Consider the following 57,671-nt stretch of genomic DNA (forward strand, 5'->3'; position numbering starts at 1 on the left):
TCCTCCACCAGGAAGGGGGAGAAGGGCGCGGTCTCCGGGCCGGCGTCGTCACCCGGTTCGGCCCTCGTCACCTCGGCGTGCGTGGACCCCCTGCCGGGCCACGCGTAACGCTCGGCCCCGTGCTGCGTGAAGGCCGTGCTGCGGGCCCACGGGAAGACGAAACCGTCGGGGGTGGAGTACGGGCCGTCGAGGACGGGCGTGTCGACCTCACCCGGCAGGCCGGAGGCCCCCCAGAAGACGGGGCCGGGGTACGGCGGGAGCACGCGCAGTGCCTCGTCCAGCATCTCGACGTGCAGTGGCAGGACGTCGAGGAGCTGCTCCACGGTCCGGTCCAGCGCCTCCCGCGCCTCGGGCCGGCCGAAGTGCGCCACGACGTTCTTGAAGTCGGCCGTGGTGTCGAGGATCGCCGGAACCGGCACCCTCCCCACGCCCGCCTTGACGATCTTGCCGGCCACCGACCGCACATGGGCCCGCATCGTCCAGCGCAGCGCCCGCTCACCGAACCGGCGTCCGCTGAGCCAGGCGCGGAACAGTTTGAAGTCGGACCCGTGGTGCAGGGACAGCCCGAACAGGTGGGCAGGGCTCAGCCGGCGCAGCGCCCGGACGGCCTCGTCGCGGTAGACGTCCAGCCACTCGGCGACGGCGTCGACGCGCCCCAGGGGCAGCAGGCCGTCGACGGGAGCGGGCCCCCTGCCCGCCGCGTAGTCCAGCACCTGCTCGCGGCGACGCAGCAGCTCCTCCAGCTGCTTCCAGTCCTGCTGCGGGTCGGCGTCCTCGCCGCGGAAGGACAGCTCCTCGTACATCGTGGCGAACTGCTCGTCGTAGAGCCGCTGGTGCGGCGGGACGAGACGCTGCTCCCTCTCCGGGGTCAGCAGGCCCGCCCCACGCAGTACGTCGCGCGGGTCGAAGTGCGTGTCCACCCACATGTGGAAGCGCGCGCCGTCCCGCGTCAGGGCAGACTTCTCCTCCGCGTCCTGAGCGACGAACGGTCGCGCGTCCCGCAGGACCTCCGGCAGCGACTGCACGCCGCGGCCGACCAGCCAGGCCGCCACCGCGTCACGGACCGCGGCCACCTCCTCGGCCGAGGCACCCGACTCCCGGTACGCCGCGAACAACCGCGACGCCGGGCCGTTGACGCCTCCCACGACACGGAAACCGCTCCCGGTCACGGCCCCGGGCCCGCCCACGGCCGCCCCCGGCGGCACCTCGGCACCCACCAGCCGCGAGAACGCCCGCATGAGCGGGTCCAGCGAACCCGCGTCGGCCGGCAGCGCCAGCAGATCACCGAACTCTCCGGCACGACCGGCGTGTTCGGCCGCCCGGCGCAGCGCGTCCTTCGCGGCCTCCACCGCCGGACCGGCCAGCGCCTCGGCCACCGCGCGCTCGTACTCGGCGCTGTAGGCCGCATACGTCTTCGCCCGCTCGCCCCGGTAGTACGCCGCGAACCGCATGGCCTCCGGGTCGTACGCCCGCCATGAGGACACCGACCAGGGCTGGACCTGGGACTGGGGCTGGGGCTGGGGCTGGGGCTGGGGCTGGGACTGCGCCTGCACGCCCGACTTGGCGGACGCGACGGACTTGGCGCCGCCGGCCGGGGCGTCCGGACCGTAGGTCGAAATCCGCGTGTTCCCCTGCTGCCCCGCCGCGTCGGGGCGGGAGAGCAGGAGGGAGGCGGCGGTGGGCGGTGCCGGACGGGACGGCAGGTCCTTCAGCGGCACCAACGGCCGGCTGGTGGTCTTCGGACGCTGCCACACGTGCGTGCGCCACACGCCGGGGTCCCCGGTCTCCGGGTCCACCGGTTCGGTCACCAGCATCCAGGGCTTCGACCTGTCACCGTCCTGCCGTGCGAAGCCGAGCGGGGCGGAGTAGCGGAACGCCTTGCGGCCGGTGTGGTCGCTCAGCCAGTTCGCGAAGCCCTTCAGCTCGGAGAGGTGCCGCGGGTCGCGCACCGGCTGGCGGAGGACGAGGACGAACGGCTCCCGCACGTCCCGGCTCGCCTGGAGGGACCGGGAGTGGAAGACCAGCCGGGTCAGCTCCGCGAAGGTCGTCCGCGCCGGCCCCTCGGGCAGATGCAGCACCGGTTGGCCGGTGCGGCTGTGGAGATCGAACCGCAGCACGATCGCGCGCAGGCCCGGGATCGGCTTGCCCTCCTTGTCGCGGGGCATGAAGGGCGCGTCCACCGCTCGCTTCGTCCCGTCCGGCCGCACCTGAAGCACCTGATCGGTGCGCAGGCCGCCGGACAGGTCGGTCGGACCCCAGTTGTAGCCGAACGGGGTGAGGGCGGCGCCGGCGGACGAGGGCCACTCGGCCTTGTACGCGCCCCTCAGTTCCAGGTCGATCGCGCCCAGTTCGGCGGCCTCCTCGCCCGGCGTCAGGGCACGCAGCGACACCTGACTCGTGGTGGCCAGCGTCAGCAGCTCCTCGTGGATCTCCTCCGGTGCCATCCCGTCCGTGCGGGTGTGCAGCACCCAGGGAGCGATCGCGGCCGTCCGCGCGGCGGGCTGGTCGCGCAGCCACGCCTCCGCCCGCACGGTGGCCCAGAAGACCCGGCCCTTCTGCTCCAGGGACAGCCGGGTGCCGGCGGGCACGTCGAGCATGCCGTGCGGGTCGGCGTGCCGCGTCCGGTCGGCCGCGAACTCCAGCAGCGGCGGCGCACCGGCAGTGCGCTGCTGCCCGGCCGTCTCGGCGAGCAGCTCGCCCAATCCGAGGCGCGGATTCCGCCGCAGCCGCTCACGGGCGACGTCCAGCGCGTCGTCGTACGCCTTCCGGTCGGCGTCGGTGAGGTGCTCGGTGCTGCGGTCGAGGAACGTCCGGCCGGCGGTGTGGTACTGGGCGTGGCCGCTCAGCCGGTGCACCAGCAGCTGCCACATTTCCATCCGGAACGGGGTGACATCCCGCAGCACCGGATCGTTGCGCAGCGCCCGCACCAGGGCACCGCCACCGGCCACCTTCCGCTGGTAGTCGGTGCTGCGCGGATCGGCGTCGGCGTCGGCGCCGAAGACGCGGCGCAGTGCGAGGTCGATCAGCCGGGTGTCCTCCGCGTCCCGCCCGGACAGCGGGCGGTCACCCGTGTGCAGCCCGGCGATCCGGGCACGCCGCGCCAGCTCCTCGCCCTTCGCCTCCGCCCGGAAGAGCGCCACGTCGGACAGCCGGCCCCAGGGGTCGGCGGCGTGGTCACGGAGCGGCCGGTAGGTCGGCTTGCCCAGGTCGAGGTAGGCCGTCGCGGTCCTGGCCGTGGCGCCGTACAGCAGAACGCCGCCCGCGGCGTTGACGACCTGCTGCGCACGGGGACGGTTGGCCAGCGGGTCGTCCACCGCGGCCAGCACGTCGGCCTGCCGGGCGTACGGATCGTGGGCGGTCCCCGTCTCGCACTCTTCCAGGTACTTGGTGCTGTCCTTCGGGAAGCCCATCGTGGCGAAGGTGTGCGCGACGTAGGCGCTCCCCTGCTTCGACGGCAACCACGCGGTACCTCCGTCCCGCAGCGGCACGACGGTGTGCGCGCGCGTCCCGTGGCTGGTGTAGATGTGCAGCGCCGGGGGCAGCGGCCGCAACTCGGCCCCGAGGTACTGAAGGCCGTCGGCGGTCTGGACGGAGTGCACCACCCACGGATCACGGAAGGCGAGGGCCCAGCCCTCGCGCCGCAGACCGTCGTCGGTGCCGGGCAGCACGTCGACGCCCAGCAGCCGGGTGCCCCCGGCCTGGGCGTACGGCCGCTGCCGCACGTCGTTGTCGGTGAACCGCTTGCCCGTTCCGTCGGTCCACGTCCTGCCACGGGGTTCGCGGTGGGGCATGGCGGGGATCGCGGCCCAGTCACCCACCGGGAGACGGCTGCCGGTGCCGCGCCGGGTGTTCCAGTAGCGCTGCACGAACCGGTAGGTGCTGCTGTTCGGTGCGACGGGTGCCAGCCCGCCGTCGAGGGTCGGCACCACCGGGTCGATGCCGAGAGCGTCGGCCAGGGCCTCCACCACGCCGAGCGACTGCGTGCCGATGTGCGGGGTCGGTACGACGAGCTTCGCGCCCCGGGGCAGCGTCTGGAACATCCGGTCGGTCCGGACCAACGCCGCCATCTGCCGCGGCTTCACGATCCGCTTGCCCGTCAGCCAGTGCTGCTCCAGGCCCGCCAGGGCCGGGTGGTCCTCCAGCGGACGCCCCAGCTTGAGCCCGCGCAGCGTGTCACCGCCGATCAGGAAGCCGTCCGGTATGGCGTCGACCACCAGCACGTAGGAGGTCTCGGGGAAGGGCACCGGCAGGCGGCCCACCTCGCGCCAGCTCCCGTCCCGCTGCCGCTCCAACAGCGGCATCCGGTCGAACAGCACCCGGGATATCGGCTCCCCGGTCAGCACCCGCACCTGCGGCACCGACCCAGGACCCTGCGCCACGGTCTGCTGCCCCAGCAGCAGGCCGGCGACGGCGTTCATGTCGGCATACGGGACGGGACGTACGGCGTCCGCAGGCCCCAGCGCGCTGCCGCCGGGCGCACTGGTCAGGGGTGCCCAAAGGGTGGCCCCCCGGCTGGCGCGGGGATCCGAGAGCAGCACGGAGTTCGCGGTGACCGGCGGCTTCGGCACCGCCTGGACGGCGGGCCGCTGGTGCGACAGCATCGGTGCCTGCCACCTCTTGCGTATCCACCGCCCGCTGCCGGGGACGCCCGGCGCCGGGCGCGGTCGCAGCGCGGACCGCATGTCGGCACCGGTTCCGACGTTCTCCAAAGCCACGTCGCCGACGAAGTACCACGTGTCCTGACCGGTCAGGTTCGTCAGTGCCTGGGCGTAGGTGTCGAGCTCGTGCAGTGCCCACTGCGGCCCGTTGAAGAGCAGGATGTTCGGCGTCTCGACCTTATTGAACTTCTCGTCCTGCGGGGCGTGGTAAGCAAGCTCCAAAGCCACCGCCCAGGACAACGTGACAGGGGCGCTGCGGCCGGGCAGCCACAGGTCGAGCACGCCGTCGGGGCGGATGTCCGCGCGGAAGAACGACACCGGCCCGGGCACCGGGCGCCCGGTGCTGTCGAGTCGGCGCCAGGGGGCCGGCGCCCAGCGTCCGCCGTCGAGCAGCAGATGATCCGGGTCCGGTGTCGCGGCTCCGGTGGTGGGGCGGCCCCAGTCGTAGCCGCCCGGCAGCGGTCGCGTCGGGTTCTGCGGCTGCGGCCAGGTCCTGGCGTAGGCGCCGCGGTACACCAGGTCCATGGCGGCCAGCGTCTGCCGGCCGGTGCCACGCAGCCGCGCCTCGCCCATCGCCGCGGCGGTCAGCAGTCCGGAGCGCAGCAGCTGCGGAGAACTCGCCCCGTCCACGTGCACGACCTCACGGGCCACGTCCGGCCAGCCGGTCGGGCCCAGGTCCCGGATCAGGCCCTCGGCCCGCACGAAGGCCCAGAAGAGCCGGGTCCGCTCTTCGGAGCCGAGGACCGTGCCAGGAGGCAGACCGAGCAGCGCAGCGGCGTCGGTCCTCCGCATGTGCCTGGCCGCGGCTTGCAACAGCGGTTGCCGGCTCCCCGACACGTCCCGCTCACGCAGCAAGGCGGACAGCGGCTGCTGGTAGTTCTGCCTGAAGGTCTCCCGCGCGGCCTCCAGCGTCGCCCGGAAGAGGTCACGCTCCGGTTCCGAGAGTTTCTCGGGCAAGCGCGGCAGCTGGGAAGTGTGCTGGAGACCGGTCTGCCCGGTCTCCAGCCGACGGGCCAGCAGCTGCCACAGCTCCAGGCGGAACGGGGTCAGGTCACGCAGCCACGTGTCGTTGTCCAGCATGTGCTGCACGGCTGCGGCACCGTCCAGCAGCTGCCGGTATCCCGGGGTCTCCTCCACGGCCGCACCGAACACCGTGCGCAGCGCGTTCACCAGCACCAGCGTGTCGTCGGCGGTCTTCAGCCCCAACTCGTGGGTGAGACGGCCGAGCTGCTCGGCAGTCGGCTCCGGAACGAAGGACTCGACGCGTCCCAACTCACCGGTCGGAAGCGCCTCCATGCCCAGGCGGGCACGGTAGTCCGGGGCGCCCCGGGAGCTGTCGTCGAGGAGCAGCGTCTGAGTACCGGCCAGTACGGGGTGGCGCGAGCGGGTGGCCGCGCCCTGCGCCATCGGCTTGGTCCGCAGCGGGTCGTCCACCTGCGTCGAGGTGGCCCGGCGGTACAGCGCGAACTTGTCGTACCGCGCTGCGGCGAAGCAGACGTCGAGGTAGACCCAGTCGCCGCCCGCCAGATCGAGCGACGCGATGGCTTCCCCGAGGAACTGCCCTCCGGCCATCGGAGGCAGACGCGTCTCCCGGCCGTTCACCTCGACCGTCAGGCCCTCGACCGAGCCGTGCGCACTGACCTTGGCCAGGGCGGAAGCGTGCGGAACGCTCTCGGTGAAGAGGACGATGCGGCCACCGGCGGCGGGGTACACGTAGTGGTTCAGCGCACCCAGCTGCTCCGCCGGGTCGCTGCTCTCCCGCGACAGCCCCGCGTCGTCGTCCTTCATGAAGCTGATGCGGGTGAGACGGCCGTCCGGGCCCGGTTGCAGCCTGTGTGTCACCTGGCTGAGGGAGAGCGTGGTCCCGCCCTGCCCCGACGGCAGCCGGTCGGCGCGCGGCACGTACCGGGTGTCGGGCCCGATGCGGGCCCAGTCGCCCACCGGGGGCTGCTGCCTCGCCGGGAGATGGAAGTGGCGGTAGGCGATCGCCAGGTGGTGGACGCCCGAGGCCGGGTCCTCGCGGACCGTGCCCTCGCCGGTCGGCGCCACCATGGTCAGTCCGGTCCGGAGGGCCGGCCCCGCGGCCAGGTCCATGTTCTCGCGCACCGCGGAGTCGGCCGCCAGCACGACGGAGTCGGTCCTCGTGCGGCGGGCGGCCAGCTCCGGGTCGGCCGCCAGCACGGCGGCGAGCGCCTCACCGTCCAGGATCCGGTAGCCGTCCTCGTCGACCGGCAGGTGGGCGAGGTCCGGGTGGTCCTGCAACGGGGCGTCCAGCCGCACCCCGTTGAGGACCGTACCGCCGACCCGCAGACCACCGCCGGTCGCCGTGTTCGCGATGACCACGTACGAGGACGCGGTGGCGGGCGACGGCGTCTCGCCCACCCGGAACCACACGTCCTGCCCGTCACTCCCCGTCCGCACGTCGTACACCGCGGAACGGTGGGGCGCCACCTGCCGCACGGCCTCGGGAACGAACACCCTGCCCTGCGGGGTGCCGTCCGGCCCGAAGACACGGGTGGCCGGGCTCAGCAGAGGATGTGTCACCGGGTCCACGATCGGGTGCGGCATGCTCTGCCAAAAGTCCACCGACGCGGCCACCAGCCGCGACGGCGGGGCCGGCAGGGCCTCCATCGACACCGGCTCCGCCGTCTGCGGGGCCGGCCCACTCGATGTCAGGGGGGCGAACACCACGCCGGGCGCGGCGTGCCCCTGGGAGGTGGCCGGGGCGGGGTGCATCAGCGGGTGGTGGTGCGGGTACAGCTCACGGTCGGCCCGGTTCCAGAAGGCGCGGAAGCCCGCCCACGTCTGGTTCTCGGCCTGCACCGCGTCCAGCGGATTGGCACCGGTCCGTCCCGGCTCCGCGCCCGGCCCGTAGAGCCGCTCCAGCAGCGGCACGATCTCCGGAAGGTTCTCCCGCACCCACGAGGCGCCGTTGTTCCGGGGCACCTCGGTGTACGGGTCGGTGCCCGCGTTCACGCCCAGCCAGGCGTTGGTGAGCTGGGCGAAGAACTCGTCCTCGTTGCGGGAGGAGTAGTTGGGACCGGGGTTGTCCCCGACCGGGTCGTACCAGTGCCCGTCCGGGAACTTCCCGGCCCACCCCTTCGCCTTCTGCGCGTCGAAGACGTCCTTGACGAGCCTCCGGTCCGCTGCGCCCAGTCCGACGCGGTGCACAGCGTGGGCGAACTCGTGGGTGACGGAGGAGTACCCGTCCGCGTAGACGGGTGCGCCGGGCACACTCGTGGTCTCTCCGAGCAGATTCTCCTCGCCGACACCCGTCCGAGGCCGGTCGTAGAGGCCACGCAGGGAAGCGAGGGTGCGGCCGTCCTTGGTGCGGTTGCCGTGCGAGGCCCGGAACGGGCCGTCAGCCGTCAGTGCCACGTCCCGCGGCACCACGTGGACCCGGTGGCCCCCGTTCAGGAGCCGCTCCGCCACGTCCGCGTCACCCAGCATGGGCGCGATGCGCCGCACGGCCTCGCGCCGCACCGACATCGGCTCGTGCACGCCCTCGGAGATCCGCAGCAGCAGCCGCGCCGCGGTGTCCGCGAAGTCCTCGGCGGACAGGGTGGTGCGCAGCTCCTGTACCAGCGGACGGTGCGAGGCCAGCGCCTCCAGGTCCCCGGCCGGCAGCAGCGCCAGCTCCTCGGCCCGCTCGCCCTGCTCCATCCCGGGCAGCCGCCCGGCCAGCTCGGCGAGGGCCGGGGTGAGCGGAGCCGACACGGACCCGTCCGCAGTCGGCTGAGTCTGCGACTGCGACTGCGGTCGCGTGCCGGTGGCCTGGGTGGCGTCCCCCTGGGTCGCGTCCGCCCGGGACACGACCGCACCGCTCGTCACCTGTTCCCGGGTGGGCGGCGCGTACCCGGTCCGCCCGCGCTGCCCGCGCGCCACGGGCCGGCCCACCGGGGGCAGCCCGCGCTGCCGCCGGGCGTCGTTGTAGAGGTCGAGGGACAGCTGCGCCAACGTGGTGTGCGTGCGCTCGATGCGTCGCGGATCGGTCTGGACCGCCTCCAGTGCACGTGCCTCCAGCCGGGCCACGGGCGGAGTGATCCGGGCCACCCCGTCCACGACGTTGCGTTCCATCTCCGTGTAGCTGGTGCGGACGCCCAGCGCCTCGTCCTGCCCGACGATGCGCGACGGGTGCGCGAGGAGCAGGTTCTCCAGATATTCCCCGATCGTCGGAGGCTCCAGGCTGTAGTCGCTCCAGCGCCCCGGCACCGGACGGCTCAGCACGTCAGCGGGAAGCGGGTGCCTGCTGGTCTGCCGGACTGCAGCCACGAAGGTGTCGGTAAGTGGGCCCGCCGCATTCTCCAGGAAGACCTGCGGCACCGGGTCCAGCCTTCGCCGGACCGCGGCGAGGAACTCGCGGGAGATGACGGCTGCGAAGTCCTTCGGCACCACCTGCCCGCCCCTGCCACCGCGCACCGCGGCGGCGACCTGGACGAAGCCGAGAGCGAGGACACCGCCCAACTCGTCCGCGTCCCAGGGCTGCAGTTCCGCAGCACGCCTCGGGTCCTCATCGAGCCACTGGCGGAACAGGCGCCGCCCCTGCCCGGCATAGGCCAATGCCGTCCGCCCGTCCTGGTACGCCGTCTCGAACAGCGGCGATTCCCGCCGCATGTGCGTGGTCACGTAGTCCAGGAAGCGCGGGATTCCGGCCAGCGGCGCGGTCGCCGTGTGGTGGACCACCATCTGGCCCCAACCGGCGTCGCGCGGTCGAACCGGCATGTTCCCCACCAGCGGGTCGACCTCATAGCCGACCGACGGGGGGAAGACGTTCCTCAACAGGGTGCCCGGCTCGGCGCTCTCCAACCTGCCCACCACGTCCCGGAAGGCGGCCAGCACGTCCGACATCTCGGCGCGCCCGTCGTCAGCGCCCCGCCGCAGGCCACGGGCCGGTTCGGTGACGACCTCCAGGACCGGGCCGCTGCCCTGCCCAGTGGTCAGGATGATGCCCAGCAGCGGCCCAAGCCTCACCACGCGGCCGTCGTAGTCGCCGAACGTCCTGTGGTCCTGCCCCGGCGGCAACACCATCTGCCAGGCGACCAGTTCGGCCTCGAAGCCACTGGCCGGGGCGAAGCCCTCCACCTCGACCGGGCGGGGGCCCGCCGGGATGAGCGACTGGGCCGGGCCGTGCGCCGCCGTTCCCTGTGCGGAGGCACCGCTCCGGTGCCGGGGCCGGGACGTCGCGTCGGGGGCACGGTGCGACTCGTGGAGCCGCCGCATCCGGTCCTGGACCGCTTCCTCCAGCCGCGTCACCGCGTCCCAGCGGCTGCTGCTCCGGCTCGCGGACCGCTGCCACTCGCGCACGGCCTGGAGCACGCCCGCCAGATCCTGGGCATTCGGGTGGCGTGGCAGACCGGCCACCGCCTCGTCGACGGCCCGCAACGCGCCCGTGCGCCGGTGTCCCGGTACGTCGGAGATCCGCCGCCAGTCCCGGACCGGGTCGAGGACCTCACGCCGCGAGGGGGGTGCCGGAAGGACGTCCGGCACCTGCTCGGCGTCGGCCGACTCGGGCTGCGTCGTCCCGGCCCCGGACTCGACGGCGCCGCTCGTCGTCACTTCCGTGGTGGACGGCTCCTGCACTTCCTGTCCGCGCTGCTCGTGCGTCGCGGACCGGTCCAGCGGGGGCAGCCCGCGCTGGCGCAGGGCCTCGTCGTAGAGGTCGCGCCCGACCTGCGCCAGCGTCTCGTCGGCGGGCCGGCCGGACTCCTGCGGCCGAACCTCCAACTGGAGAGCGGACAGGGCGGTTTCCGGAACGCCGGCCGCTGCCTCGACGTCCTGGGTGCCCAGGCCCAGCGCCTCGTCCTGCCCGACCTTCCGCAACGGCTCGGGCAGCAGCAGGTTCTCCAGGTACTGGCCGACCGTCGCGGGGCGCTCACCGTCCCGGCTCCGCTCCGCCGGCAGATCGAGTTCCATCGCAGGCGGCACGGACAGGCCGGCGCGTCCGAGCGTGTCCTCCAGTTCCAGGGCGAGCGGCCACGCTTCCGCCTCCAGGAAGGCACGCGGCGCCGGCCCCAGAGCCTGCCGGACCGTACCGAGGGACGCACGGGAGACGAAGGCCGCGTAGTCCCTCGGGGAGGGCGGCAGCTCGTGCCACTCGCGCACCACTGCGGCGATCTGGGTGTATCCGAGCGCCAGGGCACCGGCCAACTCGTCCTCGTCCCACGGCTTCACCTCGGGGGCGTGTTCGGGATGCGCCGCCAGCCACGTGGAGAAGGAGTGCCTGCCGCTCTCGGCGAACGTCGCCGCACCCTGGGCATCCTCGTGAACCGCCTGCTCCTGGGGCGAGCCCTCCCGCAGGGGTGCGGTGGCCTGGTCCAGGAACGTCAGGAGGCCGCTCAACGGGACGGTCGCGGCGAGGCGGGCCGGTTGCGGCTCCGCGGGGACCGGCGTCCGGGCCACGTCCGGCCCGGCAGTCGGCTCGGCAGTCAGCCCGGCAGCCGGCTCGGCGTAGTCCTCGGGAGCGGACGTCGAGTCCGACTCGGCCCGACCCTCCGGGACGGCCGGAGAGAACTGCTGGTCCGCATCCCAGGACGGCTGGGTTCCCAGCTCGTCCTGGCCGGCCCCGGCACCAGGAAGCGCGGAAGCTGGCCCGGACACCTCCTGCCCGGACACCTCCGACGGCAGGTGCTCCACATAGCGGTTGACCTCGTAATGCCCCGGCTCCGCTCCCGGCCCGTACAGCCACTCCAGGAGCGGCACCATGTCCGGAAGGCTGTCGCGGACCCACTGCGCACCGTTGTTCCGCGGCAACATGGTGTGCATGTCGTCGCCGCCGTTCACGCCCAGCCAGACGTTGGTCAGCTGCGCGAAGAACTCGTCCTCGTTCCACGACGAGTAGTTGGGATATCCGCCGAGCGGGCCGTGCCGGAGGCCGTCCGGCCAGGTACCGGCCTCCCCCCGCTCTTCCTTCTCCTTCTGCGCGTTGAAGACATCGGTGATGAGCTGCTTCTGCTCCCGGTTCAACGCCCCGTGACGAATCGCGTGCGCCAGCTCGTGGGTGAGGTCGGAGTGCCCCTCCTCCTCCCGGGAGAAGGAGGGATCGCCGGGCTGCTCCCCCAGCAGGTTCTCCTCCGATATGCCTACCAGTCCCTCGCGAACCCCCGGCTCAGCCGGATTGGTCCCGCCTCGAACGGCGACGTCGACGTGGCCGAAGCCCTCCACGTCCCGGAACGCCACGTCCTTGGGCACCACGACGAGGCGGTAGCGCTCGTCCTCGACCAGCTGCGAGGCGATCTCCGGGTTGCCCAGCATGACGGTCATCAGCGGAACAGCCGCGCGGCGTACGTCCACCGGCCGGTGCACCCGCGGATCGATCCGCAGCATCAGCAGCGCCGCGGTCTCGGCGTAGTCCCCGGGGGGCAGGTTCTGCCGCAGCTGCTCCATCAGCCGCTCGTCCCGGGTCAGTGCGCCCAGCTGCTCAGGGGGCAGCTGCGCCAGCACGTCGGCGCGCTCGCTCTGCTCCATGGAGGGCAGCTCATCGACGAGGGGGACCGCCGCCACGGGAGCGGCCTTTGGCGCGCTCTGGGTGGTGTCGTGCGCGGGGGGCTCGGCGGTGTCCGCGGCGGGCCGCGTCACCGGCTCGAGGTACAGGGCGGGACCTGTCGCCGAACGGTGCACGGAGAGCCCCGCCATCGCCTGCGCTAGGGCCTCGCCGGTGAGCGGGTTGCGCCTGTCCACCACCGGTTCGGTGCGGAGGCCGGCCTCCCATGTCGACCGTGTGGGGTGGGCCGGCTGGACGGTCACCAGCCCCGGCGCCTGCGGGTTGCGGAGGTCGGCGGTGATGCCGGCCCAGTCCGGGTACGCCAGGGTGGGCTGGCCGTTCCTCGCCGAGAACGGCCTCAGCACCTCCTCCTTGTAGTGGGCCAGTCCGGGCACCACGAAGATCGCCGGGTCGTTGAGATCCGTCCGCTCCCGCAACGGGTCGCGGTCCGCCAGCACCATCAACTCGTCCAGCGGCACCGACAGCGTCACGCTCTGCCCGGTGTTCCCGGGCAGGGTGATCTCTATGGTGCCGTCCTGCGGGGCGTTCGGCGCGTAGAGCACGTACGGGTTGCCGAGGCCGAACTCCGACCACGGCGCGTCCGCCGTCACGGGGCCGTTCGCCGTTATCGACTGGGCACGGGTCAGGTCAACCGGACGCAGCGCCACCCCGGAGAGGTTGCGGCCGACGCCGGGGCCCGTGGTGGGCAGGGCGCTCTCCGGCGCGTAGGCACCCAGTTCCCTCAGGTGCATCACGGCCAGCTCGGTGGGGTCGGAGATGTCCCAACCCAACGCCTGGGCCTTGGTCACCGTCTCCGTCAGGTGGTGCTCCCAGTGTTGCGACCAGTAGTCGCCCCAGAAACTCTCGTCCTGCGGCAGGTGCAGCACCTTCGTCGCGATCCGCTTCGCCGTCCCCGTGCTCTGCCAGGTGCGGACGGCCCGGCGCGCGGCGACGTTCGCCCACATGGCGCGGCCGACGTCGGCCGTGGTCACCGGCTCGTCGGCGGGCAGGAGCAGAACGGTGCGCACTCCCCGCTCGTCGAACGCCGACGTCCCGCCCGAGGTCGTGGGCAGGAACCGCTCCACGGCACCACGCAGCGCGGGGTCGTTCGCGTGGTCCACCAGTCCGGTGCCGCCGTCCGAACGCACACGTCGGTGCGCGGCGTCCAGGACCGCCAGGTAGTGCGTCCTGCTGCCCGCGCCGTGCGGGTCGCCGTACTTGCGGGCCAGGGTGGTCCAAAGGTCCAGCTGGAAGTCGGTGAACCCGCCCAGTTGCGGGTCCCTGACACGCAGGTTCTCCAACGCGCCGATGCCGGGCACCAGCCGGTCCCACCACAGCTTGGGGTCGTCCTCCGCGTGCAGACCGAACACCTTGCGCAGGGCGAGCCACAGGACCTGCGCGGTCTCCAGGCGGTGGCGCCCGGTCAGCCGGGCGCGGTCGGCGAAGGAGGTGAGCTGGCGCTCCTTCGGGTAGGGGCGGCTGTCCACGCGCCGGCCGAGGTTGCCCCGCGCGTCGGAAGTGAGCAGGAGCTGCCGCTCCGCCGGCCTGCCGTCCTTCTCGGCCAGGTCCGACCCGGTCGGACGGTCGTAGCCGGAGAACATGTGTCCCGACCGGGTGGAGCCCTCCTGGGCGAGGGAGGGCAGCCGCAGCTCGTCGTGGGCCCTCGGAGTCGGTGCGTGCAGCTTGGGTACGGCCAGCAGGGGCTCGGGCCACGGCACGACACCCCAGCACGCGTCCAGGTGGATCGAGAAGTTCTTCGGCACCCCGGAGGCCCTGGCCACGTCGGCCAGCAACTGCCCGCCCTGGTCGGCGGGGAGCAGTTCCTGCCCACCGTTCCTCAGCCCGACGAGGAACCCACCGGGAGTGGCGTGTCCGGCCATGAACACGGTCCGGGAGAGGTCCGGGCTCTCCACCGGCGCCGCCGGCTGGGTGAGCGTCTCACCCCGGTACCCGGCCCAAGCGCCCTTGGTGAACCCGCCGCGGGGGATCTCGTGGTGGAGCGAGAGCGCGGAGCGCTGCGTCATCTCCGACTCCCAGGTGCGCACCGGGTCTCCGGCCCAGGGGAAGAGTGTCCCGTGGATCTTTCCCTGCGGGTGCGGAACCGGCCGCAGCACCAGGTCGCTGGTGCGGAACGTCCGGCCGCTGACCGGAGTCCACACCCGTTCCGGCAACGTCAGCTCGGTGCCGGTCCAGCTGTAGTAGACCCAGCCTCCGTACGGCGCTTCCGGGTCGTCGTCCACGTTCGCGAGATAGGTCATCCCGTCCTTGCGCGCGAACGCCGACTTGCCGGTCACCGTGAACACCTGGTTGCCGCGCAGTTCGTTGCCGACGGCCCGCTGGGCGGCCGTGCCCTGCGCCGACAGGTCGTCCGTGACGAGCACCACCGGGGTGTCCGGCCCCATCGCTTTCAGCAGGCGGTCCTTCTTCAGGACCTTGCCGACCTTCGACCAGGTGACCCGCTTCCCGCCGATGTACGCCCCGTCCTCATCGCCATCGACCACCATGAAGTAGGCGTGCCTGCCCCAAGGGGCGTCCTGCTCCTTCCCGAGATGCGGGCGCTCACCGTGCCGCTGGCGCAGGAGCCGGATCTTGTCGGTCCGCAGGTCCGAGACCCGGACGTCGGTGAGGTTCCGCCCGACGGGGCCCCGGTGCAGTGCGCCGTCGTCACCCAGCAGCAGGCCGTCGAACAGGGTGTCGTCGGACAGCACCGCCTCGGTGACCGACCAGTCATCACCCGTGCGGGACGCCTCCGCGCGGCCACCGGAGGAGTGGGAGTGCCGGTGCGAGGTCGAGTGGCGCGGCATCCGCGTGACCCGCCCCTGGGCGTTCTCCGACTCCCTGGCCTCCGCCTCCAGGTCGGGGCCGAGGTCCTCGTCCTCGGAGAACTCCTCGACGGGCCGCTTGCCCGGCGCCGATGCGCTGCCGAGGTCGCTCGCCGGGCCGCTGCCGTCGCCGTCCCGCGCGGCCCGGGCCCTCGACAGCTCCTCCTCGGTGACCGGCTCCACGAAGACAGCGCGCGGCTCGGCCCCGAAGAACGTCTCCGGCTGCGCCTGCGGCGCTTCCACCGTGGTGGGCGCCTGCGTCGTGTCCGTGGGGGCGTGGAAGGCCGGGGCGCTCACCGTCGCCTGTCCGGGGGTTCCGACGGGCTCCGCGGTCAGTTCGGCCTCGCGTGGCACAGGGGCGGACGCTGTCGCGATCACCTCCCGCATGGGGACCGCCGCCGCCCACGCCGCGTCACCGGCGTCGCCGGACTCCAGGCGCAGCAGCGTGATCTCGATGATCTCGGTGTTTTCGGTGTTCTTGGTGTTCGTGCTGCCGGACTCCGGGCCCGCCGTCCAGACGCCACCGTTGGGCAGCACCACCGTCGTCCGGAGCCCGAGCACGGGTGCGACCGCTGCGAGCAGGCCCCAGTCGGAGGCCCGCTGCGGCGCACCGGACGCCTCCTGGCCGGCGACGGCGCCGTCGCCGGACCGCAGTGACGCGGCGAAGGCGGAGCGGTGCTCGTCGGTGTGCTCGCCGATGAGCGGCCTGTTGTCCTCGCCGGGCGCGGACAGGCGGTCGATCCACGGCCAGAACCGGCGGCCCATGGGCGGGTGGCGCAGGTCCGCCTCCAGCGCGCCCGCCACCAGGCCGGGCAGTTCGTCCACACCGGCGGGCCACGGGTGTCCGGCCAACTGGGCCGACCTCTCCGCGGCCACCTTGCTCACCGCGTACACCGCGTTCACCAGGTCACCGGCGGCGTCAGACCCGGGCAGTACGACCTCCGTCCGGCTGCTGAGCATCGCGGCCTGCGACGCGGTCAGGGCCGGCCGGCCGGACTGCCCGGTCTCCTGTGCCTGCGCCGCCCCGGGCTGCCCGGCTTCCTGCGCCTGTGCCCCGGCCACCGCGTCGGAGCCCGCTGCCTGCCCGGAGGTGGACACACGTGTCCCCTCGGCCGGGGGCAGGGAGTCCCGGGCGGCGGACGCGGTGCCCTGGGTGCCCCTGTCGGCGCCGGCAGGCACGCTCTCGGTGCGGCTCGTCCCGACGGACGGGCCGGCATGTGCGGTCTCGGACGCGGTGGTCGGCACTGAGCGGGTGGGGGCGGCATGAGCCGTCTGACCGGCACCCTCCGTGACGTACTCCGCAGTCGCCCCCGCAGCACTCTCCGCGACCGGCTCCGCGGCGGACTCCGCGCCACCCTCCACGGCCGACTCCGCGACCGAACCCGCGGCCGACTCCGCGACCGCATCGGTGCCGAAGACCGAGTCCACCAGGGAGGCGAACACGGTGGTCTGCGCGTCGCCGTCCGGGTCGGTCACCGTGAGGCGGGGCGGCAGGACGGGGCGGCGCGGCAGGCCGAGTTCCTGCACCAGGCGGCGCGGCAGCAGCGCCTTGTAGGTGTCGCCGTCCAGCAGCACGTGCACCGACGGCAGGTCGCCCGGCACCTCGTCCTCGGTCACCGCGCCGGTGACGCCGGGGTGGAAGACGAACACGCCCTGGTCGGGCACGACCACGTGCACCGACACGTTGTGCCGGTGGGCGAACAGCTGCGGTGCGAGGTCCATGGCGGAGTTGTCGTAGCCGGCCGTCGGCACGTCCAGGGCCCCGGTCTTCACCTCGGTGCCGCCCGGCCGTTCCAGCTGGCGTGCCAGCAGCTCCGCGCGCTGCTCGGGCGTCGTCGGCACGTTGAAGTGCACCACGCCCTCTTCGTCGAACTCCTTCTGGTGCGCGTCCTTGCCCGAGGTGTCGAGCACGCCGAGTCCGGCGGCGGCGAGATCGTCCGGTGTGAAGACGTCGTCCGGCTCGCGCTCGGCCCAGTCCGCGACCAGCTCGGGGTTCGTCCGCACCCAGTGGGCCAGGTCGGCGCGGACCTGCGCGGCCCGCTGCGCGGAGGTGACGCCCTCGTACGGGTTCTGCGCCAGTCCGGCGTGGTCCAGCGCGGCCAGCCCCGCGTCCAGGGACAGCGGCAGGCCCTCGCCCTTGGTGGCCTCCGGGGTGCGCACGCTGTGCGGGTCGAAGACGTCGTAGACCGTTCCGTCCGGGCCGGTGTAGCGGGTCACCGCGTCCTCGCCGGGCTCCCGTACCGGCTCGAAGCGCACCAGCGCGTCCAGGGCCTCCTTCCACCGGAGCGCTTCCCGCTCGGCGTCCGACAGGTCCCGGGTCGCCCTCGTCGCGGGCAGCGCCGACGGCTGCGGGAACCGCTGCGGGTCGGTGGCGAAGTCCAGTACCGCCTGCTTCACCTTCGCCCGGTGCAGCTGGTTCTCCAGCCGCTTCACCTCGTCCCGGTGCTCCTCCTCGGTGGCGACACCGTGCGCGCCACCGGCCGCCGTCGAGACGCCCCGCCAGGCCGTGTCCCTCAGCATCCGGAGGTCGGCCACCTCGCCGGGGCTCGTGTCCAGCAGACCACCTGTGGACAGGTGGGCGCGGACCTCCTGCGCCAGCGCCCGGCGGGTCTCTGCCTCGGCCTGCCCGCGGACGTCGTCCTCGCCGCCGGTGCTGCGCACCTCCCGGTCCAGCCGGGCCAGCTCCTCGTCGAGGGCCTGACGCATGTTCTCGGCGGTACGTACCGCGTCGCCCAACGCGCGCTGAAGGTAAGCCAACTCGCCACCGCGTACCGTGACCAGGTCCGCGTCCCCCGCGTTCCGCGCCGCGTTCAGCTCGGCCCGCTTGTTCCGGATCAGCCCTCGCAGCGCGTCCGCCTTCAGCCGCTCCCGCACCTCCAGGTGCTGCGGCGGCACCTGCTGGCCGGCCCACCAGTCGCCGGGCGAGTCGGCCATCGCGATCAGATCCCGGATCTCCCGGCTCCGGTGGACGGGCACCTCCGGCGGCGCCTCGTGGGGCGACGGCGCCGCCACGTCGCCCTCCACCGGGGCGAGGGGATGCTGGGCGGCCTTCAGCTCCTCGTCCCGCTCGTTCGGCTTCCACTCGGCCGGCGGCCGGCCGGTGCGGGTCGCCGGGTCCTGCTGGTACCACTCCGTCAGCTTGTGCGCCGACCACTTCGCCTTGGCGTGATCGGCTCCCAGCCGCTCGTAGGCGTCCCGCAGCCCGGCCCGCTCCACCAGCTGTTCGCCCAGCCGCCGGGTGACGCCCTCGTACCGCTCGTGCAGCGACTGAGCGGACACCTCGGCCCGCTGCGGCCCGCCCAGCAGGTCGTACAGCTCCTCGTAGATCCGCTCCACGCGGATGTCGGCCGCTTCCCTCTGCACCGAGTTCTCGCGGATCTTGTCGTGGAGCGTGTCGACGTGCTCCCAGGCGGTGGCGACCACCTTGGGGTAGGTGCTGTCGTCGATCAGCCCGTACTCCCGCGCCAGCCGCTCCGGCACCATCGCGTACAGCGGTTCGTCGTCGACGAACGACGACGCGAAGGCCTCGGCCCCCTCGTGCCCGGTGTGCATCCGCCCACGGACGCCCCGGTGCAACAAGCTCGTGAACTGCTTCACCGAGTTCTTGCCGACCGCCCCCCTCACCTCCTGCACCGGGGAGGGCAGTTCGACCAGCAGCTGCGGCTCGTTGGCCTGGACTCCCCGCACCTGGTAGACGGACTTGCCCACGTGCTGGTTGGCCCCGCTGTCACCGACGCCGAGCACCGGCACGTTGTCGCTGGGGAAGCTGTTGCCGGTCGTGGTGCCCGCGTTGAAGGCGGGGTGCCCACTGAGCGACAGCGCCGCCTCCATACCGGAGGCGCCCTGTTCGAACTGGTGGCTGTCCGCCACGTGACCGTCGGTGTACTGCGCGAAGGTGCGCGTGGCGCCGATCACCTTCAGGCCGGCTCCCTCGGGGAACTGCCAGTGCACCACCACGTCCGCGTACGCGGCTCCCACGGCACCGCCGTCGTGGATCCTCGGCAGCTGGTAGCCATCCTGGCTCAGGGCGGCCCGCCCCTCCAGCCGCAGCGCGCGGGAGCCGAGCAGCCGGCTCAGCTCGGTCTGGGCCTGGGTGCCAGGGCGCGTCAGGGACGTGTGGTCCCGGCCGTGCAGCAGCGGGTTCCGGGCCGCCCGGTCGCGCACGTCGCGCCACCACTTCGGGGTGATCCGCAGGCCGGTTCCGCCGCCGGACACACGTGTCCCCGACGCCCCGGTCCCGGTCCGGGCCTCGGGCGCGGGCTCCGCCGTGACGGTGGTGACGATGTAGGCGTCGGAGGTGCCGGCGAAGATGAGGCCGGCCGGGTTCCGGGAGAGGCCCGGCGCGGACGCGTCCCTCCCGGACTCCTCCGCCTCCCGGATCTCTTCCACGGACAATCCCGTGGTCACGGTGATGGCGTGTGCGGGGCCGGGATCTGCCACGAGGGTGGTGAGGGCCCCCGTCGCGGGGTCGCGGACGAGGTCACCGAGCGGGATTGCCTCCGCGTTGCGGAAGGTCGCCGGGACGAAGGACGCCGAGGATGCCGAGGACGCGTCGTCGGCGGTGGCGTCAGCGGGACGCGTCGTGACCGCGTCGCCGCCCTGGGCCGGCGGCTGCTCGCGGTACCAGTTGAACGCGCGGTCCAGCACGGCCTCGGTGTGCTTCTCCCGCTGGAGACCGCCCGGGCCGTTGAGCAGGGTGACCTGCTTGTCCTGGAGCAGCCGCACCAGCGGGTCGTCCTGGGGCGCGGCCCTCCGCTCGCCGGGGCGGACCGGGACGACGACGGGCTCCTCCTCCGCCCGCCTCCGCACCGTCACCCCGGTGCTGTCCGGCCGGGCGGTCTCCGTGACGTCGGCTCCAGGGCCGGTGGCGACCCCCGAGCCGACGGTGTCGGCGGCGGCGTCCGGATCTATGACGGGCAGCACCAGCAGGTCCGGGTACAGCTCGCTGAGCTGGCCGGCGGACTCCCTCACCCTGATCTGGGTGCCGTCGTCCCGGGTGTAGATCAGCTCCAGCTCGATCGGTACGTCGAACTCCCAGTCGCCCGGCATGCCCAGGGCCGGATTGCGGGTCACCTCGTGGGTCGAGGTGATGCTCTGCGCGTTGGGCGTGGCCGCCGCCACACCGGGGGAGACCAGGATGTTGTGACCCTGGGCGTCGCCCGAGGCGTCGTTCTTCTCGGTGCCGACGACCCCGATGAGGGGCATCGTCAGCTTCTTCGTCCGGGTGATGCCCCGGGTCCCCGACTCCTTCTCGGAGAGGACCAGTTCCTGTTCCACGTCGACGTTGTGGTGGGCGCCCCGGTACCGCGGCTCAGCCCGGTGGAGGCGCACCCGCACGGTGCCGCTGAGCGACCCGAGGTTGAGGTGCCGGTCGATGAACTGGTTGTGGTAGTGCCGGGACGCCAGCCCCTCCGGTGCGCTGAGCTGGTCGTGCAGGCTCCTGATGACGTGCGGGTCGCGCAGCAGAAAGGCGAACTGGTCCCGCAGCCCGCCCAGGTCGCGGATGCCGCTGGCAGGCAGCACCTTGGCCAGCTTCCTGGACGTGAGGGCCCGCTGGAAGGCGGCCAGCACCTCGCGGGCGTCGAGTGCCCCCTCGACCGTCGCCAGGATCGGCGTCGGCAGCAGTGGCCGGACGGCCGGCAGCGGTTTCGGCCTGTCCAGGCCGTTGCTGGCCAGTCCCAGGGCCGTGGCCGACGTGAGGTCTCGCAGGGCCGTCGTCTTCGACTGGACGAGGACGCCGCCGACCGCCTCGTGCTCCTTGGCGAACGGCTTGTTGGACTTGACCCTGACGGTGACGACATAGGTGGTGCTGTCGTGCTGGGTGAGCGCCTGCCGTCCGCCCCGGGTCTGGCCGACCTGGAAGGTGAAGGAGAGCCCCTCCGACGCCCCCCGGCTCTGCACCCGCTGCCACGGCGTCCAGGCGGGGCCCGTGATGATCGTTGCCGGCAGCGCGTCCGGCGTGCTCCCGTTGACGCCGCCCCAGCCGGACAGCCGGAGAGAGGCCTCCCAGCCGCGCTTGCCGCTGACGCCGCTGCCCACGGAGATGCTGCCCCCGTAGCCGGCCTCACCGTGCAGACCGCGGTCCACGATGTGCCGGACGTGGTGCCCCTGCTGGAGAGCGGCGATGTCCACCTCGGCCTCGCCGCCGAAGAACCGTCCCGTGACCTTGATCCGCATCGCGGACCACTGTCCGGCGGTCATGGTGGCCAGGTGCGACTCCAACTGCCCCGCATGGAGTGACAGGTCGATGGTCTGCCGCTCCGTGGTACCGGTCGCCGAGAACGTCCACTGGGTCTCCTTCGGCGAGATGGCCGCCAGCAGGCTCGCGATGAGGTCCGCCAGCGGCTTCATGTGCCCGACCCGCAGCGGGACGTGGTGGAAGTGCTCCTCCGGCCGGGACGGGCGCTGGGCGAGCGCGTCCCGCAGCGCCCGCGCCTGCACCTCGGGAAGCACCCGGGAGGGGGGCGCCGGCGGCGCGCTGTGCTGGGCCCGCTCCTGGCCCTGGCCGACGGGTGCCGCGTCGGGCAGCGACTGCTTGCGGACGCTGCGCAGGCTGTGCGGCATCACCGCGTCCGGGACGCGGACCACCGCTCCGACCCGCATCCGCAGCGCCCCGTCCCGCCGGGTGCCGAGCTGGACGGGCACGACCTCGGGCTGTGCGTCGGGGGCCGCGCTCCGCGGCTCGACGTCCTGCCACTGCCCGTCGGCGAGCGGCACGTCCGTGGGCCCCTTGCGCAGCGCGTCCCCGGTGACCCAGCGCACCGGAGTACGCGGCAGGCGGTGTTCCTCCGCCCTCACCTCCAGGACGAACCTCGTGCCGAAGACGTGCACGCCCGAGTCCGAGACCGTCCCGCCGTCGAACGTGGCGCCGAGCCCCGCCTCGCCCCGGCGCGACGAGGACGAGGAATAGCTCACCCCGCCGCCGGGCATGAACCGGCCCCCGTCGAACCTCGGCCCGCCGTCGGCGCCCCCGGTCACGCTCCAGCTCTGGCCGGTGCTGGAGGAATTACCCGTCTCGGAGCCGCCGCGGTAGGCCCCGCGGGTGTTCACGCGTTCGGTGCCCTTCCACTTGAAGTCCTCCCAGCTGGTGCCGCCGATCTTGAGGACGAGCGTGCGCTGGGACAGCGTGCCGGGGCGCCGCAGCTCGACGACGTAGGTGGCGTTCTCCTCGTCGAACGTCGTGCGCATCCGCGTGTTCAACGACGACGGCGAGAACCCGAAGTCCCCCAACTGGTTGTTGCGGAGCGCGTTGATCGCCTTCCGGTGCATGGTGTCGTACCGGGGCATGACCGGCCGCCGGCCCGGCACCGGCCGGTGGCGCACGGCGGCCCACCCCGCCCGCCGGGCGTCACCCATCCGCACCTTCGCCTTCCTGAGCGGCGGCGAGAGCGTGTGCTTGGCGCGGTTCACGCCGCGCCGGAACCCGGACGGGTCCGGGGCGACGTAACCCCGGAGGCCGGGGTCGGCGTGCAGCACGTCGAAGATGATCCGCTTCAGCTCCGCGGGCACGGTCAGAGCGGGCTCATCGCCCACGGGAGAGGGGCCCTCCTCCGCCGGGCGGGCGAGCGGCGAGCGCGGCACCTGGAGCCGTTCCGACACGGGGGGAGCGGAGCTTCCCCGGCGCCGGTCGCGGAGCTGGAGCGGAAGCTCCCGCGGGCGCTCCGACGCCCCGGTCACCGTCCCGGCCCGCGGCCTGCGACCACGCGGGACGCCGAGCTGCGCCTCGGACCCCGCGGCGTCCGAGGACCCGACCAGCCCTTGGTCGCCCACCTCGTGCTGCGCCGACCTGGTACGGCGGTGCAGCGGGGAGGACCACCGCGTGCCGTCGCTCACCGGCGTACTCGTGCCGCTCCGCGAGGAGTTGGCCCGCGTCCTGGGCGACAGGCCCAGCAGGGGAGAGCGAGGCTGCCGGGGCTGCGTCCGCGGCTCGTCGAGCAGCTCGGCGCGGCTCACCAGCATCTCGACGCCGTAGTACATCAGCGCCATCGGGTGGCGTCCGCGCAGCTCGGGCGGCAGCTCGGGCACGTGCAGCGGCTCGCCGTCCGCGCCCTTGACCTTCCGCTCGGGGTCCCAGCCGCCCAGCTTCCGCGCCTCGCTCCGGGTGGTCTGGAGCCGGACGTCACCGTGGAAGGACGCCGCCAGGTTCTTGGGGGCGGTGCCCTTCTCCTCCAGATGCGGCGGCAGGTCGTAACCGGCCAACTCGTGCGGCGCGCGGACCCTCAGGTGCAGCTCGACCGGCCCCTGGTAGAGGCCCTTGGTGCCCTGGTCCTCCCGTCCCGTGTACACGCCGCCGCTGTGCGAGATCGTGTTGGCGTCGCTCCTGCTCGTGCCGAGCGTGAGGCCGCCGCTGGCCATCGCCCGGAAGAGCGGCACGTTGGCCCCTATGCCTCCGCCGATCGTGACCGAGAGGCTCTTGTTCAACGCTCGCTCGTAGGAGACGGCGGGCGTGTACTCCTTCTCGTTCCGCAGCGTGGAGTCGTAGACCGGGCGTTCGAGAGACGCTTTCTTCCCCGTCGCCGGCCGCACCCACCATTCCACGTAGCCGGCAACCCTGCCCTTGTTCGTCTGGATCGGAACCGTGGTGACCGGGCTCTGGTTGGCCTGGAACATCTCCTCGCTGAGCCGGGACTCCTGGAAGCTCTTGAGCACCTGGTCGACGCCGATGTCCTCCAGGACGAGGCCGTTGAACGTGCGCAGGGTCCCCACCAGCCACTGCAGCATCGCCGGGGCGACGGTGAGCTGGCCCGTGGCCTGGTCCGGCAGCTTCCCGTCGGCGAACTCGATGGTGCGGGGCAGACCCTGGGGCTTGGCCGGCACCTTCTTGGTCATGCCGTCCGGCACCACCCACTCGAAGCCGTCGCGGACCACGAACCGCAGGACGTGCGGCGTCTGCTCCCCCGCGGCCGGCGACGGCACCAGCGCACCGTCAGCGAAGCGCTGGTCGTACAGCTCGACGTCGTACAGCGCCTTGTTGATGTATGCCTTGCCGCCCTCGCGGTCCCGCACCTGGCGGGTCTCCTGGGCGGCCTGCTGGAAGGTGCTCTTGTGCTGCTCCCGGTTGTGGGAGAAGTTGACATCGAAGCGGAAAAAACCACTGGGATCGCCCATCGGCGGCCAGAAGCCACCGCCGAGGGCGACGGCGCCCGGGGAGTCCTTCTGGACCGCGCGGACGCTCTTGTCGTGGGCGCGCTGCCGCTGGTGCACCTTGGGGCCGGCCATGGCCACGGTGTCCTCGGCGCTTCCGGTGCCCTGGGTGCCCTGGGCGACCTTGGGGCCCTCGTAGACCGCGTAGTCGCCGAAGTTGCGCATCCGGATCTTGGCCAGCCGCCAGACGCCGTCCGCGCCCCGGAACGTGACCGTCTTCCCGTCGCCCGCCCGGCCAGGTTCGGTCGCGTGCTGCCTCTCGCCCGGTGTCCGGGGGATCTGGCCCAGCAGGTTGTGCGGCCGGGACCTCATGTCGCCCAGCAGCTCGCCGTACAGCCGTCCCCGGTCCTTCGGATGCGGCCGGAGGGCGTCGACGATCTTCTCCGCCACCGTCTCCGGCTCGTGCAGGATGACCTGGGTGCCGCTCTCCCGGACGGCGTGCTTGCGCAGGCTGCTGCCGTCCGCGAAGGTCTGCACATCGCTCTCGTCGAAGGACGGGTCGCCCGCGCCGCCGGGCCGGACCACGTACATGGCCCGGACCGTGTCGAAGGCGGCGGCCTCGGCGGGCAGCGGCACCGTGCCCGCCACCAGGTCCTCGGTACGGGGGGCGGAGGTGCTGGTGGCGATGCCGGTGGAGGCTGTGCTGCTGCTGGTGGCACCGGTGGCGGTGCCTGTGGTGCCGGACCGGTCCGACGAGGACGCGCCCGTGCCCATCCGCCCCTGCCGCTGCCCGAGGAACACCTCGCGGTGCAGGGTGCGCAGGTAGTCCAGCGCCCGGTCGTACGCCGGCCCGTCCTCGTAGAACCAGTCCTCCGCCGAGCGCTCCGGGAGCCCCATGAGGTCCCACGCCTGGTGGCGGCGGCGCACGATGAACTGCGCCCAGGAGCGCTGCTCCGACTCCGTCATCGGGCGCAGGTCCCCGGCGGGTACCGTCTCCGGGACGGTGGTCGGCACGGCCGGGTAGCCATGGAGCCTGTGCTCCTGTCGCGGCGGCCGGTTGCCGTGCCGCAGGCGCCACCAGGTGCGCCGGTTCTCCAGGTTCTGGACGGTGGCACGCAGGGTGCGCAGCTCCTCGCTGTAACCGACGCCCAGTTCGGACTCGGTGTCCGCCGCCAACCCCTCGCGGGAGCGGCTGCTCGCCGTGTCGCTGTCCGTGGTGCCCGTGGTGCTCGCGGAGTCCGTCGTGCTGCCGTCGCTGCCGCCGGTGCCCTCGGTGCCCTGGTCGGACCGGTTGTCGTCGAGGTCCTCGGCGGCGGCGGAACGGACGGAGTTCTCCCGTCGGACCGGCTCGGCCACCCCGTCGCCGGACACGGCGGACTGAGACGTCCGCGTCTGCTGCCCCTCCGGCGCTTCCCGGGTTCCCTGGGTTTCCTGCGCCGATTGCGCCGTGTGCGCCTGCGGGGCGGAGTCGGTGACCGCCGTGGGGCCGCCCTGTTCCTCCCGGGCGACGGAGGAGACTGAGGAGTCGTCCTCGGAGGGCTCGCGGGGGCCGCTTGCCGCCTTGTCGGCGGTCCCGGCGGTGGTCTCGGCCACCTCGGTCCCGGCCTCGCCGACGGTCTCCTCGGTGGCCTCGGTCCCGGTCTCGCTGGCGGTGTCGTCAGCGGTGTCGCTCAGCGTCCCGCCGACGGTCTCGTCGGCCTCGACGGTTCCGGCCCCGGGCCCGGCGTGGGCGCCGTCCCGCCGGTCGCCGCCCACCCGGCCGTCGGACCGATCGCCGTCCGGCCTCGCGTCGGCCTCGTCGTTGTCCACCCGCGCGTCGGAGTCGTCCGCCGCCTGGGCGGTCCGCTGCCGGTGGTCTGACACCCCGGCGGCGAACCGGTCGCCGGTCGCCGCCTCCGCCGCCGTCCAGGAGGACGCCAGCGACGCCGGTGCCCACAGCCAGCGGGACAGCTCGCGGGCGTCGGTACCCAGCTCGGTGAGCCGGTCCTCGTCCAGCCCGTGCCGCCGTGCGAACGCGTCGGCCGCCGCGCCCATGTCCCGCAGCGCGGGCCCGGCCCACGCCTCGAAGTCGAAGTGCGCCGGCAGAGCGGCGCTCAGGACGTCGGCACGCCGGTCCCACGTGCTCACCTGGGCATTCAGGCCGCTCGGCGCGCCGATACGCGCGTCGAAGGTGTCACGGAACGCGGCGTCGCTCTGCCGCGCGTGGTCCTCGCGTACCCGCTGTACCGCCTCCGGCGCCGGCGTCTGGCCGGGGTGCTGCTCCTGCCAGGCGGCCAGCTGCTCATCGAAGCGGCGGGTGGCCTCCGCCTGCGCGGCCCGGCGGCCCAGCTCCTGGGCGAACTTCGTGTGCAGCCTGTCCGCATCGGTGACCCGGGAGTGCTGCGTACGCCACTGGGACGTCCAGTAGTTCTGCCCGAGGTCGCCCCGCCAGTGGTTCCAGTGGTCGAACACCCGGTCGACCCCGCCCGGCACGAAGCTGCCCTCGGAGAAGAACCGGTCGAACACCGCGGCCGCCGTCTGCGCCGTCTCGACCTCCAACGGCAGCCGGACGGAGGCGTCCAGCCCGGCGCCGGAGGCGACCCCGAAGCGCTGCTGGAACGCCCCGCCGACCAGCCCCTCCTCGCCCTCCCAGGACCGGACGGCCTTCTCCACCTGCCGCACGGCGTCCTGCTGGACGGCACGGCGGGCGGCGTGGTGCAGCAGCCGGCCCGGGATACGGGCGGCCACGTCGGCGTACCGCTGCTCCCAGTCGGCCCTGGCACTGCCGGTGGCGTTCCGCGGCGGCGCGTCCTGGAAGGTCAGGTCGAACGCGGTCCGCAGCTCGCTCTCGGCCTGCGCGTACACGGCGGCCACGTCGGCCTGCGACAGCACCGCCTCCACCGGCACGCCCGGTGCCAGCACCTTCAGCAGCGGGCCGAGTCGGGTGGGCAAGGACTCCAGGGCGTCCGTGAAGGCGCCGTCCAGCCGCTGCCGCTCGACGTGGAGGCTCGCGGCACGGTCGGCCCGCTCCCCCACCCCGTCGGCCAGCGTGTGCGCCCGCTCGCGGACCCGCTGCACGGCGTCCCGCAGCCCCTCCTGCACGGCGGCGGGGCTGTCGAAGACTTCGCCGGCCGCCTTCGACAGGTCCCGCAGGAAGGCGCCGCGCACCTCCTCCCGCACGGCCTCGGCGACCGAGGGCGGGAAGTGTCCCGCCTCCTCCGACCGCGACCAGGCGTCGAAGGACCGGTCGAACAGCCGGCCACCGCGCACCACGGCAGCCTGCTGGGCCAGACCGAGATCGAACTGCCCGGCCAGCCGCTCCCACGCCTCGTCGGCGCCCTCGCCCCCGGAGCGCAGCCGACGCTCGTGGGCCTGCCACGCCTCCTCGTACACCCGGCCGACATCGATGCCGAGATTCCACACCTGCTCCCGGCGCAGGGGCTTCCATGCCTCGAACACCTCGTCGAAGAGCTGTCGGTCCTCCTCCGTCGCGCCCTGGGTGCCCTGGGCGGGCACCTCCTGGGTCCGAGCGCCGGACTGCGTCTCCGCCTGCGTCCCGGGCTCCGCCTGCGCCCGCTGCTGCTCCTGCTCTTGCGCCTGCTCCTGCTCTTGCGCCTGCTGCTGCTCCTGCGCCGCTTGCCGCTGCGCGGCCAGCTGGGCATCGAACAGCTCGTTCAGCAGCGCCGGCCACACGGCGCGCCGCCAGTCGTCCTGCGCCGCCCAGGACGGCGCCGACGGCACGGACACCTGCGTTGTCGCACCCGCCTGCTCCTCGGCGCCACTGCCCTGCTGCCCGGACTGCTCCTCGGTGACGGCGGTCCGGGACGCCTGGTGGGCCAGGTAGGCGTCGGCGTACGCGGTGCGCGCCGCCCGCGCCTGCTCCTCGGCCCAGTGGACGACCCGCGAGTCGTGGACGACGGCCGTGTCCCGCTCGGGCTGCTGCCGGGACAGGAGCCCGTCGAACTCGGCGTTCGCCCGGTGCCGCATCCCGGCCACCTTGGCGAGCGCGTCGAGCCGGTGGACGAAGTCCCGCTCCGCGGCGCCCCGCTCGTCCTCCGAGAGGAGGCCGCGGGAGCCGAAGCCCAGCTCCTCGCCGTAGCCCCTGAGAAGTTCCTGCTTGCGCTCCTCGAACCAGCCGTTCGTCTCCTGGTCCCAGCCCCCGGTGGGGCGCCGCTCGGCCAGTCCCTCCAGGTCGTGGGCGTACAGCCCCGCCGTCTCGGCGCGTGCGGACAGGTCCCGCACCGCCTGCCGGAAATCGTCCGTCAGCTGCTGCCGGTGGGCTTCGAGGTCCGCGGGGGCGGTCTCCCCCGCCGCGTTCCAGTCCTGCCGGAACTGGTCCTGGAGGCGGTCGATCCGCGCCTCGTACGCCGAGCGCATCGCGCCCGGCAGTTGGTGGCTCAGTGTCCGCGGGGTGAGCCCTTCCTCGACGGCGGGCTCGCTCATGACCTGCTCCACGACCCGGCCGGCCTGCTGGGCGTCCCGCCACTGCTGGTGCGCCTGGGCGTAGCGCTGCGCGAACCGTTCGGCCAGGTCGGCGTTGGAGGGCGCGTCGTGGTCCGTGCCCTCCTGGAACGTCATCTCCGACTCGGCCACGGCCGCGTGGAAGTCGGCGCGCACGTCCTTCGCGGCCTGGGAGTGGTGGAAGTCGCTCTCGCGCATCTCCCAGGGCTGGAAGGTGAAGCGGGGCGCGGGCCTGTCCGGGGTGAGGGTGGACGCGACGTGCTCGTCGAACCAGGCGTCAGCGGCCCGCTGCCGCACGATGCCGTCCACCCTCTCGTGCAGCTGAGAGGTGACCGCCGTCTGCTCGTCGCCCGGCCGGGCGTGGGTCCAGGCGTCGGCGAACCACTCGCGGACCGGCCGCAGCCGGGGGGTGTCCGACAGCGACAGCCCGGCGTGGTCGCCCAGCTGCTCGTCGAACACCTCGTAGGCCGTCTCCCGGTCCTCGACGGTGTCCCGCACCGAGGCCAGCTTCGCCAGCGCTTCCTGGGCGGCGTCCGGCACGATGCTCGGCGGCGCCTGGACCTCCTGCGCAACCTGCGACGCCTGGGACGCCGCGTCCGAGGCTCCCACCGCGAGGGCGGACGCGGGCACCGCCGCGTCGGCTTCCGCGAGCCCCGAGGCGCCCTGGAAGCCCGTGGCGCCCTCGAACCGTGCGGCACCCGCGAATCCCGTGGCGTCCTCGGCGCCCTCGTTCAGGCCGGGGCGCGTGCCGCCGAACTCCTCGTCCAGCACCTCTTCGACGAACGGAGACCGGCTGGACCCCTCGGCCCGGACGCCGCCCTCCTCCCACAGCCGCGACTCGTGGGCGACGGCCGACTCGTACGTCGGCAGCTCCGGCACCCTCTCCGGCTCGACGAGCAGCTGGTCACCGCCCCCGCGGACGAGGCCGCCGGCCTCCGCGTCGGGCACCTCCTCGACGGTGGGCGCACGGTACCGGCCGACGTCTGCGGCACTGGGCACCGGGGGCGGGGACGTGCGCTCGGACCGGAAGGTCTTCAGGTCCATGTGCCACTCAGGGTTGGTCCGCCATGCCTGGTAGGCGGCATCCCGCTCCTGGGCGCGCTGGTTGAGGGCGGACCAGCGCTGCCGCATCTCGTTCATCAGGTCGGCATGGACCCGCTCCGCACCGAGCGTTCCCGACACCTTCTCGTAGGACCGCCAGCCCTCGTGGAAGCGGTCCTCGATGCCCTTGGCCTGCTGCTGGTAGTAGCTCCGCACGCGCGGATCGGCGAACGAGTCGGCGGGCAGCCGGTGCTGCTGGGAGAAGGAGCCGTCCGGGAGTTCCCGTACGCCGAGCGCCTCTGCGCGGACGCTGTCCCTGCCCGCGGAGCCGCTGAAGAGCTGCTGCATCCGCCGGCGCCCCGCCTCGGCCTCGGCGGCGTCCTGCTCCCGCTGCGCCTGGAGCCGCGGCTCCTCGGCCCGGTTCCAGTGCTTGTCCCACTCCTCCTTCAGGGCCTTCCCGAAGGCGTCGCCGTCGCGCTTCTCCTGGGCGAGCGCGGCGTCCACGTCACGGTCGCCGGGGCCGAAGACCTCGTTGTCGTTGCGGGCGTACCGCTCGCGGTACTCGGCGGCCAGTTTGTCGAAGGCCAACTCGTCGACGTCCCACAGCCGCTCGGCGCGTCCGGTGAGCGGATTCACCGCCGGCCGGCCGAACAGCTCGCCCTTGCGGTCCGCCAGCTCGTGCGCCGTACCCAGCTCGTCGGAGCCCCGGTCGGCGTACCGCGGATTCGTCGTCAGGTCGTGAAACTCCCGGCCGCCCTCGGCCAGAACCCGCTCCGCGCGCTCCTCGTACCGGACGCGGTCGGGCAGGGACCGTACGTACGGCTCGAAGTGGTCGTGGAAGAACCGGTCCTGCCGGGCCAGCAGCTCCTCACGCGTCCACACGCCGTTCGGCGTGATCTTCTTGCTGAACTCGCCGGCCGTCTGCTCGGCGTCCACCGCCAGCGCGTGCGCCTCGTCGGCCCGCAGTCGAGCGGCGTCGACCTTCTGCCAGAGCCCCATGTTCGTACGGAACCGAGCGGCCTCGGTGAGGGCGTCCTCGGCCGCCTTCTCCAGATCCTGCGCCTCCTGGCGGGACCTCGCGGCCCGGTCGGTCAGCACACGCAGCTCGGCCTCGGGCAGACCGATCACCTTGTTGTAGGCGTCGGTCATCGACGTGAGGAACTGGTCCCGCACCCGGATTTCCTCCGGAGTGACGGGGTTGCGGACCTGCTTGGCGAACTGCTGGTCGGCCAGCTCCCGCACCCGGTTGGCGCCGACGTGCCGGTCGATGCGGCCGGGCATGTCCGCGTTGAGCCGGATGTCCGCCTGGAGCATCGCCTCGTTGTAGCGCGACCAGTCCTGGGCGGACAGCTCCTCCGGCTTGCGGCCCCCCAGGGCCTTGTCGGCAGCGGCCTTGACGTCGGCCATATGCTCCTCGACCAGCGCCTTCTGGTCGATGCCGGCCAGGTTCTCGCGGCTGACCTGACGGTCCGAGGTGAGCCACCGGAAGTGGTGCTCGGGCAGGCCCGCCATGTTCTCCTGGCGGAGCTGTTCCTCCAAGCCCTTGGAAGTCAGCCGGGACCGCCAGGTGTCCTCCACCTTCGGCAGCTTGGGGAACCAGCGCCCGTCGCCCGCCCACTCGGTGAGCGGCGTGGCCCGCACCTCGGTCTCGGGCAGCCCGTCCTTGGCCGGCAGCTTGTCGGTGGCGGCACGGTAGTCGGCACGGAACTCGTCGTGCAGCTTGGTCAGCTCGGCGTGCGAGATGGTGTCGCCGACGCCCACCTCGCGGCTGATCCGGCCGAAGGCGCCGTCCGCCTCCCACTCCAGGGCCAGCCGGCTGTCCCCTCCCTTGATCAGCGCGTCGACGCGCTTGCCGGCGGCCTCGACGAACCCGTCCATGTCGCCCCGGCCCGTGCCGAGGCCGAACTTGTCGGCGAAGCTGCGCACCTCGGTGACGATCGCGTCGCCAAGCTCGGCGCGGAACTTGCCCTCGGCCGCGGGGGAAGAGAACTCGGGCCTGTCGAACGGCGCGTCGGGGCCGCTCGGGCGGGTGGACGCCACGGGAGCCGGGGAATCGCCGGTGCCGTGCTGCCGCACCGGTGCGGTATGGGTCGCGCCGTCCGGGACGGCCGGGCCGCCTTCCACGAGCGGCTGCGTCTTCGGCGGATGCGCCCCGAGCTTGGCCACCAGGTCGGCGGCCTGCTGCTCGAACTCCGCGCGACCGATCCGGCCGTTGAGGAACCGGTTGGCCGTGGGGCCCACCAGTTCCTGTGCCTCCTCGTGGAGCCGCGTCGCGCTGTCCCGGGAGGGCTCGAAGCGCACGGGGTTCGCCGGAACGTCCTCCGGGGCGACGGCGTCCGACCTGGGCACGGGGTGCGACTCCAGCCCGTCCCGGCGCCCGCCCATCAGATCCGAGACGCGCTGCGCGAACTCCTGCCGACCGATGCGCTTGTCGGCGAAGTCCCGCACCGCCGCCGCGACCTTGTCGCCGGTGCTCGGCTTCGTCAGCTTGTTCGCGGACGGCCGGTCCGCGACCGTCTCACCCGCGGTCCGTCCGCCTGCGGCCGACTCCACACCGTCCGGCTCACCCGCGCCCCGCGAGGTGGCCTGCACACCCTCGGACTCGTCCCGCGACAGCTCCAGGGCGTTGCGCCCCTCGGGCTCGTCCCGCGACAGCTCCAGGCCACTACGCCCCTGAGGCTCCTCCCGCGTCAACTCCAGGCCACTACGGCCCTCGGACTCCTCGGCCCTCGCTGAGGAGCTGCCGCCCACGGGGGCGTCCGACGGCGCGCCGGCCGGTGCGGCGTCGCCCGCCGCGGCGGAGGACGCGCGGTCGTGACGCGGCCCGTGCTGGAAGTCGTCGAACCACTTCAGCGCGGCGTCCTGGGCCGCCCGCGCCATGACCTCCCTCTGGAACAGCTCGGGCAGGCCGTCCTTCAGACTGTCGAACTCCCGGCGGAACTCCAGCGGGGAGATTTCGCCCTTCTGCAACTTGTCGAAGAGCGGCTGCCAGGCGCCGTCGAAGCTGCCCTTGACCGCCTCCCGCACGGGCCGCGTCGTCTGGTGGGCCAGCCACGAGTCCCTGCTGAGCATGTGGTGCGCGATGTCGGCGGGCGAGACGGTGTGGTGGAACTGACTGAGGGCGGACTCCAGTTGTTCGTTGAACAGCTGGACGAAGCGCGGGTCGTCGGGGGCCGCGTACGGCGAGTCGCGCAGACCGGCTCCGCGCTCGGCGGCGCCCTCGCCGCGCCAGTACTCGTACTCGGCGATCTTGTAGGCGTCGGCGACCGGGGTCACCATGTGGTCCGGCACACCCGTCTCACGCGCCCACTCCACGGGGCCGTACGCCTCGTCATGCCTCGTCATGACCGACGCCACGTGGTCCAGGTCCACGTCGGGCCGGTTACCGAACGCGACGTCCAGCTTGCCGCGCAGGGTCGCCGGGAAGGTCGGCAGGGAGACCTGGTTGTCCGAGGTGACCTCGCCCCGGCCACGCCCCGAGCGCCACTCCTTCAACGCCTCCCGGTACGCGTCCGCCGCCCGTCGCACATCGGCGCCGACCAGCCCCGCGTTCTCCGCCCGGGTCTCCAGGGCCACCACCGGCTCCCGCTCCGGAAAGCCACGCTCCGGGTGGTCCCGGTGGTTCTGGTAGGCGGCCTCCAGCGCGTCGTCCGCCTTCCGCTGCACCTGGGTCCGCTGCTCGGCCCAAGGGAGCTTGTTGGTGGCGAACTCGCTGTTCAGGCTCTCGGTCCTGACCTGCATGTCCGCAAGCCGGCCCGGGTCGCCCAGCTCAAGGGTGTACGAGGAGTGCCCCTCGTTCGGATTGAAGCCGTCCTCGTTCCACGCGACCGCGTCCTGCCCGCTCCGTCCCGCCGGGCGCTCGCCCTGGCCGGCCGGGTGTCCGACCGCGCCGTCCGTGTCGGGGTGCGCCGTCAGGGAGCCGTGGTGCTCGCCGCCGGTGTGCTCCGGGGTGACCGCGATCCGGCCGTCGCCCTCGTGCGTACCGCTGCCGGGCTGTCCGCTCCCCGGCCCCTCGTGGGCCGACTCTTCGGACACCGGCTGCCTGCCGCCGGGTGCGCCGTGGGCGCCCGGCGACTCGTCGCGCTGTCCGGGCATCCCCACCCGGCCCGCGTCACCCTCGCGCGCCACCGGACCGGACGACCCGCCGTCCGGCACCGCGGTCTCGCTCTCCGGCCCCGCCGCAGAGCCGGGCCGGGCCGGTGCCTGCCCCTCGGCCACGGGCGCCGTCTCGTCGCCCGGGGCCTGCGCACGCCCCTCGCCACCGGTGCCGTTCCGGGCCCCGTCCCGCTCCGCCGGGCCGGACGCCGGCCGACCGGGCGCCGAACCTCCCGTGGCGGGCGTCTTGTTCGTCGCGGGCGGACCGGACTCGCCGACCCGCTGCTGCTGCGGACCCCGCGACGCCGGACCGTCCCCGGCCCGAGCGGTCTCGCCCCGCGCCGTGTCGCCCCGCGTGCCGTCGCCGCGCGTGCCGTCGGCCCGCTGGCCGGCCGCCCACGCGGACTCCTCGCCGCCCCGCTGACCCTGGCCCTGGAGGTGATCCGGACCCGCCTCACGCTCCTGGCCCTGTGGGCGGGCAGAGTTCTCCCCCGAGGATTCGGACGTGCGCGTCGACGTGCCGTCAGTGCCGCCGGTGCCGTCCTCGTGCTGGCGCGTCCCCGTCTGCTCCTGAACGGGGCGGTTGTTCGTGGTGCCGTCGGGCCGGTACTCGCCGGCGCGGTCCCCGGGCGGCGTCGTCCTCGCCGGCGGCGGAGCCTGCTCGTGCGGAGCCGTCGCACCTGTGCCGCCCCTCGGTACGGGGGGCACCAGCGCGGCTTCGCCACCGCCCGTCGCCGCCGGCGGGGTGGGGCCTTCCACCCTGCCGCCGGGAACCACGTGCTGGTCCGGTCCCTGGGCACCGGGCTGTCCGGTCTCACCGGGCTGCCTGACCTGCACCTCGGGCGCGCCCGACCCGCTCTCGTTCCCGGGCCGCGCGACGGTGTCCGCACCGTGGTCCGCCTCCTGCACGGGACCGGACGAAGTGCGCTCCGGCGGCGCGTTCGTGGGGCCCTGCGGTGCGATGCCCTGCTGCTCCGCGTCCCTGGGCGGCGGGATCTGGGACGGCGCCTGCTGCGAGCTGCTGCTCTCACCGCCGCGGTCGCCCTGCGGCGGGGCCGCCAGGTCCCCACCGCGGTCACCCTGCGGCGGGGCCGTGAGGTCACCACGGTCACCCTGCGACGGCGGCACGCCCAGGTCATCACCCCGCTGCGACTGCGCCGGCGGCACCCCCAGGTCGTCACCCCGCTGGGACTGCCGGTCGCCCCCCGGAGGTGCGGCATTGTTGCCGCCTTCCTCCGCACCGGAGTCGCCGCGCTGCTGGGCGGGCGGCGGGGCGCCGACGTGTTCGTTGCCGGACGGCGGCGTCCCACGGCCACCGGGCCCGACGGGGACCAGCGGGTCGCCACCGGACGCGGACCCGCCCGGACCGGACGTACCCACCTGGTCCTGCGGCGGCGCCGACCGCCCCGCGTCGGAGGACAGCGAACCGGACGACTGGTGCTCGGTACCTGCGGGTGAGGTGCCCTCCGGGACCGGGGGTTGCGGGGTGCCGTCCGGAGGGGGTGTCCGCCCGTCCGTGCCGGCGGAGCCCCCGGGACCGCCCTCACGGCGCGGACCCTGCGGGGGCGCGACGGTGCCGCCCCGCCCTTCGGGCGCCACCGGGCCCTGCGGCGCACCCGGGTGCGGGAGGGGCGGTGCACCGCCGGGCGGCATCCCCTCCGTTCCGTGCGAGGTCCCGGGCGTGGGCGGGCCGTCGGGAGCCACCGGCGTGCCGCCCGGTCCCTCGGGGGTCGTGCCCTCCGGCCGAACCTCCACGCCGCCCCGCGAACCCGCTTCCCCGGCCACGCCGTTGGTACCCGGTGCACCGGGCATGCCGTGATCGCCACCGCCCACGGTGCCGCGCAGGGGCGGAGGCGGAGTGCCGCCCGGGGAGAAGACGGACGCACCGGCACGGTCGCCGCCCGTCCCGACCGTGCCACCCGTGGGGCTCTTCCACACCGGGGGGTTGTTGAGCCCGCCGACGTTCAGATGTCCGTCGTTGAAGTTGGTGGTGGACGCGCGCCCACCCTCGCCGCTCTGCCACTTGGGCGCTACCGTCGTGTGGTCACCGAAGGCGGTGTTCCAGGCGGACGTCGCGGAGCCCCTGCCGCCGCCCGTCGACCTCCACCAGTTCTGGACCGCGGTCCGCACGGCGTCCTGGACGCCCAGCGCCCCCCCTCGGCCGCCCCCTCGGCCCAGCCCGGCGACTCCGGGAGCGAGCCCCATGAGGGCGCCGATGCCGATGTTGGCGCCCTCCATCTTCGGGTCGGAGTGATAATCCGTCCCCGCCATCGCGGCCCCGGCCTCGCCCGCGGCACGGTCGATGCCGGCCGTCAGCGCCGCACCGAGTCCCGCGCCGCCGAGCAGCTCCAGCGCGCCGCGGGTGAAGCTGTTGAGCACCTGCGACAGCGTCCTGCCGACGTTCGCCAGCAGGGACGCGAGCCTCGCGGACAGCGATATCGCCGCGCCGAGGAACGAGCCCACGCCGAACGTCGCGAGGCCGAGAATCGTGCCGAAGATCTGCATCCAGACGCTGGCGTTCTCCGCCTTCGCCTTCTCCTCCGCCAACTCCTTGATCTTGTCGGCGTACTGGTTGATCGCCTGGCCGATCTTCCAGACGGCGTCGATGGACTTGGTCCACCGATCGCTCAGGCCGTCGGTCCAGCACTCCTGCATCGCTCGCGCGGCCTTGCTCTGCCACTTCTCGTCGAAGAACAACACCCGGTTGTCGAGGTCGTACTTCTGCTCGTAGAGCATGTCGCCGAGCCTGATCCAGGCGTTGCCCATCTCCCAGATCTTGTCGATGTCCAGGCCCTGCAGCTCATCGCGCCAGCTCTTCACCGCCGAGCTCCTCTCAGACGTCCTGCTGTGCGACGGCGACCGCCGCGTGGTGAACGGTTCCGAAACGCGCGAACGACGTCCGCCCCGGCGTGACCGGCGAGGCGCTGCGGATAAGGCGGTGGTTCGGGCTTCGACTCATGGGGTGTGCTGCCTAGCTGTCTAGCTGCTGCGGGGGTGGCTGAGGGTGCGGGTGGTGCGGCTGCCCTGGTACGGCGGCGGATGCGGCTGGTGCGGGTGCGGCTGGTACGGACGCGTGGGGCGGGGGCCGGAGCCGTACGGTGCCTGCGACGGCACGGCCCCCGGGCGCTCGGCCCACTCGTGCGCGGACCTCACCCGTCCTTGTCGCTGTGTTTTGTCTGTTGCAGAGCTGTCCCGTCGTCACCGGGGTAGTCGGCGGTGACCGCGGTGCGGTCGGTGTTCATCTGATCCTCCGGCTGCTTGTGCAGCTGGTCCAGCACGGACTGGTAGGTGGCCTCCGGGTCGGCGGACCCGATCATGGCCGTCCCGGCAATGATCTGGTCCATGGGGGGCGCCGTCAGCGCCATGTGGTAATCGTTGAACATCTTCCAGGCGTGGTCGTCGGCCTGCCCGAAGTTGCCGGCCGCCTTCTGCACCCCACCGACGAGCGCGTTCAGCACACCCGTCTCCGGGTGGTCCTTGGTCCCGAAGAGAGCGCTGAAGACGCGCAGCCACCTGTCGCTGATGTCCTTCTGCTCCTCCGCGGACTCGCCCTGCCACTGGAGGTGAAGACTGTTGAGGATCTCGTTGATGTGGTGGATACGGCCGGCCACCTGGTCCGCCAGCCACCCCAACTTCGTGGCCAGCAGGTCCATCTCCTGCGGATGCGCCCGCAGGGTGGTCCAGTCGTAGTCCATGCGGGTCCTGTACGCGAGCCCGGCGGCCAGCAACACCTGCCCGGGATCCGTCCCGTCGCCCTCGCTCATGCTGCCTCTCCCTTCCGTATCGGACCCTTCGCATGGACCGCGACCTTCACGGTCCCGCCCGGTCCCCGTCGTGCTGTCCCGGGCGCACAACCCGTCCGGGGACTGACTCCGGAACCACCGCAACTCCGCGCAGCCGCAGGATATTTCCTCTTATGTACGTACATGAAGTGCCACGCATCACTGACATTACCGACTGGAGTCTGATAAACGTGGGCATCCCGGACGCGGGCCCACGGCCTCCCGGGCGACCGCAGCACCAGATCGGCCCTCCTGAAGAGAGACGGCAGACGATGACCGACCCGATCAACTCTCAGTACGACTCGCATCCGCTCCAGCCCCCGCCCGACGACGACTCCAAGAACTCGGACGATCAGGCGGAGGCCAACCCCGACAAGGGCAAGGACTTCAGCGGTGAAGTCCCGGCCCTCGACACCGCCTGGGACAAGCTGCCGTCCTTCAACGACAAGCCCCCGCTGGAGGAGCAGTCGGGCGGCGGCGGAGAGAAACCGACGTTCTCGCCTGACACGAACTTCACCTTCAAGGCCGGCGAGGTGCGGGAAGCCGAGCAGAGCATGCTCAACAGCACCCGCACCGCCGTGGACGGCTACGAGGAGCTGCGCACGAAGTTCCTCGCGGAGAAGGACCACGTCTTCGGCCAGGGCCTGCGGCACGAGTACGACACCGAGTCCGCCATCCCGGTCTCCATGGGTAACGGCATGGGCAGCGACCGCCAGCACCACAACGAGCCGGCCGACTTCAACGGTGACGAGTTCGGCGCCACCATGGTGCCGATGATGGAGAAAGCCCTGGCGCAGGTCGGCAGCGTCCTGGCGGCCACCGGCGAGTACATCGCCATGATCAACATAGCCGGGCAGATGTACAGCCAGGCCGACCGGGAATCCCGGTTCCCCCCGCCGCCCGGAGGCTGACACCGCGCCGGGACGGAGCCGGGCACCACGAGGGTGCCCGGCTCCTCGTATGTCCGGCTCCAGAAGCGGGCCTCGGCCACCACAGTGGCGGGCAGCGGTGCGGACGTCCGCCGCTCTTCGGACGCTCATCAGCCCTGCCCACCGCCGTCGCCGGGGGAAGGCTCCGTCACGGGCGTGCCGTCGGCGTTGACGTGCTCGATCACCCACTCCTCGCGCGGCAGCGACGGCACCCCACCACCGGCATCAGCACCGGCCGAACCGTCACCTCCAGCACCAGCCGCACCAGCACCACTCAGATACTCATCCAGCGGCACGGTCTCCGGCTTGAACGGGCCCGTCACACCCTCCGGAGCCGGAAGCAAAACCCGCGGCCCCTCCTCGTGCGCACCCTCAGCCACCGACGCCGCAGCACCCTGGTCCCCGCCACCTGACCCCACCCCGCCCACAGGCGTGCCATCAGCATTCACATGCTCAACCACCCACTCCTTGCGCGGCAGCGACGGCACCCCACCACCCTCGCCCTGACCAGCCCCGCCATCCACCGGCGTGCCATCAGGATTCACATGCTCAACCACCCACTCCTCACGCGGCAACGACGGCACCGCACCACCGGCATCAACACCAGCCGAACCATCACCTCCAGCACCACTCAGATACTCATCCAGCGGCACCGTCTCCGGCTTGAACGGGCCCGTCACACCCTCCGGAGCCGGAAGCAGAACCCGCGGACCCTCCCTACCAGCACCACCGTCCACAGGCGCGCCGTCAGCTCCCGCATGCTCCAGCACATAGACCTCGCGCGGCCGCGACGGTTGGGGCGTACCCGCGAGTTGTTGCTCGGAGCCCAGGAGGTTGGCGAAGTTCGCCGCCTCGGCCTGGCGGAAGTTGTCGTAGGAGATCTTCATCCTGCGGACGATCTCGTCCAGAAGGTCGTGCAACTGCTTCTCGGTGTGCTGGAACCACTGCTGGACCGAGCCGAAGGAGAGGTACGCCGGGCCGTCCCAGTGGTCGTGGAGCTGGGTGGCGAGGGCGCTGATCGTCCTCATGTAGCCCGCGATCTCGGTGGAGACGTGGCCCACCTCAGTCGTGGCGTCGGACAGCGCCTGGAGGTCCACATGGAACTGCGCCAGTGAGTAGTCGGACGGCGCGCCGCCGCCGTCGCCACCGGTGCCGCCCTCCGTCCCCGCGGGCGGCGCCCCTGCGCCGGCGCCCGCACCGGTGGACTGCTCCGTCGAGGGAGGGGAGGGGTAGGGCGTCCGGGCATAGTCGCCGATCTGGTCGGCGTTCGCCTGCTGCTGCCACGATTCGGGCACCGGAGGGGCGCTGCCGTCCGTGCTGCCGGCCGGCGGACCCAGACCGGGCATCGGCGGGGGCGCTATGCCGCTCCCGGCCGCCGCGTTGCTGCCGTCGTCGCTCATTCCTCAGCACACCCCTTCCTCGTGACGGCTGCGGGCTGCTCGTTGTCCATGCGGTGGCCCTCCCCGGTGACTACCTGGGTTGGATGCTGGTTGCTGAGTACCGGTTCTCGCCCGGGGTCATATTTCTCGCGTGTTTCGCGCGTTACGCGTTCTCCGCGCCTTCCGGGCGCGGCCCGAAAACGCGCTCGGAGGGCGGCGGTGGGCGCGGGGTGGGCGCCGCTGGCGACGGCCGCGAAGCCGCGGTGTGCTGAAATCTGCGTACCGACCGGTCGGTTCCCGGTCTCGGATCACCCACAACGTTGTCCGGCGGAGATCCGTGAAGGCCGATGGGGGACATACATGCCTGAACGCATGCGTTCAATTACCGTCGGCCGTCGTCATTCCGCGAAGTGCGTGCCGCACGTTATCCAGCCCGGGTCGGACCCGGTGCGCCGCGCACCCGCCTGTCGCGTGGCCGGTCCCCGTGGAGACCGGCGGCAGCGGCACCCCGGAATGGTCCCCATTCCGTGCTTCGACGCTCGGCCTGCTCCATCGCGTTCTCCTGGTCCCAGTCATACGGCACGCCTCCGACCGGCGCCGCGGTCGCAGGAGAAGGACCCGCGAATTCCGTGTCCGGCGCCACCCCCAGGTCGAAATGACTCTATAGCGCGTCAAGTTTTCACGTCAATTGGCGCGGTTGGCGCCGCAGACGCCGTGCTTCCGGTCATAAATCGTTCACCTCCCGCGCGGCGCGCCGCCATCCGGGCACGGGCGGTTCCCACCGCTGCTGCTTTTGCCCTTTCAGGCTTCACACGGTTCCGTTTCGCCTTTCGCGGAGTTCGTCTGCCGCCTGTTGCAAAAGTCGGCACCGGGCAGTGCCGATGGCTTGCCGACGGCCGCCCGAAGACAGCCGACGCCGCCCCGCACCGGTCATCCCGGTGCCCGGTTTCCCGCTTTTCCGTGCCCGTTTGCCGTGGGTTGGCGGGCTCGAATCGGTCGTCTGCCGTGCGGCGGGTGCCGTATGGGCGCGGCGGAGCGGCCGCAGGGCGTGTGTGAAGCGGCAGCCGCGGCGTGCCGGACCGGAGAAGGCCGGCGGAAGCCTCAGCCGCCCGCCGGCCAGTCATCCGTCCATCGGCCTCGGCCGTTCCTCACTTCCGCAGCAGCCAGTTGGACGAGGGGGCCTGGCAGTCGCCGACGATCAGCGGAGCGTCGTTGGTGTGGGAATTGTTGTTCACCTGGAGGCACAGCCCGTCGCTGGCGAAGTTGTGGAACTTTTTCCGGCCGTCCGGCAGATCCTCGATCCGCCACTGCTGGTTGTCGTCCATACTGCCGTTGCAGTCGGCCGTGATGAGGGGCGTGCCGGGGGGCTTGCCCCCGCCCTCGGGGAGGTCGAAGCAGTGCCCGTCCTTGGCGTTGGCCACCATCACCAGGTCGCCGCCCTCGGCGCCGGCGCCCGGGTGCGAGACGCTGATGTTCCACTGCTGGTTGTCGTGGGTGCTCGTGTTGCAGGGGTACTGGTTGACGGGGACACCGCCGGGCTGGGGGCCGAAGTTGGGGATGTCGGCGCACTGCTTGCTGTCGTGGTTGACCAGCACGACGCGGGAGTAGCCGGCGCCGGCCATCTTCAGCTTGTTGTTCAGCCGCACCTTCGACTTCGGCTTCTTCACCGTCTGGTCCGGCTTCTCGATCTTCTTCGCCTTGGCCGTGGTGCCGCCACCGTCCGAGCGCTGCTTGGTGAGCGTGGGCAGCTCGTTCTTCCTCGTCTTCTTCGGCGCGCTCGGCGACGGCGTCTTCAGCGTGGACTTCCGGGAGGCGGCCTGCTGCTTCTTCCACGCCGCGGCGGCCTTCTTCTCCTTGGCGGCCTGTTCCGTCTTGTACGAGTTCCAGGCACCGATGCCCAGGGTGGCGCCCGCGACCAGCGCCACCACGGCGACCGCACCCGCTATCCGGGTACCGAGCCGGGGGCCCTCACCGGGCTGCCGGGCCGCTTCCGTCAACGCGTCGATCCGGCGGGCCCGCTCCCGCCGCTTGGCGTCTTCGTTCTGCGACTCGCTCACTGGTCTTCCCAACCCCTCATCTGCTCCTCCTGACCCCACGGCGGTGGTGGTCCCGCGTCACCGGCCCGTGTGATGAGATGCTGCCGGGACCCGAAGAGTTCACGGCCGCGACGCCGTGGGCCGGCGCCTCCCCCGGTCACCGCACCGGCAGGGCGTGGGGTGCCGGGCCGTGCGGCGAGGGCGGGCTGCACCGGAAGGGCTGACGGGGGCGACCGCTGCCCGGGCCCGGGGTGACCGGCTCGGGCGGGCACGCGAAAGCCGGGCGCGGAATTCCGGGCCACCGACCGCAGTTCGGAAACTCCCTCGCACTCTACCCGGCGCGGCCGGGAAACAACAGCGGCGTCCGAGTAGGACAACCCGTCGCCACATTACGGAAACCCGGTGCCCGGCGAGGGCCCGAGGGCACCGGAGAAGAAACGGTCGTTGAACGGTCACCACCTTCACGGAAACGGAAAGGAACTCCGCCGCGCCTTTGGTGTGGTCCCCGCCTGCCGCCGAGGCGTCGTTTCCCGGCCGATTGAAGCCGATCGGCGGCTGTGCCAGCATGGTGGCCCCCCTGAGCCGCGTCATCGGTCGTGCTTACCGAGGAGTTGCCGTGCTGACGCTCGACCTGCATCCCATCTTCCGCAACAACCGCGACATCGACCGGAGCGTGCGCGCTTTTCTCTTCAAGGCGTACAGCTCCGGCGAGTCGAAGGCCGCGATCATTCCAGGAAAGGGGCGCGGTCAACTCAGGCAGCATGTTCTCGCCTACCTGAACCAGCGGCACATGAAGCGTTTCTACAAGCGGGTGGAAACCGACAGTTCCAACAGCGGCAGGATCATCGTCCACTTCACCTAGCCGGCGCTGCCGCCCCGCGCTGCCCGTGGGGTGCTCGATACCGGCCGTCCGCGGGCGCGGGGGCCGGGGGCGACAACCCCCGCCCGTCGGCCCGCCGTGCGCCGGGGACGGAGCTGAAAGGGGCGGGGCCGCCCGGCCCCGCCCCCGGTTCGGCCCCGCCCGTTTCAGCTCCGTCCCCCTCCACGCCACCAGCGCCTCCAGCGGCTACAGCGCCTGGGCCGAGGCGTCGCTCCTCTCCTCGTCCAGCGCGAGCTGCACCACGGTGGGTTGCCGCCGCCGGCGGACGAGGAGTCCGCGTCCGGCCGGACGCGGGTACGCCCGGTGGTCCCCGATCAGCGCCCCCTCGCGGTAGTCGCCGGACAGCAGGAGCCCGTCCGTGTCCAGCTCCTTGAGCCGGGTCAGCAGCGGGTCGGACATCAGGGCGCGGCTCGCGCCACCGACCCGCCGGGCCAGCACCAGGTGGAGGCCGATCTCGCGGGCCTGCGTGATGAACTCGCCCAGTCCGGCCAGCGGACCGCGGTTCATCGGGCCGCCGCTGACGAGGTCGTAGTCGTCGGCGACGACGTACAGTTCGGGGCCCTGCCACCAGTCGCGTTCCCTGAGCTGGCGAGCGGTGATGTCCGGCGGGGGCATCCGCTTGCGCAGGGTGTCCAGCAGCACCGCGGCCTGGCGTCCGACGAGGTCGGCGTCGCCGCCCTGGGCGCCGATGTACTCCTCCGGCACCGCGTCGAGCAGCCCGCGCCGGTAGTCGACGACCATGAACCGCACCTCGCGCGCCGTGTGCCGGGCGGCCAGCCCGCGCATCCACTGGCGCAGGAACGCGGTCTTCCCGGAGCCCGAGTCGCCGAAGACCACGAAGTGCGACTGGCCCCGCGTCATGTCCAGACCGACCGGCCGCAGGTCGGCCTCGCGGATGCCGATGGGCACCTCGCCCTCCTCCAGCGCCGGTCCGTGGCCCGCCCAGCGCTGCCCCTCGGCGGGGGCGGCGGACACGGCGGCGGCCAGATCGGCGGCGGTGACCAGTTCGGGCAGCACCCGCAGGGCCGGCGGCGCCGGGCGCTTCCACGACTCGGCGATCCGGGACACGAGCGCCGACTGTGCGTCGGTGAGCCGCTCGACGCTGTCCTCCCCGTCCACGCGGGGCAGCGCGATGTGGTGGATGAGGCCCTTGCCGACCAGCCCGCGGCCCGGCACGGTGTGACCCATCCGGCGCGCGACGGCGCGGCTGATCTCGGACTCCGCCGGGTCGTTGAGCCGCAGCTCCAGCCGGCCGGGGATGGCGTCGCGCAGGCTGGGCCGGATCTCCGCCCAGCGGTTGGCGGTCAGCCACAGGTGGACGCCGACGCCCAGACCGCGGTTGGCGATCTCCACGATGGCCGGGGTGAAGGAGTCGTCGACGGCGTTGAGGGCCGACCAGTTGTCGATGACCAGGACGACGTCGGCGGCCCCCGTGCCCTCGGGGAGGTCACCGTCCCGGCGGCGGGCTCGCAGATCCTCCGCGGACTGCAGGCGCAGGTCCCGGAACATGGACTCCCGCGCGGTGATGACGTTCTCCACCTCCGCCAGCACCCGCCGCATGCGGGCGCCGTCCCGGCGTCCGGCGACGCCCACCACGTGCGGTGCGTCCTCCAGCTCGTGCAGGGCGCCGCCGCTCATGTCGATGGCGTAGAACTGCATCTCGTCGGGCGTGTGGGTGAGCATCGCGCTGAGCATCGCCGTGCGCAGGAAGGTGCTCTTCCCGGTCTGCGGGGCGCCGACGACGGCGATGTGGCCCTCGCCCTCGGCCACGTCCAGCACGAGCGGCTGCTGTTCCTGGCGCTCCGGCAGGTCGACCACGCCGACGGGGAACTTGAGGGAGCCCGGGACCGGCCAGTGGGGCGAGCACAGTCCGCGGTCCGTGTCCGGCTGCGGCTCGCCCAGCAGCGGGGTGAGCGAGAAGCGGGGCGGCAGCGGCGGCAGCCACACCTGGTGGCCCGGGGTGTCCTCGCTGATCAGGTGCCGCACCGCGACCTGGAGCTCGGTCTCGTCGTCCTCCGACCACTCCCAGGTGCGGTTCTCCTGGACGGCGTCGGCCGGCAGCGGCGGAAGATCACCCTGTACGGTGTACGGGACCGGTTCGAGGTACTCCTCCTCGTCCTCGCCCTGGCGCGGCGGCTCGTACGGGGCGGAGACGTGCGCGACGCGGAACCGCTCGTACACCGACTCGTCCACCTTCAGATAGGCGGAGCCGGGGATGGCGGGCAGCATGTAGGCGTCCGAGGTGCCGATGACGGCGCGCGACTCGGCGGAGCTGAAGGTGCGCAGACAGATCCGGTACGACAGGTGCGACTCCAGGCCGCGCAGCCGCCCCTCCTCCAGCCGCTGCGTGGCCAGCAGCAGATGCATGCCCAGCGAACGCCCGACGCGGCCGATCTGCACGAACAGGTCGATGAAGTCCTGCCGCTGGGAGAGCAGCTCGCCGAACTCGTCCACCACGATCAGCAGGTAGGGCAGCGGCTCCAGCGGGTTGCCGTGCACATCGGTGCCGCCGGCGGCCTGCTTCAGCTGGTACTCGCGCACCGAGTCGACGTTGCCGGCGTCCCGCAGCATCCGCTGCCGCCGCTGCTGCTCGCCCTCCAGCGCGGCCCGCATCCGGTCCACCAGCGCCAGGTCGTCGGCGAGGTTGGTGATGAGGCCGGAGACGTGCGGCAGCTCGGTGACCCCGGCGAAGGTGGCACCGCCCTTGAAGTCGACGAGCACGTAGGAGAGGTGGTCCGGCGAGTGCACCGTCGAAAGGCCGATGACGAGCGTGCGCAGCAGCTCGCTCTTGCCGGAGCCGGTGGCGCCGACCACCAGGCCGTGCGGGCCGATGCCGCCCTGCGCCGACTCCTTCAGGTCCAGCTCCAGCGGGGCGCCGGTGCCGTCGATGCCGATGGGCACGCGCAGCAGGTCGGGGTCCTCGGGGCTGCGCCGGTTCTGGGCGGGGTCGAGGCGGTTGAGGTCGGATATGCCGAGCATCGAGGACAGCGACACGCTCTCGGACAGCACCTGGTCGCGTTCGCCGGTGAGCCGCAGCGGGGCCAGTGCGCGGGCGGCCTGCTCCCGCACGGCCGGCTGCATCTCGTCCACGACGGCGTCCTGGACGGCGCTGTACAGCCTGCTGTCGCGGCCCTCCAGGGAGACGGCGCCGTCCTCGTCCACCCGGGCCCGCACATCGACGCGGCCCGGCTCGTCCCGCTCCTCCGCCACCAGGCAGACGACGTGCAGCGCCATGTCCGGGCCGGCCTCGGCCAGCAGCTGGGAGACCAGCGAGGAGCGCACCCAGGACGCGGCCGGGTCGAAGTCGTCCAGCACGACGACGACGCGCTGGCGCGGCGCGTCCGAGCCGGAGGACAGGAGCCGGTTGGCGCGCTCGGTGCGCAGGGCCGCGATCCGCTCCAGCACCTCCTGGAGGTGTTCCTGGAGGCCGGAGATGTCGGCGGCCACCAGGGGCACGACCTCCTGGTCGCGGAACTGCGCGGCGGAGTCGGGGTCCTGGGTGTGCGGCAGCCACTTGGTCCAGTCCCACACCGGGCTCCCGCCCGTCACGATGGCCAGCCGTACGTCGTCCGGGGCGTGCAGCACCGCCAGCTGCGCCAGCATCGTCTGCGCCAGCTCGCGGGTGCGCGCACGGGGACCGAGCAGGGTGACGACCCCGGCGGAGCCCAGGTCGAGCCATGCGGGCTGCCCCGCGACGGTGTTCTGCGTCTCGACCAGCTCGGCGGCGGCATGCCGGGCGTGCGGGTCCAGCTCGACGGTCGGATCGTTCTGCGGCGGCATGGCCAGGGGGGTGGCCAGCGGAGCGGTGCCGGTGCCGACGCGGAGGTGGAGGAAGTCGGAGTCACCGGGGCGGCGCTCCCACACCCGCCGCCTCCGGGTGGCTATCGCCCACAGCCGGTCCGGGTGCGGGTACCGCCACACACCGGCCAGCCGCTGCTCCGCGGCGACCCGCAGGGCCTGTTTGCGGACGTCGCCGAGGTACTCCAGGTACTTCTCGCGTTGCCGCTCCTGGTTGCGCAGCCGCCCGGCACGCAGCTGCATCCGCACGGCGATGGTGACACCGACGGACAGCACGACGAAGGCGATCCCCAGGAGGATCATCCAGGGCCGGCCGTTGGCGATCATGTAGGCGGCCATGGAGAAGCTGCTCAGCAGGGGCAGCAGCAGCATCACCCACTGCGCCGCGCCGGGCGGCTCCGGCTTCTGCGGCAGCGTGGCCAGCGTCGTCTTCCCCTCCGGCATGGGTGGAGGGGAGATGCGGACCGGGCGGTGGAAGGGGGTTCGACTCATGCGGGTTGCTGCCTCAATACGGTGTCGCGTCGGCGAGCGGGCCTGTCGGGGAGGGTCTGCCTGGCGGGCGGGGACGGGCTCGGGCCTGCTGGTGGTGGCGGGCCGGGGGCGGGGGTGGTGGCCGGGGGCGGTGACCGGCGGCCTGCTGGCCGGCCCGTCGGGCCTTGCCGCTCCCGTGCCGCCGGCCTCGGTGGTCGTGCCGTCAGGGGCCGAGAGCGACCGTGAGGTCCCTGAGCGGATGGTTCGGGGCCCTGGGGTCCGTCATCGCGGGCCGGCCTCTTCTCCTCGTCGCCGCCGGCCCCGGACGGGTACGCGGCCGGGGCCGCACCGGCCCGGCCGGCTCACAGCGCCCCCTCGGGAGGCAGGTCCTGCGGGAGCAGCGTCGTGAGGACGTCGGAGTCGGCGGCGGCCAGGTCGAGCGTCGCCAGATCGCCTTCCGCGAGCCGCTGCGCGTGCCGTTCCGTCATCAGCTGGAACGCCTGGCGGGCGGTACGGCCGTTGCCGAATCCGTCGCCGCGCGGCATCGCCGCGAAGTACGCGTGCAGGGCCTCCAGCGTCTGAGGCGCGCAGGTGTACTGGTGGCTCTCCGCCTGGTGCTGGACGATCCGCACCAGGTCCTGCGCCGAGTAGTCGTCGAAGGTGAGGGTGCGGGTGAAGCGGGACGCGAGACCGGCGTTGGACTCCAGGAAGCGGTTCATGTCCCCGGGGTAGCCGGCGACAATGACGACGACCTCGTCGCGGTGGTCCTCCATCAGCTTCACGAGGGTGGAGATCGCCTCGGAGCCGAAGTCGTTGCCGATGCCCTCCGGGGCCAGCGAGTAGGCCTCGTCGATGAAGAGCACGCCACCGAGCGCGCGGCGGAAGACAGCCGTCGTCTTCGGCGCCGTGTGGCCCACGTACTCGCCCACCAGGTCACCGCGGTCGGTCTCCACCAGGTGCCCCCGCTCCAGCAGGCCCAGGGCGGCGAGGAAACCGCCGTAGAGGCGGGCGACGGTGGTCTTGCCGGTGCCGGGGTTGCCCGCGAAGACGAGGTGACGGCTGAGCGGCGGCGGGGAGAGGCCCGCGTCCTGACGGACCTTGACCATCCGCATCAGCTTGGTCATGGTCATCACGTCGCGCTTGACGCTCTCCAGGCCCACGAGCCGGTCGAGTTCCTCGCGCAGCTCCTCCAGCCGCTCCTCGGCGGACCGGTCGTCGTCCTCCTTCTTCTGGGCGGCGGCGCCGGCCCCGGTCCTGCTGGTGACACCCGAGGAGGCGCCCGCGACGGCGACGCGCCGGGCGGGGCCACCGCCCCCGGCGCCGTCCAGCGTCGGCAGCAGCGGTTCCGCCACGCCCTCGACGACGCAGTCCTCGGCCCGTACGTCGGCCTCCTCGTCCCGCAACAGGTCCTGCTCGCTGCCGGAAACGGCGCAGCGGCGCAGCGTGAGGCAGGACTTGGCACCCGCGTAGACGGCGGGGAAGCGGCTGTCGGTGATCTCGCAGTCCTCGTACAGGCCCTCGCCGCGCTCCTCGACGAACAGCCCGTTCTTCGCCGCCTTCTGCACGGCGGTGCCCCGTATCCGGGGCCGGGCACCCGCACGGACGACGATCCCGCTGCCGGACGCCTCGCGCACCACGCCGCCGTCCACCACGATGGTGGAGTCCGTGCCCAGCACCATGCCGGAGGAGCCGCTGCGGGAGACGGTCACGTTCTCCAGCAGACCACCGGTACCGGGGCCGATCTCGACGCCGACACCGGTCGTGTCGCGGATCTCGCAGCCCACCAGCAGCGGCCGGTGCGTGGTGCGCAGCCGCACGCCGAGGCGGGCGCCACTGATCCGGCAGTCGCGCAGCGCGGCGTCACCGCCGTCCACGCTGACGCCGACGAGTTCGGTGTCCTTCGTCTCGCAGTCGGCGGCGAGGAGTTCGGCGCGGTCCGTGGCGCGGAGCCCGTACTCGGGGGTGCTGCTGACGGTGCAGCCGGTCAGCCGGCCGCGGGCACCGCCGCCGAGGTGGACCGCGGTGTAGGCGGTGTCCTTGACGGTGCAGCCGGTGAAGGTCAGCTCCGCCTCCTCCACGGCGTAGACGCCGTTCGCGGCCGTGCGCGCGAACGTGCTGCCCTCGGCGGTGGTGTCGGCCCGGCCGGTCACCACCAGCGCGCTGTCCTCGCTGTCCACGGCACGCACCTGCTGCATGCTCAGGCTGCTGGAGCCGGTGGCGATCAGCGCGGCGCCGCTGGTGTGGTGGATGTGGCAGTCGTCGAGCAGCGCGGCGCTCTCGCCGTCCGCCAGCACGCCCGCGCCGGCGGTGCGGAAGATCTCGCAGGTGCGCAGCCGCACACCGAACGCGTTCTCGTTCGAGATCTCGTCCGCGTGCGCAGATCCCGCCACCTCGCCGGACGGCAGCTCGGACTTGGCGCGTACGCGCTTGCCCGCGCGGCGCCCGGCGGAGCCGGTCAGCCGGACCCCCTGGGCGCCTGTCTCGTGCAGCCGGCTCTCCCGCAGCAGCGCCCCGGCACGGCTCTCGGCGAGCAGTCCGGCACCGGCGCTGTGCTTGATCTCGCAGCGGGTCAGCGTGGCGTGCGCCGCCCCTCCGAGGTAGACGCCGCGTGCGGCCACCTGGTCGATCAGCGTCTCGGTGGCCTCCAGCCGTGCCTCGTCGTCCGCGAAGACGCCGTCGCCCTCGCAGTCGTGGATGCCGCAGCCCTCCATCGTGGTGCGGCTGGTGCCGGCCAGCCGGACGGCGGCCAGCGCTGCGCCGCGCACGGTGCAGCCGGTCAGCGTGGGCGTCGCCGTCTCGGACACCTCGATGCGCCCGCCGTTGATCTCGCAGTCCCGCAGTCCCGGTTCGCCGGCCCGCAGCAGCACCGCGGGCTCGCGTGGCGAGGACGCCTCGAAGGTGAGGCCCCGGACCTGTGGCGCCCCGCCGTGCGTGGTGAGGGCGGGGCCGCGCGCGGCGATCACGCGGACGGTACCCGTGCCCTTCTCCGCGACGAGCGTCACGTCCTTGTCCAGCACGACGCTCTCGTGGTAGGTGCCGGGCCGGATGGTGACGACGGCACCGGGGCCGGCACTGCGCACGGCGGCGCCGATCGTCCGGTGCGCGCCCCAGCTGCCGGGCGCCACGCGCTGCTGCTTGCCCCCTTTCATCGCACCCCCACCCGGTCGCTCGCCGGAAGGCGGGTGCGGAGTCCGACCGCCGCGCTCACATCGAGCTCCCCAGGTTCATCAGGCTCTCGTAGACCCCGAACACACCGACGGCGAGCGGTACGCACACGATGGCGAGGAAGCTCGCCAGCCCCGTCAGCCACTTGGCCCGTTCCGTCAGGTCCACCGGGCGGACGGCGGCGCGGAACGCCATCCCGAGGCCGCAACCGGTGAGCACGACACCGACCGCGAACGCCACCAGGGCGCCCAGCTGCACGGTGTCGAACAGCTCCTCCGGCAACCGGACGAAGAGGGCCACCAGGCCCAGGGTGCCGACGGCGAGCTGCGGGGCGACGACCGGGACCAGCCGCGACGAGCCGGCCTCCAGCAGCACCGCCACCCCGGCGCAGCCCAGCAGGCCGAAGGCGTACGGATCGTCGGAGGCCGCCAGCGTCACGAGCGCCCAGCCGAGGCCGACCGCGAGGAGAACGGTGAGGAAGGTGAGCAGCCGGTTGCCGCGGCGCACGGCGGCGGCCACCTCGTCGCTCTCCCGGCCCCGGCGCTCCTGCGGTTCACCGGGCACCAGCACGGCGATCTGGCTGGCGATCCGCGGCAGCACCCGGAACAGCAGCAGCATGACGACGGCCACCACGGCGGCCGACGACGTGGGGCCGGCGTCCAGCAGCGCCAGCGGTATCACGAGGACCGCGATGACGGAGGTGACGAGCACCGCCACCACCGTCGGCACCGAGGGCAGGGCCAGCAGTGCGGCGATCGCCCCGAGAACAGCTGACAGGGCGGGCACCGCCAGGGACACCGCCCGCCCGTCCAGCGGCAGGCCGGTGCCCGCGGCGACGGTCAGCGGGACGGCGGCCAGCGCCATCACCTGCCGCACGCCCGCGGGCACGGGCCAGCTCTTGCGGGTGGCGTACCAGGCGGTCAGCGCGGAGGCCACCCCGATCAGGAAGAACATCACCACCGCGGGCCCGGCCTGGTGGCGCAGGCCGAGCGGGACCGTGGCCAGCACACTGGCGAACAGACCGGCGACGACGACGGACAGCGCACGGTTGCGGGCGTTCCACAGCTGTGCGTCCTCGTTCGCCGCGGCGATCTGGTCGTCGAGGTCGGTCACGGACAGGTCGAGGTCCTCGTCCGCGCGGCAGTCGCGCAGATACAGCACCGCGCCGTCCAGGACTCCGGCGCTCTCCAGGGAGTCACCGGGCGGGAACGGCGGCGCCCCGGCCTCGGCCAGGGACCACACCGGGGGCATCGCCTCCGACTCCTCCTGCCCGCACAGGCCGGCGAGTCGGGGGACGTACTCGGCTATCGGGGCGCGCACGGGCAGCGCGAGATCCACGCTCTTGCGCTCACCGACCACGGTGACGCGGCAGCGGTCATCGGGCACTTGGTCGTCTTCCTTGTCCCGGCTCCTTCAAGGGCCCTGCCCGGCCGCGCCCCGGGAGGGATGGCGGACGACCCGGACTCCGGCCCCCCGCGAGGAACCGCATGTGTGTGGTCAGTGCTTCCAGGTGGAGACGTTGGACCACTCGGCGTCGCTGTAGTTGTTCCAGTTGATGTTCATCGCGTGGGCGATGCGGCCGAGGACGCCGTCGTAGCCGAACAGCCCCTCGGCGGCGATGTCCCACTCGTTCTGCATGTCCTGGTAGTAGGTCGCGGCCTGGCTCTCGTTCCACGAGGCGGCGACATCGCTCAGCCGGGTCTTCAGGTTCCGCAGTTCGTCGGTCGTCTTGTCCGAGAGCGTCCTGATGCGCGTGGGAGCGTCCCCGAGTTCGGCCCGGACGAGGATGGAGGCGCCGTCGATGTTGGTCATGAGTACTCCGCGTCGAGGTGGTGGGAGGGGCCGTCAGGAGAAGTTGGCGCCGCGCTCGCTCATGGCGGCGAACTGGGTGCCGCTGCTCGGCGTGGGGATGTCCACGCCCAGCGCCGTGAGGTTCGACAGGTTCTGCGCCTCGGACTCCTTGTAGTTGATGTAGTTGCCTTCGAGTCCCTTGGAGATGCCCATGAGGGCGTCGTTCAGCATGCGGGCGTAGGTGTCGAACTCCTTCATGAGGATTTCGAACTGGGCGTGCGCGGGTCCCTGCCACGCCTGGCCCAGCTGCTCGGCGTACGCCCGCAGGGCCTGGATGTCCGCCGACACCCGCCCGGCGGTGAGCGCGGTGTCCTGCGACGCCTGCTGCACGCGCTCAGGAGTTACTCGGTAGTGCACACCACCGACTATTGCTTGGGCAGCCTGGTCCGCCATTGCGGATTCGCCTTCCTTCCTGACCAGCCGTCAGTTGTCTGGTGGGGGAGCCCTCCTGCCGAATACTGCCGACGACGAGGAGTTCGCCCACTTTCGCCGTGGACGTCATTGAACAAGGGGCGCACCGATGGCACGTTGTGCCACATCAACATTCCGTTGCCGGCGACGCCCTTCCGTACTGATTACGGGAGTGCGCGCGCGGTTGTGTATTTCCTGTGAGCGTTTCCGCGCCGACGCGAGGAAGACGGCGCATACGCGCCGGAAAGGGCGCCGATTTCCCAGGGTTGACCGAATACTGGACAGTCACGTCACTCCGCGTAGGCCGCTCGGTTCCCACCGTGGGCGCACCTCCTCCCCGGTCGCACGTCGAGCGCTGCGCCACGACCGGACGACAGCTCCGGTCGAAGCGTACCCGACGCCGAGCCGAAAGCGACTGGCGGCCAAGAACCAACTCACATCGTTCAGACGCAATTCAGCGGCGAGCGGTCACCGGACTCCGGACTCTCCCTTCCCCGGGCGCGACCGACCGGGCCGCAACCTGGCGACGGAGACACGGACGAGGAATTACAACGGAACTCAACCGGGCGCTCTCAGAAGGAAATCGGCAACAAATCCGGCCTTCCCGTTTCCGTTTACCGCCCGTTTCCGGGGCTCCGCGGCGGACGCCGGCCGACAAGGCCACTGCCCCATGCGGGCATTCGCTTCCGCCCATGCCGGTGGCGCACACCACGTCGCGGACGGCGGAGGGCGGAGGACGGGAACAGAGCAAGTCACCGGCAGCCGTGCGCGGTCCGCCACCGGCGCCCGCCCCGGCACGCTCGCACCCGGCAGACCATGGCAACGGCCGCGCACCGGCCGCGGCGACAGCCGTTCACCGTGCCGCAGCAACAGCCGCGCACCTGCCCCCTCTTCCGTGTGGCCGGGCCACCGAGCCGCCGGGCCACCGAGCCGCCGGGCCGCCGGGCCGCCCGGGTCAGCGCAGCGAGCGGACCAGTACGTCGAAGGCCGGGGTGCGCGGCGTGATCGGCGCGTAGTGGCCGACGCCGGGCAGCAGATGCAGCCGGCCGCCCCAGTTGTTGGCGTAGCGCCGGGACAGTTCGATGGGCACTTCCTTGTCGGCGGTGCCGTGCAGGATCTCCACCGGGATGCGGGGCAGCAGCCGCATCGGGTCCGCGTCCCACGAGGTGGTCTCCACCTTCTCCTCGCCGCCGAGGAACGCGGCCACGCTGCCGTCGTCGAGCCGCAGCTCGTGGGCGCGGGCCAGGTCGGCGAGCGGGGCGGCCACGACGACGCGTCCGGCGGCCCGCTCCCGTTTGGCGGCGGCCCACAGGGCGAGGTGGCCGCCCGCGGAGTGGCCGAAGAGCACACTGGCGGGGGCGCCGAGGTGTTCGAGCGCGGCGTCCACGTCCTCGACGGTCGCCGGCCAGCCGCCGCCACCGCCCACCCTGCGGTACTCGACGAGCGCGACCCGCATGCCCTGGCCGGCCAGGGCCGCGGCGAACGGCGACAGATGGGTGCGGTCCCATTCCTCGCGCCAGAATCCGCCGTGCAGCAGCACGATGCGGCCCCCGGGGGCGTTCTCCCCGTACAGGTCGATGACCTGGGAGGGGTGGGGGCCGTACTTCTCCTGGCGCTCCGGCGGCACCGGGTCCAGTGCCAGCAGGGCCTTGCGCTCGTCCTGGCTCACCGATCTCCCCCGATCACCTCGCCCAGGACGCGGGCGGCGCGCTCGACGTCCTTGAACGAAGTGTAGAGCGGGGTGAACCCGAAGCGCAGGACACCGGGGCGCCGGAAATCGCCGACGACGCCGCGCGCGATCAGCTCCGCCATCACCTGCTCGGCCCCGTCCTCCGGGTCGCACAGCAGCGCCACCTGGCTGCCCCGCCGGGCGTGCTCGGCGGGGGTCAGCGACCGCACCGTGACGGCCGCGCCCTCGTCCTGCCGGGCCGCCACGCAGCGCAGGAAGAAGTCGGTGAGGGCCAGCGACTTGGCCCGCACGTCCTCGATCCGCACCCCGTCCCACACGCGCAGGGCCTCCTCCAGCGCCGCCATGGACAGGATGTCGGGGGTGCCGACCCGGCCGCGTGCCGCCCCCGCGGCCGGCCGGTAGTCGGGCGCCATGGCGAACGGTTCGGCGTGCGAGGTCCAGCCGGGCAGCGGGGTCTCGAACCGGTCCTGGAGCCCGGAGCGCACATAGAGGTAGGCGGGCGAGCCGGGGCCGCCGTTGAGGAATTTGTAGGTGCAGCCGACGGCCAGGTCCACCCCGTGCTCGTCGAGGCCGACGGGGAGGGCGCCGGCGCTGTGGCACAGGTCCCACACCGACACGGCGCCCGCGCGGCGGGCGGCGGCGGTGAGGGCCGGCAGGTCGTGGAGGGCGCCGGTGCGGTAGTCGACGTGGTTGAGGAGCACGGCGGCGGTCCGTTCGCCGACCGCCTCGGAGACGGCGTCGGCGGGCACGGCCCGCACGGTGCAGCCGGTCAGCCGTGCCGCGGAGGCGGCGATGTAGCCGTCGGTGGGGAACGTGGCCGCGTCCACCAGGATTTCGTCACGCTGCGCCGAGTCGGCGCGGGCGAGGCGGACGGCGCCGATGAGCGCCTTGAAGACGTTGACGCTGGTGGAGTCCCCGACGACGATCTGCCCGGGTGCGGCGCCCACGAGCGGCGCGATCAGGTCGCCGACCCGCTCCGGCATCGTCCACCAGCCCGACTCCGTCCAGGAGCGGATGCGCAGCCGCCCCCACTCGCGGGACACCACGTCGGCCAGCCGGCCCGCCACTCCCTCGGGCAGCGCCCCCAGGGAGTTGCCGTCCAGGTAGACGGTGCCTGGGTCGAGGACGAAGCGGTCCCGGAGCGGGGCGAGGGCGTCGGCGGCGTCGAGGGCGCGGGCCTCCTCGGCGAGCGCGCCGGCGGCGGGGGTCTCAGACATGGCTGCGCGCCGTCCACAGCTCGGGGAAGACGGGTTTGGCGGCGCGTTTCTCCAGCCAGGAGACCCCGGCGGAACCACCGGTGCCGGTTTTGGCGCCCATGGCCCGGCGGGTGGCGACCAGGTGGTCGTTGCGCCAGCGCCACACCAGTTCGGCGACCTCGGTGAGGGCTTCGCCGAGCCGCAGCGCCTCCGGTCCGGCGGCGCCCTCGTACACCCGCACCCAGACGGCCTCGACGCCCGCGTCGGGCTCGTACCGGGTGCTCAGATCGCGGTCGAGCACCGCTTTGGGCACGGCCTCGCCGCGCCGGGCGAGCCAGTGCAGGGCCTCGTCGTAGAGGCTGGGCTCGTGCAGTGCCTTCTCCAGCTCCGCGTGGACCCTGGGTGTGCCGCGGTGCGGCACCAGCATGGAAGCGGACTTCTCGCCGAGCAGGAACTCCATCTGGCGGTACATGGCGGACTGGAAGCCGGAGCCCTCACCGAGCGCGGCGCGGTAGGAGTTGAACTGCGCCGGGGTCAGATGGGCCAGCGGCTCCCAGGAGGCGTTGAGCGCCGCCATCTCGTAGGTGGAGCGGGTGAGGGCGGCCAGTGCGCCGTCCAGGTCGTCGTCCCGCAGCCGGGAGGCGGCCGTCTGCCATTCGTGCACGATGACGGTGAACCACAGCTCCATGACCTGCGTGGTGACGAGGAAGGCCATCTCGCCCGGGTCGTCGGAGAGCGGGTGCTGGAGGTGGGTGAGGACGTCGGCGTGGACGTAGTCCTCGTACGGCGTGGTCCCCGCGAAGTCCAGAACGGGGGCGTGGGGGTCGTGTGACATCGCTGTCTCCACTCACTGAGTCGCCGGGTAGCGGTCCGCTCCTTTCCGTGAGACGTCGGAGCCCCGGTCCCCTCGGGCCCCACTGGGCCCACCCGTCATGATGCGGGCAACACGACGGCGGCGGCAAGGCCAACCGATGCCGGAGTGACCCCGCCGCCGCCGTGCGGCCCGTGCCGGGCTCAGCCCAAGGTGGCCGCCGCGGTCGGCGAGCTCTCCTTGAGGAACGTGCTGCAGCGCTCGTACTCCTCCTGCTCGCCGATGGCCTGTGCGGCACGCGCGAGGGCGTGCAGCGCCCGCAGGAAGCCGCGGTTCGGCTCGTGCTCGAACGGGACGGGGCCGTGCCCCTTCCAGCCGTTGCGGCGCAGCGCGTCCAGGCCCCGGTGGTAGCCGGTGCGCGCGTACGCGTAGGACTCGACGACCCGGCCCGCCTCGAAGGCGTCGTCGGCCAGCTGCGCCCACGCCAGCGAGGAGGTGGGGTGCTTGGCGGCGACCTCGGCGGGTGCGGTGCCGGCCGCGAGCAGCTCGCGCGGCTCGGGGTCGTCGGGGAGGTGGGTCGGGGGCGGACCCCCGAGCAGGTTCTCGTGAATGGCCATGCCCCCAGTGTGCCTGGCCCCGCCGACGGCCAGGACACGGCTCCCCGGCCGGGGAAGCGGCCTAACGACAAGCCCCTGCCGGGCCCGTCGGGGGCCCGGCAGGGGCTTCGTGACGCGGTGCTCGCGCGGAGGGACGCCGCGGGGGCCTGGAGCCGGTCCCGCGGGTCACCTCGGGCGGGGGACCGCCTGGTGGGTCACTTGAGGCGGGTGCCGGTGGAGCGCAGGTTGGCGCAGGCGACCTGGACGCGGTCGGCCATGCCCTTCTCGGCGGCCTTGCCCCAGCTGCGCGGGTCGTAGACCTTCTTGTTGCCGACCTCGCCGTCCACCTTGAGCACGCCGTCGTAGTTGGCGAACATGTGGGCCGCCACCGGGCGGGTGAAGGCGTACTGGGTGTCGGTGTCCAGGTTCATCTTGACCACGCCGTTGTCGAGCGCGGTGGCGATCTCCTGCTCGGTGGAGCCGGAGCCGCCGTGGAAGACGAAGTCGAACGGGCGGCTGCCGGCCGGCTTGCCGAACTTCTCCGCCACCCCGGCCTGCAGGTCCTTGAGCAGCTCGGGACGGAGCACCACGTTGCCCGGCTTGTAGACGCCGTGCACGTTGCCGAAGGAGGCGGCGAGCAGGTAGCGGCCCTTGTCGCCCAGGCCGAGCGCCTCGGCGGTGCGGATCGCGTCCTCGACGGTGGTGTACAGCTCGTCGTTGATCTCGTGGGTGACGCCGTCCTCCTCACCGCCGGTCGGAGTGATCTCGACCTCCAGGATGATCTTGGCGGCGGCGGCCTCGGCCAGCAGCTCCTGCCCGATCTCCAGGTTGTCCTTGAGGGTCTCGGCGGAGCCGTCCCACATGTGGGACTGGAACAGCGGGTTCTCACCGCGCTGGACGCGCTCCTTGGAGACGGCCAGCAGCGGGCGGACGTACCCGTCGAGCTTGTCCTTGGGGCAGTGGTCGGTGTGCAGCGCGATGTTCACCGGGTACTTCTTCGCGACGATGTGCGCGAACTCGGCGAGCGCCACGGCACCGCTGACCATGTCCTTGTTG

General features: G+C 72.9%; 16 protein-coding genes (2 of these 16 only partly in view). 2 read left to right on the top strand and 14 right to left on the bottom strand.

The genetic code is table 11. The annotated features are described in order from the left end of the window. Nucleotides 1-36,440 carry the 5' portion of a hypothetical protein gene (locus IO40_RS36905; protein ID WP_033229494.1) on the bottom strand. The gene continues 33,220 nt to the left of window position 1, outside the view, so the window shows 36,440 of its 69,660 coding nt (coding positions 1-36,440); the start codon lies at nucleotides 36,438-36,440; its stop codon lies beyond the left edge, outside the window. 329 nt (nucleotides 36,441-36,769) lie between these two features. After that, nucleotides 36,770-37,384 (bottom strand): hypothetical protein, encoded by a 615-nt coding sequence (locus tag IO40_RS0112545; RefSeq protein ID WP_016471894.1) that lies wholly within the window; start codon nucleotides 37,382-37,384, stop codon nucleotides 36,770-36,772. Between the two features lie 290 nt (nucleotides 37,385-37,674). Here IO40_RS0112545 and IO40_RS0112550 point away from each other — a divergent pair, with 290 nt between their 5' ends. Beyond that, complete coding sequence (locus tag IO40_RS0112550) at nucleotides 37,675-38,313, top strand: hypothetical protein (RefSeq protein ID WP_016471895.1); 639 nt, start codon at nucleotides 37,675-37,677, stop codon at nucleotides 38,311-38,313. A 128-nt stretch (nucleotides 38,314-38,441) separates the two neighbouring features. Here the strand turns inward: IO40_RS0112550 and IO40_RS0112555 are convergent, their stop codons facing one another. Together IO40_RS0112555 and IO40_RS34830 are read right to left on the bottom strand one after the other, a co-directional pair. After that, the gene (locus IO40_RS0112555) at nucleotides 38,442-39,731 is read right to left on the bottom strand and encodes a WXG100 family type VII secretion target (protein WP_031175432.1); all 1,290 of its coding nucleotides are present in this window, start codon (nucleotides 39,729-39,731) and stop codon (nucleotides 38,442-38,444) included. A gap of 1,127 nt (nucleotides 39,732-40,858) precedes the next feature. After that, nucleotides 40,859-41,767, bottom strand: a complete 909-nt coding sequence (locus IO40_RS34830) for an RICIN domain-containing protein (protein WP_031175433.1) — start codon at nucleotides 41,765-41,767, stop codon at nucleotides 40,859-40,861. Between the two features lie 595 nt (nucleotides 41,768-42,362). Here IO40_RS34830 and IO40_RS0112570 point away from each other — a divergent pair. Continuing rightward, nucleotides 42,363-42,608, top strand: a complete 246-nt coding sequence (locus IO40_RS0112570; protein ID WP_016471899.1) for a Smr/MutS family protein — start codon at nucleotides 42,363-42,365, stop codon at nucleotides 42,606-42,608. 204 nt (nucleotides 42,609-42,812) lie between these two features. Here the strand turns inward: IO40_RS0112570 and eccCa are convergent, their stop codons facing one another. From eccCa to fbaA, 10 genes are all read right to left on the bottom strand, one after another. After that, nucleotides 42,813-46,868, bottom strand: a complete 4,056-nt coding sequence (eccCa, locus tag IO40_RS0112575; RefSeq protein ID WP_234324664.1) for a type VII secretion protein EccCa — start codon at nucleotides 46,866-46,868, stop codon at nucleotides 42,813-42,815. A 389-nt stretch (nucleotides 46,869-47,257) separates the two neighbouring features. After that, on the bottom strand, nucleotides 47,258-50,044 hold the full coding sequence (locus IO40_RS0112580; protein WP_031175434.1) for a right-handed parallel beta-helix repeat-containing protein: 2,787 nt from the start codon (nucleotides 50,042-50,044) through the stop codon (nucleotides 47,258-47,260). Nucleotides 50,045-50,099: 55 nt separating this feature from the next. Continuing rightward, entirely contained in the window at nucleotides 50,100-51,446 is a 1,347-nt protein-coding gene (locus IO40_RS0112585) for an EsaB/YukD family protein (protein ID WP_016471902.1), read from the bottom strand. Nucleotides 51,447-51,557: 111 nt separating this feature from the next. After that, complete coding sequence (locus IO40_RS0112590; RefSeq protein ID WP_016471903.1) at nucleotides 51,558-51,872, bottom strand: WXG100 family type VII secretion target; 315 nt, start codon at nucleotides 51,870-51,872, stop codon at nucleotides 51,558-51,560. Nucleotides 51,873-51,905: 33 nt separating this feature from the next. After that, nucleotides 51,906-52,304: a WXG100 family type VII secretion target gene (locus IO40_RS33515; RefSeq protein WP_016471904.1), complete on the bottom strand. Its 399-nt coding sequence runs from the start codon at nucleotides 52,302-52,304 to the stop codon at nucleotides 51,906-51,908. 973 nt (nucleotides 52,305-53,277) lie between these two features. Then, nucleotides 53,278-53,991, bottom strand: a complete 714-nt coding sequence (locus IO40_RS0112600) for an alpha/beta hydrolase family protein (protein ID WP_031028273.1) — start codon at nucleotides 53,989-53,991, stop codon at nucleotides 53,278-53,280. Continuing rightward, nucleotides 53,988-55,229, bottom strand: a complete 1,242-nt coding sequence (kynU, locus tag IO40_RS0112605) for a kynureninase (protein ID WP_016471906.1) — start codon at nucleotides 55,227-55,229, stop codon at nucleotides 53,988-53,990. Before kynU ends, IO40_RS0112600 begins: the two co-directional genes overlap by 4 nt. Beyond that, nucleotides 55,222-56,043, bottom strand: coding sequence for a tryptophan 2,3-dioxygenase family protein (locus IO40_RS0112610; protein WP_016471907.1), 822 nt, complete (start codon nucleotides 56,041-56,043; stop codon nucleotides 55,222-55,224). Before IO40_RS0112610 ends, kynU begins: the two co-directional genes overlap by 8 nt. 179 nt (nucleotides 56,044-56,222) lie before the next feature. Then, on the bottom strand, nucleotides 56,223-56,636 hold the full coding sequence (locus tag IO40_RS0112615) for a DUF3151 domain-containing protein (protein ID WP_016471908.1): 414 nt from the start codon (nucleotides 56,634-56,636) through the stop codon (nucleotides 56,223-56,225). A gap of 194 nt (nucleotides 56,637-56,830) precedes the next feature. After that, nucleotides 56,831-57,671, bottom strand: partial view of a class II fructose-bisphosphate aldolase gene (fbaA, locus tag IO40_RS0112620; RefSeq protein WP_016471909.1) — the 3' portion only. 191 nt of this gene lie beyond the right edge of the window; only the last 841 of its 1,032 coding nucleotides appear in the window; its start codon lies beyond the right edge, outside the window; it ends in the stop codon at nucleotides 56,831-56,833.

It is taken from the genome of Streptomyces albus subsp. albus (genome assembly GCF_000725885.1).
Lineage (GTDB): Bacteria > Actinomycetota > Actinomycetes > Streptomycetales > Streptomycetaceae > Streptomyces > Streptomyces albus.

Coding starts and splice junctions, on each gene's coding strand:
- IO40_RS0112580 (WP_031175434.1), bottom strand. CDS start 50,044: ATGAAAGGGGGCAAGCAGCAGCGCGTGGCGCCCGGCAGCTGGGGCGCG.
- IO40_RS0112555 (WP_031175432.1), bottom strand. CDS start 39,731: ATGAGCGACGACGGCAGCAACGCGGCGGCCGGGAGCGGCATAGCGCCC.
- IO40_RS0112610 (WP_016471907.1), bottom strand. CDS start 56,043: ATGTCACACGACCCCCACGCCCCCGTTCTGGACTTCGCGGGGACCACG.
- IO40_RS0112590 (WP_016471903.1), bottom strand. CDS start 51,872: ATGACCAACATCGACGGCGCCTCCATCCTCGTCCGGGCCGAACTCGGG.
- IO40_RS0112615 (WP_016471908.1), bottom strand. CDS start 56,636: ATGGCCATTCACGAGAACCTGCTCGGGGGTCCGCCCCCGACCCACCTC.
- eccCa (WP_234324664.1), bottom strand. CDS start 46,868: ATGCCGGAGGGGAAGACGACGCTGGCCACGCTGCCGCAGAAGCCGGAG.
- IO40_RS33515 (WP_016471904.1), bottom strand. CDS start 52,304: ATGGCGGACCAGGCTGCCCAAGCAATAGTCGGTGGTGTGCACTACCGA.
- IO40_RS0112550 (WP_016471895.1), top strand. CDS start 37,675: ATGACCGACCCGATCAACTCTCAGTACGACTCGCATCCGCTCCAGCCC.
- kynU (WP_016471906.1), bottom strand. CDS start 55,229: ATGTCTGAGACCCCCGCCGCCGGCGCGCTCGCCGAGGAGGCCCGCGCC.
- IO40_RS0112545 (WP_016471894.1), bottom strand. CDS start 37,384: ATGAGCGAGGGCGACGGGACGGATCCCGGGCAGGTGTTGCTGGCCGCC.